The 57,671-nt window shown below is 45.4% G+C and carries 41 protein-coding genes, 1 tRNA gene and 1 riboswitch (1 of these 43 running past the window's edge); of the genes, 18 read left to right on the plus strand and 24 right to left on the minus strand.

Annotated elements, in window-relative coordinates; translation table 11 throughout:
* Nucleotides 1–65 precede the first annotated feature (65 nt).
* The 3 genes from QUA90_RS14060 to gcvH form a co-directional block, all read right to left on the minus strand.
* Complete coding sequence (locus tag QUA90_RS14060) at nucleotides 66–356, minus strand: hypothetical protein (protein WP_333446091.1); 291 nt, start codon at nucleotides 354–356, stop codon at nucleotides 66–68.
* Nucleotides 357–520: 164 nt separating this feature from the next.
* Nucleotides 521–3,472: an aminomethyl-transferring glycine dehydrogenase gene (gene gcvP / locus QUA90_RS14065; protein WP_445300108.1), complete on the minus strand. Its 2,952-nt coding sequence runs from the start codon at nucleotides 3,470–3,472 to the stop codon at nucleotides 521–523.
* 393 nt (nucleotides 3,473–3,865) lie between these two features.
* Entirely contained in the window at nucleotides 3,866–4,255 is a 390-nt protein-coding gene (gcvH, locus tag QUA90_RS14070) for a glycine cleavage system protein GcvH (protein ID WP_333332423.1), read from the minus strand.
* Nucleotides 4,256–4,314: 59 nt separating this feature from the next.
* Here gcvH and QUA90_RS14075 point away from each other — a divergent pair, with 59 nt between their 5' ends.
* Complete coding sequence (locus QUA90_RS14075; RefSeq protein ID WP_333446093.1) at nucleotides 4,315–5,157, plus strand: alpha/beta hydrolase; 843 nt, start codon at nucleotides 4,315–4,317, stop codon at nucleotides 5,155–5,157.
* Nucleotides 5,158–5,257: 100 nt separating this feature from the next.
* Here QUA90_RS14075 and gcvT read toward each other — a convergent pair whose 3' ends face one another.
* The 3 genes from gcvT to QUA90_RS14090 form a co-directional block, all read right to left on the minus strand.
* A complete protein-coding gene (gene gcvT, locus QUA90_RS14080; RefSeq protein ID WP_333446095.1) occupies nucleotides 5,258–6,409 on the minus strand; it encodes a glycine cleavage system aminomethyltransferase GcvT in 1,152 nt (383 codons plus the stop codon).
* 192 nt (nucleotides 6,410–6,601) lie between these two features.
* Nucleotides 6,602–6,674 (minus strand) — tRNA-Ala (locus tag QUA90_RS14085).
* Nucleotides 6,675–6,827: 153 nt separating this feature from the next.
* Nucleotides 6,828–7,031, minus strand: a complete 204-nt coding sequence (locus QUA90_RS14090) for a hypothetical protein (protein WP_333085722.1) — start codon at nucleotides 7,029–7,031, stop codon at nucleotides 6,828–6,830.
* 381 nt (nucleotides 7,032–7,412) lie between these two features.
* Between QUA90_RS14090 and QUA90_RS14095 the strand changes: the two genes are divergently transcribed.
* The 3 genes from QUA90_RS14095 to QUA90_RS14105 all read left to right on the plus strand — a co-directional run bounded on the left by QUA90_RS14095 (nucleotide 7,413) and on the right by QUA90_RS14105 (nucleotide 11,556).
* Nucleotides 7,413–10,796, plus strand: coding sequence for an Eco57I restriction-modification methylase domain-containing protein (locus QUA90_RS14095; protein ID WP_333446097.1), 3,384 nt, complete (start codon nucleotides 7,413–7,415; stop codon nucleotides 10,794–10,796).
* Between the two features lie 121 nt (nucleotides 10,797–10,917).
* Nucleotides 10,918–11,145, plus strand: coding sequence for a hypothetical protein (locus QUA90_RS14100; protein ID WP_333446099.1), 228 nt, complete (start codon nucleotides 10,918–10,920; stop codon nucleotides 11,143–11,145).
* Between the two features lie 12 nt (nucleotides 11,146–11,157).
* On the plus strand, nucleotides 11,158–11,556 hold the full coding sequence (locus QUA90_RS14105; protein ID WP_333332407.1) for a PIN domain-containing protein: 399 nt from the start codon (nucleotides 11,158–11,160) through the stop codon (nucleotides 11,554–11,556).
* Between the two features lie 176 nt (nucleotides 11,557–11,732).
* On the opposite strand, the gene QUA90_RS14110 is transcribed toward QUA90_RS14105, so the two are convergent.
* On the minus strand, nucleotides 11,733–16,463 hold the full coding sequence (locus QUA90_RS14110; protein WP_333446101.1) for a glutamate synthase-related protein: 4,731 nt from the start codon (nucleotides 16,461–16,463) through the stop codon (nucleotides 11,733–11,735).
* A gap of 1,559 nt (nucleotides 16,464–18,022) precedes the next feature.
* On the opposite strand from QUA90_RS14110, the gene QUA90_RS14115 reads away from it, so the two are divergent.
* From QUA90_RS14115 to QUA90_RS14130, 4 genes are all read left to right on the plus strand, one after another.
* Complete coding sequence (locus QUA90_RS14115) at nucleotides 18,023–23,515, plus strand: AAA family ATPase (protein ID WP_333446103.1); 5,493 nt, start codon at nucleotides 18,023–18,025, stop codon at nucleotides 23,513–23,515.
* A 132-nt stretch (nucleotides 23,516–23,647) separates the two neighbouring features.
* The gene (locus QUA90_RS14120) at nucleotides 23,648–25,780 is read left to right on the plus strand and encodes a phosphodiester glycosidase family protein (RefSeq protein ID WP_333446105.1); all 2,133 of its coding nucleotides are present in this window, start codon (nucleotides 23,648–23,650) and stop codon (nucleotides 25,778–25,780) included.
* 567 nt (nucleotides 25,781–26,347) lie between these two features.
* Nucleotides 26,348–27,208, plus strand: a complete 861-nt coding sequence (gene aroF, locus QUA90_RS14125) for a 3-deoxy-7-phosphoheptulonate synthase (RefSeq protein ID WP_333325028.1) — start codon at nucleotides 26,348–26,350, stop codon at nucleotides 27,206–27,208.
* Nucleotides 27,209–27,381: 173 nt separating this feature from the next.
* The gene (locus QUA90_RS14130) at nucleotides 27,382–27,579 is read left to right on the plus strand and encodes a heavy-metal-associated domain-containing protein (protein ID WP_333081422.1); all 198 of its coding nucleotides are present in this window, start codon (nucleotides 27,382–27,384) and stop codon (nucleotides 27,577–27,579) included.
* Between the two features lie 163 nt (nucleotides 27,580–27,742).
* Here QUA90_RS14130 and QUA90_RS14135 read toward each other — a convergent pair whose 3' ends face one another.
* Entirely contained in the window at nucleotides 27,743–28,150 is a 408-nt protein-coding gene (locus QUA90_RS14135; protein ID WP_333081430.1) for a metalloregulator ArsR/SmtB family transcription factor, read from the minus strand.
* A gap of 146 nt (nucleotides 28,151–28,296) precedes the next feature.
* Between QUA90_RS14135 and QUA90_RS14140 the strand changes: the two genes are divergently transcribed.
* The gene (locus QUA90_RS14140) at nucleotides 28,297–28,464 is read left to right on the plus strand and encodes a metallothionein (protein WP_333081421.1); all 168 of its coding nucleotides are present in this window, start codon (nucleotides 28,297–28,299) and stop codon (nucleotides 28,462–28,464) included.
* 289 nt (nucleotides 28,465–28,753) lie between these two features.
* Entirely contained in the window at nucleotides 28,754–29,014 is a 261-nt protein-coding gene (locus tag QUA90_RS14145; protein WP_006631574.1) for a DUF7219 family protein, read from the plus strand.
* 116 nt (nucleotides 29,015–29,130) lie between these two features.
* Here QUA90_RS14145 and QUA90_RS14150 read toward each other — a convergent pair whose 3' ends face one another.
* Nucleotides 29,131–30,231, minus strand: a complete 1,101-nt coding sequence (locus tag QUA90_RS14150) for a metal ABC transporter solute-binding protein, Zn/Mn family (RefSeq protein ID WP_333387537.1) — start codon at nucleotides 30,229–30,231, stop codon at nucleotides 29,131–29,133.
* Nucleotides 30,232–30,297: 66 nt separating this feature from the next.
* On the opposite strand from QUA90_RS14150, the gene QUA90_RS14155 reads away from it, so the two are divergent.
* Both QUA90_RS14155 and QUA90_RS14160 read left to right on the plus strand, forming a co-directional pair.
* A complete protein-coding gene (locus QUA90_RS14155) occupies nucleotides 30,298–31,017 on the plus strand; it encodes a metal ABC transporter ATP-binding protein (RefSeq protein WP_333325024.1) in 720 nt (239 codons plus the stop codon).
* 128 nt (nucleotides 31,018–31,145) lie between these two features.
* A complete protein-coding gene (locus tag QUA90_RS14160; RefSeq protein WP_333446107.1) occupies nucleotides 31,146–31,982 on the plus strand; it encodes a metal ABC transporter permease in 837 nt (278 codons plus the stop codon).
* Nucleotides 31,983–32,328: 346 nt separating this feature from the next.
* Here the strand turns inward: QUA90_RS14160 and QUA90_RS14165 are convergent, their stop codons facing one another.
* The 5 genes from QUA90_RS14165 to QUA90_RS14185 all read right to left on the minus strand — a co-directional run bounded on the left by QUA90_RS14165 (nucleotide 32,329) and on the right by QUA90_RS14185 (nucleotide 37,154).
* Nucleotides 32,329–33,009, minus strand: coding sequence for a CADD family putative folate metabolism protein (locus QUA90_RS14165; protein ID WP_333325020.1), 681 nt, complete (start codon nucleotides 33,007–33,009; stop codon nucleotides 32,329–32,331).
* A 121-nt stretch (nucleotides 33,010–33,130) separates the two neighbouring features.
* The gene (locus QUA90_RS14170; RefSeq protein WP_333446109.1) at nucleotides 33,131–34,219 is read right to left on the minus strand and encodes a WD40 repeat domain-containing protein; all 1,089 of its coding nucleotides are present in this window, start codon (nucleotides 34,217–34,219) and stop codon (nucleotides 33,131–33,133) included.
* A 189-nt stretch (nucleotides 34,220–34,408) separates the two neighbouring features.
* Complete coding sequence (locus tag QUA90_RS14175) at nucleotides 34,409–35,380, minus strand: GTP-binding protein (protein ID WP_333446111.1); 972 nt, start codon at nucleotides 35,378–35,380, stop codon at nucleotides 34,409–34,411.
* Nucleotides 35,381–35,562: 182 nt separating this feature from the next.
* Entirely contained in the window at nucleotides 35,563–36,597 is a 1,035-nt protein-coding gene (gene cobW, locus QUA90_RS14180; RefSeq protein ID WP_333446155.1) for a cobalamin biosynthesis protein CobW, read from the minus strand.
* A gap of 146 nt (nucleotides 36,598–36,743) precedes the next feature.
* Nucleotides 36,744–37,154 carry a DUF1636 domain-containing protein gene (locus tag QUA90_RS14185; RefSeq protein ID WP_333446113.1) on the minus strand — a complete coding sequence of 137 codons (411 nt, stop codon included), beginning with the start codon at nucleotides 37,152–37,154 and terminating at the stop codon, nucleotides 36,744–36,746.
* 22 nt (nucleotides 37,155–37,176) lie between these two features.
* Nucleotides 37,177–37,323: riboswitch (cobalamin riboswitch) on the minus strand.
* A gap of 134 nt (nucleotides 37,324–37,457) precedes the next feature.
* On the opposite strand from QUA90_RS14185, the gene QUA90_RS14190 reads away from it, so the two are divergent.
* Both QUA90_RS14190 and QUA90_RS14195 read left to right on the plus strand, forming a co-directional pair.
* On the plus strand, nucleotides 37,458–39,419 hold the full coding sequence (locus tag QUA90_RS14190) for a serine/threonine-protein kinase (protein ID WP_333325013.1): 1,962 nt from the start codon (nucleotides 37,458–37,460) through the stop codon (nucleotides 39,417–39,419).
* Nucleotides 39,420–39,502: 83 nt separating this feature from the next.
* Nucleotides 39,503–40,777: a serine/threonine-protein kinase gene (locus tag QUA90_RS14195; protein WP_333325011.1), complete on the plus strand. Its 1,275-nt coding sequence runs from the start codon at nucleotides 39,503–39,505 to the stop codon at nucleotides 40,775–40,777.
* Here QUA90_RS14195 and QUA90_RS14200 read toward each other — a convergent pair.
* From QUA90_RS14200 to cynS, 3 genes are all read right to left on the minus strand, one after another.
* Nucleotides 40,769–41,365, minus strand: coding sequence for a type IV pilin-like G/H family protein (locus tag QUA90_RS14200; RefSeq protein WP_333325009.1), 597 nt, complete (start codon nucleotides 41,363–41,365; stop codon nucleotides 40,769–40,771). The genes QUA90_RS14195 and QUA90_RS14200 overlap by 9 nt on opposite strands.
* A gap of 55 nt (nucleotides 41,366–41,420) precedes the next feature.
* A complete protein-coding gene (clpX, locus tag QUA90_RS14205; protein ID WP_333446115.1) occupies nucleotides 41,421–42,800 on the minus strand; it encodes an ATP-dependent protease ATP-binding subunit ClpX in 1,380 nt (459 codons plus the stop codon).
* Between the two features lie 227 nt (nucleotides 42,801–43,027).
* Nucleotides 43,028–43,471, minus strand: coding sequence for a cyanase (cynS, locus tag QUA90_RS14210; RefSeq protein WP_333081407.1), 444 nt, complete (start codon nucleotides 43,469–43,471; stop codon nucleotides 43,028–43,030).
* Nucleotides 43,472–43,922: 451 nt separating this feature from the next.
* Between cynS and QUA90_RS14215 the strand changes: the two genes are divergently transcribed.
* The 4 genes from QUA90_RS14215 (at nucleotide 43,923) to QUA90_RS14230 (ending at nucleotide 50,088) form a co-directional block, all read left to right on the plus strand.
* Nucleotides 43,923–44,267, plus strand: coding sequence for a slr1659 superfamily regulator (locus QUA90_RS14215; protein ID WP_333081406.1), 345 nt, complete (start codon nucleotides 43,923–43,925; stop codon nucleotides 44,265–44,267).
* A gap of 147 nt (nucleotides 44,268–44,414) precedes the next feature.
* Nucleotides 44,415–46,553, plus strand: a complete 2,139-nt coding sequence (locus QUA90_RS14220) for an ATP-binding protein (protein ID WP_333325006.1) — start codon at nucleotides 44,415–44,417, stop codon at nucleotides 46,551–46,553.
* 493 nt (nucleotides 46,554–47,046) lie between these two features.
* On the plus strand, nucleotides 47,047–47,373 hold the full coding sequence (locus QUA90_RS14225) for a hypothetical protein (RefSeq protein ID WP_333295897.1): 327 nt from the start codon (nucleotides 47,047–47,049) through the stop codon (nucleotides 47,371–47,373).
* 129 nt (nucleotides 47,374–47,502) lie between these two features.
* On the plus strand, nucleotides 47,503–50,088 hold the full coding sequence (locus tag QUA90_RS14230; RefSeq protein ID WP_333446116.1) for a PAS domain S-box protein: 2,586 nt from the start codon (nucleotides 47,503–47,505) through the stop codon (nucleotides 50,086–50,088).
* Nucleotides 50,089–50,181: 93 nt separating this feature from the next.
* On the opposite strand, the gene QUA90_RS14235 is transcribed toward QUA90_RS14230, so the two are convergent.
* From QUA90_RS14235 to QUA90_RS14265, 7 genes are all read right to left on the minus strand, one after another.
* On the minus strand, nucleotides 50,182–50,643 hold the full coding sequence (locus QUA90_RS14235; RefSeq protein WP_333446118.1) for a VOC family protein: 462 nt from the start codon (nucleotides 50,641–50,643) through the stop codon (nucleotides 50,182–50,184).
* 494 nt (nucleotides 50,644–51,137) lie between these two features.
* A complete protein-coding gene (locus tag QUA90_RS14240) occupies nucleotides 51,138–51,623 on the minus strand; it encodes a glutathione peroxidase (protein ID WP_333081401.1) in 486 nt (161 codons plus the stop codon).
* Nucleotides 51,624–52,015: 392 nt separating this feature from the next.
* Nucleotides 52,016–52,909 (minus strand): DUF2382 domain-containing protein, encoded by an 894-nt coding sequence (locus QUA90_RS14245; RefSeq protein WP_333446120.1) that lies wholly within the window; start codon nucleotides 52,907–52,909, stop codon nucleotides 52,016–52,018.
* Between the two features lie 221 nt (nucleotides 52,910–53,130).
* Entirely contained in the window at nucleotides 53,131–53,991 is an 861-nt protein-coding gene (locus QUA90_RS14250) for a DUF2382 domain-containing protein (protein ID WP_333325001.1), read from the minus strand.
* Nucleotides 53,992–54,386: 395 nt separating this feature from the next.
* Nucleotides 54,387–54,902 (minus strand): DUF1499 domain-containing protein, encoded by a 516-nt coding sequence (locus QUA90_RS14255; RefSeq protein WP_333389514.1) that lies wholly within the window; start codon nucleotides 54,900–54,902, stop codon nucleotides 54,387–54,389.
* A 213-nt stretch (nucleotides 54,903–55,115) separates the two neighbouring features.
* The gene (locus QUA90_RS14260) at nucleotides 55,116–56,774 is read right to left on the minus strand and encodes an adenylate/guanylate cyclase domain-containing protein (RefSeq protein ID WP_333324996.1); all 1,659 of its coding nucleotides are present in this window, start codon (nucleotides 56,772–56,774) and stop codon (nucleotides 55,116–55,118) included.
* Nucleotides 56,749–57,671: the final stretch of a response regulator gene (locus tag QUA90_RS14265; protein ID WP_333446122.1), read on the minus strand. Its footprint extends 1,636 nt past the window's final position; 923 of the gene's 2,559 nt are visible here — the last part of the coding sequence; its start codon lies off the right edge, out of view — the gene reads right to left on this strand; it ends in the stop codon at nucleotides 56,749–56,751. The genes QUA90_RS14260 and QUA90_RS14265 overlap by 26 nt, the downstream gene beginning before the upstream one ends.

The raw sequence follows: 57,671 nt of genomic DNA on the forward strand, positions 1-57,671 counted from the left end.
GCCGTTTTTATCAACAAGGTATGCGGGCCGCAACCCTTATACAGTCTATCTCGTAGACCTCTTTGTCACCCCCCCAGCATAGAATTAGCTGGGTAAGTTGCCATAAAACCATATTTATATACTCTAAAGACGCAGTTCCAAGTGCTAATTTTATTTACACCGTAGATGTCGGGGCTGATGGGATGTCGATCGGCTGTAAGATCAACAGATAAAGCCGGGCCGATAGTTTGCGCGATCGCCATTTTGATGTAAGCTGTTGTTGCCACTACCCCCAAAGCAGCCAAAAAACCTAACAATAATAAGATAATCCAACGCGGTTTATTTTCGGGAGCCAACCACAAAAATCGTCTATTCATTTTTTATTTTACCTGGGGATGTGGGGATTCTTGTATTACATTTTTTTCGGCGCGTTTATCTAGCTTGATAAGCTGTTATACATTTAAATTTTATTTGTTTGGCGGGCTAGAAGCACCCCACAAGAGTATATGTGTAAGGTGCCCATTGCCCCGGAGAGACTTATTTAACCTTGACTGTAAGCCTCCATAGGTAAACAAGAACAGACAAAATTGCGATCGCCAAACGCATTATCTATCCGACCCACCGCCGGCCAAAACTTATGTTCGCGAGTCCAAGGTGCCGGATAAGCCGCTTGCGCGCGAGTATAAGGACGATTCCACTCATCAACCATCAGAGATTCTGCGGTGTGCGGCGCATTTTTTAATACGTTATTTTGCGCGTCAACATTACCGTTTTCAATCTCCGCAATTTCAGCTCTAATTGCAATCATTGCATCGCAAAAACGATCTAATTCCTGCTTCGATTCGCTTTCCGTCGGTTCCACCATTACCGTACCAGCAACCGGCCAAGAAACCGTGGGCGCGTGATAGCCGTAATCCATCAACCGTTTAGCAATATCTTCAACTTCAATAGCCGCAGACTTTTTGAGCGATCGCAAATCCAGAATACACTCGTGCGCCACCAAACCAGCTTTTCCTTTGTACAAAACCGGATAAGAAGATGCTAAGCGTTTTGCCATGTAATTAGCATTAAGAATTGCTACTTTTGTTGCCTCAGTTAAACCCACTCCTCCCATCATCCGAATGTACATCCAAGAAATAGGCAAAATGCTAGCACTTCCCCAAGGCGCGGCGGAAACAGCACCAACTGATATTTGTTGACTGTTGACTGTTGACTGTTGACTGTTAAGAATAGAATGACTGGGCAAAAATTCTACTAAATGAGACATTACCCCAATCGGCCCCATTCCCGGCCCGCCGCCGCCGTGAGGAATACAGAAAGTTTTGTGCAAATTCAAGTGGCAAACATCAGCACCAAAATCACCGGGGCGGCACAAACCCACTTGAGCATTCATATTCGCGCCGTCCATATAAACTTGTCCACCGCAGTTGTGGACAATATCGCAAATCTCTTTAATTTCTTCCTCAAAAACGCCGTGCGTTGATGGATATGTCACCATCAAAGCCGCCAAGTCATTTTTGTGCTTCTCGGCTTTTTTCCGCAAATCGGCAACATCAATATTGCCCTGATAATCGCACTCGACAGCAACTACTTTCATCCCCGCCATCACCGCGCTAGCCGGATTTGTACCGTGGGCTGACTGGGGAATCAAACAGATATTTCGGTGAGATTCGCCTCGGTGTTCGTGGTATTCGCGAATAACTAACAAACCCGCATATTCGCCTTGGGAACCAGCGTTTGGCTGCAAAGAAATTCCCGCAAAACCTGTAATTTCTGCCAGCCACTGTTCTAGTTGCACGAACATCATTTGATAACCGCGAGTTTGATCGCGGGGTGCAAAAGGATGTATCTTGCCAAATTCTGCCCAAGTCACCGGCATCATCTCTGCTGTTGCATTCAATTTCATGGTGCAAGAACCCAAGGGAATCATCGATGTGTTTAGCGATAAATCTTTGGCTTCTAAACGGTGCAAATAGCGCAAAAGTTCAGTTTCTGAATGATAGCTGTTGAAAACTGGATGGGCGAGATAGCTGCTGGTGCGATCGCAAAAATCTGGTAAAGTCAAATAACCACTCAATGCGTCTGCATCCAGCGGAATGTTGAGAGCCTTCTGCCCGTCCGGCCTGATATAATCTTTATCCTGTGCAAAAATTTTCCATAACTCTTGCACATCTTCAACGCTGACAGTTTCATCTAAAGTGATTCCCACTGTCGAATCATCGAAAATTCGGAGATTAATTTTGCGAACTTTAGCAGCTTCTAGAATTTCTGACAACGGTTTATCTCCCAATTCTACCCGCACAGTATCGAAGAAATGTTGAGAACCAATTGTGTATCCGAAACTTCTTAAACCGGATGCCAAAAGTGCTGTTAAACTCCATACTTTCTCAGCAATGTCTTTCAGTCCAGACGGGCCGTGATAAACAGCATACATACTCGCCATTACTGCCAGCAAAACTTGAGCAGTACAAATATTGCTAGTAGCTTTTTCGCGGCGGATGTGCTGTTCGCGAGTTTGCAAAGCCAAGCGCAAAGCAGATTTGCCGTTGGCATCTTTAGAAACGCCGACAATTCGCCCCGGAACTTGCCGTTTAAACTCTTCTCGCGTGGCGAAATAGGCAGCGTGGGGCCCTCCGAATCCCATCGGCACTCCGAAGCGCTGAGTGCTTCCTACGGCTATATCCGCGCCGAATTCGCCGGGGGGTGTGAGCAAGCAAAGGCTCAAAATGTCGGCGGCGACTGTGACTAATGCGCCGACTTCGTGTGCCGATCGAATAAAATCGGTATAGTCGTAAATTGCGCCGTCTGTGGCGGGGTATTGCAGGAGAGCGCCGAAGATTGTACGATCGAACTCAAAGCTTTGATGGTCGCCGACAATTACCTCAATTCCCAAGGGCTTAGCGCGAGTTTGCACCACTTCAATAGTTTGAGGGTGGCAATCTTGGGAAACAAAAAACGCTTTTGCCTTATTTTTGCTGGCGCCGTAACTCACCGCCATCGCTTCCGCCGCCGCTGTCCCTTCATCCAGCAAAGAAGCGTTGGCAATTTCCAAACCCGTGAGGTCAATTATCATGGTTTGGAAGTTCAGCAAAGCTTCCAATCGCCCTTGAGCAATTTCGGCTTGGTAGGGAGTGTAAGCTGTATACCAGCCGGGATTTTCTAGGATATTCCGCTGGATGACTGGGGGAGTTATGCAGTCGTGATATCCTGTGCCGATGTAGGATCGAAATACCTGATTTTTTGCAGCAATTTCTTTCAATTCTGCCAAAGCGCTGTACTCGCTTTGCGCTGCGGGAAGTTGTAAGGGTTGAGAAATGCGAATCGCCGCTGGAACCGTTTTGTCAATCAACTCATCAAGGCTGGAAATGCCCAAAACATTGAGCATTTGCTGGATTTCGTTGGGTGTCGGGCCAATGTGCCGGCCCGCAAAACCACCAATGGAGGAAAGGTTTTGCTGCTGGTTGGGTTCAAGTTGAGGGCTGTAGAGTACCAAGGCGGATTCTCCTGAATAGACTTTTGCTTCTTTGTTTGTAACATTTTGCTAAGAAAACAAGGAAGATTTTCTGTGTCTATCAAAGTGCGACAGTCCGACAGGGGTGGAAACCCCTGTCTCATAGCTAAAGTCGTCTGAAGACGACTAAGCAAGATTTTTTGTGTGTATCAAAGTCCGACAGGGGTTTCCACCCCTGTCTCATAGCTAAAGTCGTCTGAAGACGACTGTAGATTAAGCTGCACTTATCGCAACTCCCCCCGCAACAGCTTGGTATTTCAGTCGTCTTTAGACGACTTGTGCTATGAGCCAGGGGTTTCAACCCCTGGCAGATTGTGGAATTATCAACGAGCCCTATGCCCTATGCCCCATGCCCTATGCCCTATTCCCTATGCCCTATTCCCCTTCGACCATTTTGCGATACTCCGGGGCCGAGAAAGCATCGTCTGCTTCGTTGGTGTTGTCAACGCGCACTTTCAGCAGCCACCCAGCGCCATAGGGGTCTTCCGCCAAATTTTCGGGAGCCTCTATAATGTCATCATTGCGTTCTACGACTATACCGGTAACTGGTGCTTTCAAGTCTTCAACCGCTTTCACTGACTCGACTGTACCGAAAGCTTCGCCCTTTTCTAGCCCTGCACCCACTTCTGGCAAATCTAGAAACACGATATCGCCGAGTTGGTCAACTGCAAAGGCACTAATGCCGATCGTGGCTATTTCGCCTTCGAGTCGAATGTATTCGTGGGTGTCTAGGTATTTCAGGTCATCGGGGTATGTTAGTGCCATGTCTTTTCTCACAATAAAAAAGTATTAGTTAAATCTTATTCAACTATGAGCCTTTAGTAATGACTAAGTGGAACAAAAAAAATATTAAACGCTTGCTTTTCGGGGAATTTTCTGTCAAACGACTGATGCGATCTATAATTTTTATTTACGCATTTCTGTGTTTTTACGGTTTCTTTTTTTCAGAAAGGCTAATTTTTCAACCTCCGCCATCTAGTCAGAGTGATAGCAGGGAAGTTATCAAAGTTAGCTCAGCTAATGGCGTGAAAATTTCTGCTGTTCATTTTCCTAACCCGCAAGCTAAATATACCATACTTTACAGTCACGGGAATGCAGAAAACTTGGACGGGATTTTGTGGCTACTCAGAGAGATTCGAGATAGCGGGTTTGCTGTGTTTGCCTATGATTATCAAGGTTACGGCACGAGTCAGGGAAATCCTTCTGAGTATAATACTTATCGTGATATTGAGGCTGCTTACAATTATTTAACCCAACAGTTGGGAGTACCTGCAAAGCAAATTATTCTTTACGGGCGTTCTGTGGGCGGTGGGCCGGCAATTGATTTGGCTTCCCGGCAAAAAGTCGGCGGTTTGGTGGTTGAAAGTTCCTTTGTTTCGGCTTTTCGGGTGTTGACGCGGATTCCGATTTTACCCTTTGACAAGTTTGTGAATATTGATAAAATTGGCAAAGTTCGATCGCCTGTTTTGGTGATTCATGGTAAGGCTGATGAGGTTGTGCATTTTTGGCATGGAGAGCAGTTGTTTGCCACCGCCAACGAGCCGAAAGTGAATTTTTGGGTTGATGGGGCCGGTCATAATGATTTGATGGATGTGGCGGGCGATCGCTATGCTGCAACTTTGCGAAATTTTGCTAAGCTTGTAGATGAATCTTCTCGACCAAGATGAGCAACGGGCTAGAAGCCCGTTCCACAAGAACACATACACCTACAATTTCTTGTGGGGTGGGCTTCTAGCCCGCCCCTGAATCAATGCTTACCTACTTAATTTAACTGGGGCGGTTTGGCGAGCGATAAAAGGGTTTTTTCACCACACTAGCCGGATAGTTTTTCCCGCGAATTTCGATTTCTAATTGCTTCCCGATTTTAGCTAATTTTGCGGGAACAAATGCGAGGGCAACTGCCCGATTCAAAGTAGGTGATAATGTACCGCTAGTAACTTCTCCTACTGTTTCGCCTTCAAATATTACCGGATAGCCGTGGCGCGCAATGTGCCGCCCCTGCATTTCTAGCCCTACCAACCGCTTCGATACTCCACTCGCTTTCTGCTGTTCCAAAACCTCGCGACCAATAAAATCGCCTTTGGTGTCGAGGTGAACAACCCAACCCAATCCAGCCTCTAAAGGTGTGATATTGTCGTCGATATCTTGACCGTAAAGAGCCATTGCTGCTTCTAAACGCAAGGTATCTCTCGCGCCCAATCCGCAAGGAACAACGCCAGCAGCTAACAATTTTTGCCACAGTTCTTTTCCTACTTCGGCATCCACCATGATTTCAAACCCATCTTCGCCGGTGTAACCAGTTCTGGCGATAAAACTCGGCTTTCCCAACAGATTTGTTTCTAAGTGACCAAATGCCTTAATTGGTGCGAGGCTGTCTTCCACAAAAGGCTGGAGATAGTTAACAGCTTCCGGGCCTTGAATTGCTATTAAAACTTTATCTTCGGAGAGGTCTGTAAAACTGAGTTCGCTCAATTCTAAGTGCGTGGTGATCCATGCTTTGTCGGCGATGCGAGTGGCGGCGTTGACAATAATTACTGCACGTTCTTCGCTAGTGATAGCGTCGGGTTCTTGCCAGTAGAAAATAATGTCGTCTAAGATGCAGCCTTTGGCATTTAGCAAGACTGTATATTGAGCTTGACCGGGTTGCAAGCGGCTCAAGTCTGAGGGTACTAAGGGTTGAAATTTTTCTCTTACTTGTTTCCCTCTCAAACCAAATTTTCCCATGTGGGAAATGTCGAACATTCCTGCTTGCTGGCGTACTGCTTGGTGTTCGCTGCTGATGCCTGCGTACTGTACTGCCATCTCCCACCCGGAAAACGGCACCATTCGGGCTTTGAGTTCTAATGATAGGTCGTACAGAGGCGTGCGGGCAAGTTGGCTCGGACTCTCTGGATTGCTGGGTTCAGTTGACTTTGCCACAGGTAGCGCTTTGGTTGCGGGTAGACTGTTTTGATTTTACGGGAAAATTGGTTTTCGCGGTGTGTAGCCCGATCGAATTTAAGGACACGCCAATACTGTTTAGGTACAAGTCGCGATCGAATTTAAGCACGCGGTGGTAATGTTTCGGTACAAATTAGGACACAGCAGTGATGTATCCCTAATTTTAATTTATGGAGAATAGCGGGCTCGAACCGCTGACCCCTACAATGCCATTGTAGTGCTCTACCAACTGAGCTAATTCCCCTTTCTTTTCGCGCTCTCAATCATGCCTTAACTGACCAATATTTGTCAAGCTTTTTGGGGAAATTAGTTTTGAGCCTTCGGCTGGCAAGGCTTTCGGCTTTTTTTCCACAAAACTCTCCTCGCTTCTGGACAATGGTCAATCCCCTACTATCATCTAGTAAGTGTGTTGGGATATTTCGGTTAAATGGCTCAAACAAGAGCCCATGAGAAAGTAGACGACTAGCAGAGCGGCGGCTGAGACCGCAACTAGGGTGCCGGCGAGCATTAGTGAAAATTCCCGTTGCGCGATCGCCTCTTGCATTAAGTGCAAAGACCAGGCAACGAGGGCAACGTCAATTATTAAAATAGGAACCAGCATAAGTTACGATTTGTAACAGCTCACCTATTGTAACAAAACTTTTGGTTAAGTGCAGATAAGCTCAGACGTATTTAACTATTGCTGTAAAACCCGAAGGGAGCAGCGGAAAGCCGCTGAGAAAAAGTTATAGCTTTTCTTGATAATTACAATATGCAAAGTTAATGAGAGCTAGCTCAGCCTTAGAGGTGCGTTTTTGACTCTTGAGCGATCAATTAAGAGCCCGATAGCTGCGCTTTACACGCATTTTTGAGGGGGTAGGGTGCGTTAGCGAAGCCCTTGAAGAGGCTCGACCTTTGAGTATAACTGATTTGATAGCAGAAGGTCTGAGCCGCTGTTGCACTTGGATGCTGTAAAATTAACTTTATTAACCTGCTTGAAAAGATGACCAATCGCTCTAGTCGCGCCCTTTTTCACAGCAAAACACTCAACACTGCTTTGCGTGCTTTTAGCTTTCCGCAAGATATGGAAGTGCGCCACCAAAAATTGGGAACGTGGATTGCAACACTTAAAACTGGTACGTTAGACGAAGTTAAAGAAGTTGCGCTGCACGGTAGTTTTATTAATGATATTTTTCAGGATGTTTTGGGATATTGCTCGGTAATTCAAGGTGCGGGGAAAGCTTGGGAAATTAACGCGGAACAAACGATATCTGATGGCGGCGGTTCTGCTGACGGGGCGATCGGCTTTTTTACTGCTGCTGACAATCCTAAAGGCAAAGCCGTGTCCCTGCAAGGTAAAGTGATTGCTCCGATCGAACTCAAGGGAGCGAAAAATGATTTAGATCGTCCCGCATCCGGGCGATCGGAATCAGCAGTTGACCAAGGTTGGCGCTACGCTAATTATACACCCGATTGTCGCTGGATTATTGTCTCGAATTATCGAGAGTTGCGACTTTATCATACGAATAAAACTCCCGCTTATTACGAACAATTTTTTCTGACTGACTTGGCGGATATTGCAGCTTTTAAGCGGTTTTACTTTCTGCTGTGCCGCCGCAATTTTTTGCCTAAAAACCAAGACAAAACAGTTTCTGTTATTGACAGACTGTTAAAAGACTCTGACGAAGCTCAAGAGGAAATTACCAATAAATTATATCAAGAATACAAAGCAATTCGACTCGCTCTCGTCAAGCATTTTCGCTTTTCTGGGCCGTCGGATATCCCCAACCGCGATCGCGTACTCATTGAAAAAGCTCAAAAAACTTTAGACCGCGTTTTATTCATTGCTTTTTGTGAAGATAAAGGATTGCTGCCGCCAAAAACCCTCAGCAACGCTCACGACAACAAAGACCAATACAATCCTAGATTAATTTGGGAAAATTATCAATCTGTATTTCGCTGGGTTGATGTGGGAAATGATGACCCTCCTGTACCGGGATACAACGGCGGTTTATTTAAATTTGATCCGATTTTAGACGCACAATTGACCGTGCCAAATCCTTTATGCAGTCTGCTTAATAAGCTGAGGCGATTTGATTTTGACACCGAAGTTTCCGTCGATATTTTGGGGCATATTTTCGAGCAGTCTGTTACAGATTTGGAAGAATTAAATGCTGAAACTACCGGACAGGAATACAATCAGAAAAAAGGCAAGCGGAAAACTCAAGGTGTGTTTTACACGCCTGCTTTTATTACTCAATATATTGTCGAGGTTTCTCTCGGCGGCTATCTGCATCGACGAGAGCAAGAGTGGCGCGATTTCTTCCTAATGGGCGAAGTTGCTGAAGTGTCGGTTAAGCCACCCAAGAAAACTGCAATTAAGTTTTGGAAAGCGTATCGAGACGAAGTGCTGCAAAAAACGCGCGTCATCGATCCGGCGTGCGGTTCGGGTGCTTTTTTGATTGCGGCTTTTGATTATTTAATGCAGCAGTACGAAAGAGTCGATCGCGAATTGAATGCTTTGGGGTATAAGCCAAAAAACGGCAAGTCACTGGAATTTGACAGAAGCATTTTAAGCAACAACCTGTATGGCGTAGATTTGCTGCCGGAATCGGCGGAAATCACCAAGCTTTCGCTGTGGTTAAAGACGGCGGAACCGGGTAAAATGCTGACTTATTTGGATGATAATATTAAAGCGGGAAACTCGATCGTATCTGACAATAATGTAGCAGAGAGAGCCTTTGATTGGCAGGCTGAATTTCCCCAGATTTTTGCTGATGGTGGTTTTGATGTTGTGATTGGCAATCCGCCTTACGTGCGGCAGGAGTTGCTATCTCCAATTAAACCATACTTGCAAGCAAATTATGAATCTTATAACAGCGTAGCAGACCTTTATACTTACTTTTATGAACTCGGATTAAACATTCTCAAACCGGGGGGAGTGCTTTCGTATATTGTCACAAATAAATGGCTGAGGTCTGGATACGGCGAACCTCTACGCAAGTTTTTTGCGAGTCAAGGTTTACTAGAGCAAATTATTGATTTTGGACACGCGCCAATTTTTGAAGATGCTGATACTTTTCCCTGTATTGTCGCAGTCAGAAAGCCTAACGCTTCTCTATGTATCTCTGAAACTGAAAGCGAGATTGAGCCAGGTAAATCTGAACCTAATTCGCCTGTGATTGTTTGTCCGGTTCCGCGCGAGTATCTTGCTAAGATCAACCTTACACAATACGTTCAACAACACGGTTATCAAATTTCGCGAGATCGTTTTACTGCGAATGCTTGGAGTTTGGAACCTCCTGCTGTTGATGATTTGATGCAAAAAATTCAACGAGTGGGTGTTCCGCTTAAAGATTTTGCAGGGGTTAAGCCTTATCGAGGTATTTTAACAGGATTGAATGAAGCTTTTTTAATTGATGAAGCGACTAAAAACAGTCTAGTGCAAGCAGACCCTAAATCCGCTGAAATCATCAAGCCATTATTGCGAGGTCAGAACATTAAACGCTGGAGTCCAGAGTGGGAAAATCTTTGGATTATTCTGCTGAAGTCTAGCAGCGATAGTGTATGGCCGTGGAGTACCGCAAACGATAAAGCAGAGGAAGTATTTGCACAAACATTTCCATCGGTATATAAGTATATGAAGCCGATGCAAGAAAAACTGTCTAAGCGTTCCGACCAAGGGCGTTACTGGTGGGAACTGCGTAGCTGTGCTTACTATAACGTTTTTCAAGAACCAAAAATTATCACTCAAGATTTGGCTACTTATTCTTGGTTTTGCTTCGTCTCTCAAGAGATATACCCAGTGAATACTTGCTATCTATGGCCAACAGGAAATTTTTATATGCTTGGGTGGTTGTGTTCGCCAATAACTTGGTGGATTTGTCACCACACTTTGCAAAAAGGAATCAATGACACACTGCGAATGTTTAGAGAACAGGTAGAAACTTTACCCATCGCACCACCAACTGACTCAATTCGTGCCGAAGTAGAACCAATTGTCAGCCGTTTAATTGAAATCGCCAAAACTAATCAAGAAACTCACCGAGATGTCTTGCAATGGCTGGAAATCACTTATTTAATTGATAAAGTCGGACAAAAACTCGAAGATTTTTCTGCCCTTTCCTTTGCAGAGTTTGTAGCAGAAATCAGAAAGCGAATGCCGAAAACTAAATCCTCCGATCCTCTCGGCGTTGCTGGACTAAAAGCAGTCCGCGAAACTTATAATGAATATGCACCGGCCATTCAATCTCGCAAAGCTGAGGCGTTGAGACTCGAACACCGTTTATCCGACTTAGTTAATCAAGCTTACGGATTGACACCGGAAGAAATAGATTTGATGTGGAAAACAGCACCTCCACGAATGCCGATCGCCCGACAGATTTGATATAAGGTTATATTTGCTGAAACTATTATATCAAAAATTTGTATTTTTGGGGGAAGATTTGTTAGACTGGGATTGTTAGCTAGCGAGTCGATAGACCATATTGTACGCGAGGTGAATCATTATGCTCCAAGCATTTGAAGGAATTTACAGAAATGGAGTCATCGAACTGTTAGAATTTCCTGAAAATATTTATGAAAGTCGCGTGGTGATTACTTTTTTGGCTGCGCCATCCATTCCTCGAACGCCTACATTTATCCAGTTTGGAATGTTTGCAGGTTCTCATCAATCCACCGAAGCTGATTTCGAGATTGCCGAATTTCAAGGGGATACTGACGATGAATTAGATTAGTCATAGCTGCCGATGAAATATGTCATTGATACCCACGCGCTGATCTGGTTTCTCGAAGGAAATCAAAGATTTGGGACTCAAGTCCAAGCCATTCTATCCAATTTGGACAGTCAGCTTGTTTTACCTGCGATCCCCTTGGCTGAAGCTGCATGGATTGTAGAACGAGGAAAAACATCAATTCCATCTGTTAATGCGTTGTTCAATGCGATTAATAGCGATTCTAGAATCGCAGTTTATCCACTCGATCGAACTATTATCAATCAAACGCTCAGCTTATTGAGCATCCATGAAATGCACGATCGTCAAATTGTAGCAACGGCAATGATTTTGCAAAATCAAGGTGAAACTGTTGCGCTGTTGACGTGCGATGGAAATATTACGGCTTCAGGTGTAATTTCTGTAATCTGGTGATTAATAAAACAACGGTTAAAAGAGGAAAGCCAAGGTTTAGGAATTATTAAACCGCAGAGAGCGCGGAGAGCGCAGAGGAACACAAGAGAAAGAGAGATGAATAATTTCGCTTTTGATATGAAGATGAAAAAAGGGGCAACTCGCGTCGCCCCTCATCTATTTAACCAACTGGAAAATTAAACTTCCACAGCAATCTTTTGTTCCGAAGCCTCCGGCGAATTCGCTTCACTTGGCGGCACAACTTGCCAGAATTTCGGCAAATATTCCGACCAATTTGCTAAAATCTTCTCAGCTTTCTTGCTGCCCGTTCGATCGCGCTGAGCCTCAATTAACTCCTTCAATTGCGCCTCCCCAGCCGCCGTACAAACGCGCTGCATCTTCACAATCTCCCCGTTGACGTGAGCCGGGAAAGTCCCATCTTCATCGAGGAAATAAGCCAAGCCGCCAGTCATTCCAGCGCCGACATTCCGGCCGACTTTTCCTAACACCACAATCACGCCACCAGTCATGTACTCGCAGCAGTGATCGCCCGCACCCTCGATCACTGCTTTCGCCATCGAGTTACGCACTGCAAACCGTTCGCCAGCTTTACCCGCAGCCAACAGAGTTCCCCCCGTCGCACCGTATAAACAAGTGTTACCGACGATCGCATTTTCGGAAGCATCATAAGTCGCACCAGCCGGCGGTGCGATCGCGATTTCGCCACCGTGCATCCCCTTACCAACGTAGTCATTGGCTTGGCCTGACAGTACCAGCGTCATCCCCGGCAAATTGAACGCGCCGAAGCTTTGGCCCGCGCTACCAGTGCAATTGAGCGTGATTTGACCGCTAAAGCCGGTGTTACCGTGTTGCTGTGCGATCGCACCTGCCAAACGCGCTCCCACAGTGCGATCGGTATTCACCAATTTTACATTCTTGCTAACAGTGCCGTGATTGGCGATCGCACTTTGAATCTCAGCATCCGCCAGCAAATCGTCGTCTAACACTGGCCCGTTTGTGTGTACGTCGCCGTGGATCAAGAAAGAGCGATCGCTCTTAGTATCCGGTAACTTGGTCAAACAATCCAAATTAATTGCTTGGGTTTTAGTTAGTTGCACCCCATCGCGCATTTTCAGCAAATCCGCGCGGCCGATGATATCTGCGATCGACTTATAACCCAATTTCGCCAGCAAACTCCGCACTTCTTGTGCTACGAAATAGAAGAAATTCACCACGTGTTCCGGCGTTCCGGGGAACCGTTTCCGCAAGTGTTCTTGTTGAGTTGTCACGCCGACCGGACAACTATTCATGTGGCAAACGCGAGCCATAATACAGCCTTCTGCAATCATTGCCACCGTACCGAAACCGTACTCTTCGCCGCCCATCAAAGCGCCTACAATCACGTCCCAGCCGCTTTTAAAGCCACCGTCAACGCGCAGCAAAACTCGATCGCGCAATTTATTTTCCATCAGCACCCGGTGAACTTCTGTCAATCCGAGTTCCCACGGAGAACCTGCGTGCTTAATCGAACTCAGTGGCGAAGCACCGGTGCCGCCATCGTGGCCGGAAATTTGAATCACATCAGCATTTGCCTTGGCGACACCAGCCGCTACAGTCCCGATGCCGACTTCCGACACCAACTTCACCGAAACTCCTGCTTTCGGATTGATTTGGTGCAAGTCAAAAATCAACTGTGCCAAATCCTCGATCGAATAAATATCGTGGTGAGGAGGAGGCGAAATCAGCGTGACACCCGGTTTCGATCGGCGCAAATAAGCAATGTACTCGCTCACTTTCGCCCCAGGCAATTGACCGCCTTCACCCGGTTTCGCACCTTGTGCGATCTTAATTTCGATTTGTTCGGCGTTCATCAGGTACTCAGGAGTCACCCCGAAGCGTCCCGAAGCTACCTGTTTGATGGATGAAGAAGCTGTATCGCCGTTCTGCAAACCTTTTAAGTGAGGTAGCGTTTGTGAGAAACCCGCCGCGCTCACATCGTTTAGCACTTTGTAGCGCACCGGATCTTCGCCACCTTCGCCGGAGTTGGATTTGCCGCCGATGCGGTTCATCGCAATCGCTAGCGTTTCGTGGGCTTCTGGGGACAAAGCGCCGAGAGACATACCGCCCGTGGCGAAGCGTTTGACAATATCTGCTACAGATTCTACTTCTTCGATGGCAATGGGAGGACGATCGCTCGCAAAATCCAGCAAATCCCGCAAAGCCGTTACCGGGCGATTTTCGAGCTGTTTCTTGTAAACCTCGTAATGGTCGTAGGCACTTTCCGAATTTTTGTCACCAATTGGTGTCATTTTTGGTTCGGCCCCATTGCCATTACTGTTAGTTTGAGCCTTAAAAGTAGTCACGGCTTTGTGCAAAGCCTTGGCCATTTCTGGGCTGTTCATGTGATATTCGCCGCCGCGACGGTACTGCACGAAGCCGAAGTTTTCCAGCTTTTTCAGAACCAATTCTGGGAAAGCCTGACTGTGGAAAGACATTACCTCGTTAGCCAGTTCCGCGACACTCAAACCGCCGATCCGAGAAACAGTGCCTTTGAAGCCCAAATCGAGCAAATCGCCGCCAATGCCGATCGCCTCAAAGATTTGTGCCCCCTGATAGCTAGCCAGTAGTGAAATCCCCATTTTCGAGAGAATCTTCAGCAGCCCATTTTCCACCGCTGTGCGATATTTAGCTTGAGCCTGTGTCACGGTAATATTGGGAACTTTGCCGTGCTGCATCAAGTTTTGAGTCTTGCTGTCAGACCACCAGGCGCGCACGCTTTCTAAGGCCAGGTAAGGGCAAACAGCCACCGCACCGTAACCGATCAAACAAGCGAAGTGGTGAGTGCTCCAACATTGGGCGGTATCGACAACTAGCGAAGTTTGCATCCGCAGCCCGACGCTAATTAAGTGGTGGTGAACCGCGCCAACGGCCAGGAAGGGCGGAATATAAGTGTATTCTGCACTCAATCCAACAGAAGATCCATCGCCTTCTTTCTTCAAAAGTCGATCGCTCAAAATCAGAATTCTCGAACCCTCGCGCACGGCTTGAGCCGCCTTTTGACAAAGTTGCTCGACTGCGGTTTTCAAACCTCCAGGCCCGGCCGCAATTTTGTAAAGCGTTGACAATTCGGTTGCGGGGAAAGACTTTTGATCTTTCAAGAAAGACAGTTCAGCGTCGTTGAGTACGGGGGAATCAATTTTCATGCGCTTGGCATTTTCTGGTACTGCTTGCAGTAAATTGCCCCGCAGGCCCACATTCATCGTCAGCGACATCACCATCCCCTCCCGCAGGGGGTCGATCGGCGGATTTGTCACTTGAGCGAACCGCTGTTTGAAATAGTTGTACAGCAACTGAGGCTTTTCTGACAATACAGCTAAGGGAGCGTCGTCGCCCATGCAGAAAGTCGGTTCTTTCCCAGAACTCGCCATCTCGACGATCACCATGTCCAAATCTTCTGCTGTGTAGCCAAAAGCAGTTTGGGTTGCTAACAGGGTTTGGGAGTCGAGGGTTGCTGTTTCGGCAAAAGGCTGCGGTTGCAAGATTTCGCGGTTTTGTTGCAGCCATTCGCCGTAGGGATGCCGCTTAGCAATTCGCTGCTTGAGTTGCCAATTTTTGAGAATTTCCTTGGTTTGCAGGTCAACTGCAATCATTTGTCCTGGCCCCAAACGGCCTTTTTCGACAATATCTGCTTCGGGAATATCGACAACTCCCGCTTCCGAAGCCACAATTACCAAACCGTCTTTAGTAATGCAGTAGCGGGCCGGCCGCAAACCGTTGCGATCGAGCGTAGCACCTACTTGTTTCCCGTCGCTGAACACCAGCAGTGCGGGGCCGTCCCAAGGTTCTTGAATGCCGCTGTAATATTCGTAAAAATCGACAATTTCTGGATAAGGAGCCAAATCCGGCTGATTTTTGTAAGCTTCGGGCACCAGAATTGTCAGGGATTCCAGGGGGGTGCGGCCGGAGTGCACCAACAACTCCATCACGTTGTCCAAGTTTGCCGAATCGCTGCTTTCGGGATTGACAATTGGGTTAAACGTGTCGATATCAGCTTGACTCCAATTCGGGTGAGCTAAATTCGCTTGCCGCGCCTTCATCCAGGTAATATTGCCCAACAGCGTGTTAATTTCCCCGTTGTGTCCCAGCAAGCGCATGGGCTGGGCTAAGTGCCAGCGGGGCATCGTGTTGGTGCTGAAGCGCCGGTGATAGACGGCAAAGGAGCTTTTATAAGCGGGATTTTTCAGGTCTGGGTAAAATTCTGCCAATACGGCCGATCGCACCATGCCTTTATAGACGATCGTGCGGCAGGAAAAAGAGCAAGTATAAAAGTCTTGGCGGGTGAAGTTGGGGCGATTTGACAGCGCGTGTCCGATCGTGCGGCGCGCCAGAAATAGATGTTTGTCGAGTTCGTCTCCGGCTAAGTGCGGTGAACTGACAATTACTTGTTCGATTTGAGGTTGATTTTCTAGCGCTTGCTCGCCCAAAACCGACGGTACAATGGGAACTTTGCGCCATCCCACAACTGTCAGCTCGCGATCGGTCAGAACTTGCTCAACCACCTGCCGCGCTATAGTCGCTTGAAATTTATCTTGAGACAGAAACAGCATTCCCACGCCGCAGTTTTCCCGCGCCGGAGGCACAATTCCCTGTTCGACAAACCAAGTATCCAGCAATTCCCAAGGAATCGCGGTCATCAAACCCGCACCGTCGCCGGAATCTTTGTCGGCGCTGCAACCGCCGCGATGTTCTAGACAAGTTAAAGCTGGGAGCGCTTTTTCAATAATCGAGTGCGTAGCTTCGCCGCTTTGGTTGGCAATAAAACCCACACCGCAGGCATCTCTTTCTTCCACTAACCAGCTTTGGCCGGCGAATGGAGTTCCTCGCTCAGTCTGATGCACGTTTCTGTTTGGATCGATCGTGTTACCCATGTTGATTGAATGTTATTTCCGTGATTGTGTGGTTGATGCGTTTTTATAGCTCGGAGAGAGAAGGCTGCCGAGCGGTGGGAGCCTAGTAAACTTTAAGACAGCACATTGGAAGCTGATTTGATTAAAAATTTACGTCTATGCGGCCTGTACCTAGCACTGAAACCCTGTTTGCAGATTTTAAATTATCTCGCTCGCATCGCCTCAGAGATGTCTCCTAGAATACCCTGCTGTTAAAAAGCAGTGATTCTTTGGGCGATCGCCGCCCTGCAACTAGATACATTGCAGCCGATCTAGTTTTTTGTGTGGGTTTTTCCTGAGCTCGGAAGGGTAGCCTTGCGGACTCAGGTAGATAGTAACTTTAGCGTTATTTTGCTTGCTGCGCTGTTGAGTTGCTTTCGTCAGCGCCCGCAGACACAAAAGCAACCTGCCCGCTCAGTCGGTAGGTGCAATGTAGCAGCGCGGTTCACAACTGGTGAAACCTGTCTTATTGTGAAGTCAACTCTCAAGCCGCGAACATCAAGTTTATCAAAAAATTGATAAAATTTCACCCATTAGACTTAGAGTTTGCGTGCAAGTCTTGTCAGCGATCGTCCAGAACTCACGCTAAGATGCCTAGCCGAAAAAAGTTGACAGTTTTCCATAACTCTAATTTAGATTTTTTTACCCACAAAGTTTTGTCATCTCAAATCCGTTGGCATCGGAATTATTCATCTCTCTCTTCCCTTTCTCTGTATCCTCTGCGTCCTCTGCGGTTTAATCATTCCGATACAACCGGAATGGATATCACTCATCAATGCAGGATATTTCAAGGATTTCTAACACATTCGGAGCATCTGGTAGAGCCTGCGCCGCCTTTTTGACCACGCGCCCCATGGATACTTGCTTGCTGACAAGATTCGGGGAGAGGCAAAAATTTTAGACCACTGTTCAAGCTGCCAGATTCATTGAAGTAAATCTCAAACTCAACTCGACTAACGCTCACAAGCTTGTCCTTGGTAATTTTGTTTAGCTCAACCGTGAGCGTTTTTACAGATTTGATTGGCATGGGGAATATTTCATGCCTATCTTTTATAAAAGAAAGGTTAGTTAGCGGCAATCGTAAGACTGGTAAAATGTGCCGATGGTGATTACACTCAATTCTGCATACAGGTAGACCGAAGCCCAGTGATATAAATCATGGTAATCCTATTATATGAGAGATATAATTAAAATAACTTGACACTGATTAAAATAGCATAGCGCTTGAGAATTCACGCTTTTTTTCGTAAGGAAGAGGTTAGCTTAAATTAACCCCGCACACTTGTATCAATGTGTGTTAATGACTCAGCAAATAAGCCAAAAGCTAAAGTAATTTTAAATCAACGCTATCTCAAAAAAAGTATACAAGCAAAAACAACCAAAATATTAAGTCTGGTTTTAAGAGAGCGCTTTCATAGTTTGAGCGACAAAGTAGATTAAACTAAATATAGTTAATCAATAGCACAGCCGATAGAGCGAAAATAGTAGATAGTAACTCTAAAAAGCTTCAGGCTTGACAGAAGCAGTAGGAGTAGGTAGGTATGGCGAGCATAACAAATATTTTTCGAGGATATCAAATTAACGAGCAAATATACGCAGGCAATCGAACTCTAGTTTATCGTGGCCGTCGGTCTTCAGATCAGCAGCCCGTCGTGATCAAACTGCTGCGAAATGACTTTCCCCGCTTTCACGAACTGGTTCACTTCCGCAACCAGTACGTCATTACTAAAAACTTAGAGATCCCCGGCACTGTCAAGGCATACAGCCTGGAGACTTACCATAACCACTATGCTCTGGTGATGGAAGACTTTGGCGGAATTTCCTTAAGTAGCTACCTCGCTAGTCTGGTGTTCGCCAGCAAGGAACCCCTAGAAGGCTTGCCCATTAACGAGTTTCTTCCCATTGCCATTCAAATTGCCAACTCGCTTGAGGGACTTTATCGCCACCACATCATCCATAAGGACCTCAAACCCGCCAACATTTTAATTAACCCTGTCAGCAAACAAGTTAAGCTGATTGACTTCAGCATCGCTTCCCTGTTGCCGCGCCAAACCCAAGAAATTCAAAATCCCAACCTCCTTGAAGGCACTTTACCTTACATATCTCCAGAACAAACTGGGCGAATGAACCGAGGGATTGACTACCGCACGGATTTCTACTCTCTGGGAGTCACATTCTACGAACTGCTGACGAGACAGTTGCCTTTCCAAAGCGAAGATCCGATAGAGTTAGTACACTGTCACCTTGCCAAGCAGCCTATCTCAGTTCATCACCTCAACAATAAAGTTCCATTGGTGTTGTCTGAAATTGTTAGCAAACTGATGGCGAAGAATGCTGAAGATAGGTATCAAAGTGCCCTAGGACTCAAGTTTGATTTGGAAAATTGTTGGTACCAGTGGCAAAAAACTGGAGACATCGCCTCTTTTAAACTAGGGCAGCGAGATTTGTGCGATCGCTTCATCATTCCCGAAAAATTATATGGTAGAGAGATCGAAGTATTCTCCCTACTGACAGCCTTCGATCGCGTCAGTGCAGGAAGCGCCGAAATGATGCTGGTGGCTGGCTTCTCAGGCATTGGCAAAACCGCCGTCGTCAACGAAGTTCACAAACCGATTGTCGCAGCTAGGGGCTACTTCATCAAAGGCAAATTCGACCAATTTGGGCGCAGCCAACCCTTCTCAGCTTTTGTACAAGCTTTTCGGGATTTAATAAACCAATTGCTGAGCGAAACAGATGCTAAAGTTGAACAGTGGAAGACTCAAATCCTGGCAGCATTGGGCGAGAATGCTCAGGTAATCGTTGAGGTAATTCCTGAACTAGAACGGATTATCGGAGAGCAACCACCGGCACCAGAACTCGTCGGCAGTGCTGCCCAAAATCGCTTCAATCGGTTACTCGATAACTTCATTCAACTCTTCACAACCAAAGAACATCCCCTCGTCATCTTCTTAGACGACTTGCAATGGGCAGACTCAGCCTCATTGAACTTGATTAAACTTCTGACGAGCGATCGCGATCGGCGCTATCTCTTATTAATTGGAGCATATCGAGATAACGAAGTCAGTCCCGTACACCCTTTGGTGCTGACGTTATCCGACATTCAACAAAGCGGAGCTACGGTAAACACCATTACCCTCGCGCCGCTCGATTGCTTCAATTTGAATTGTTTGATTGCCGATACTTTAGTTTGTTCTAGAGCGTTGGCTATTCCCTTAACAGAACTGGTCGATCAAAAAACCCAAGGCAATCCGTTTTTTAGCACGCAATTTCTCAAATCTCTGCATAAAGATGGGCTAATTACATTTAATTTTGACGAGCGGTATTGGCAGTGCGATATCGCCACAGTGCGAACCTTAGCCCTGACAGATGATGTGGTAGAGTTCATGGCGCTTCAATTGCAAAAGTTGCCATCCCAGACGCAAGAAGTTTTAAAGTTAGCTGCCTGCATTGGCAACGAATTCGATTTAGCAACATTGGCGGTAGTTTGTGAAAAATCTTCTTCAGATACGGCAGCCAACTTGTGGCCTGCTTTGCAAGCAGGGTTGATTCTCCCACTAACTGAAGTTTATAAATTTTTCACTTCAGACGAGGTTGAATTCATAAATCAGAATTCACAAGGAGACAGCAATACTTCTGACTCATGGTTCCAGAATCCCGACTCCTGTTATTACAAATTTCTGCACGATCGCGTACAGCAAGCAGCTTACGTTTTGATTCCCGAATCCCAGAAACAATCCACTCACCTCAATATTGGCCAACTGTTGTTGATTAATACTCCGACAACTGAAAGGGAAGAGCAAATTTTTAATATAGTCAACCAGTTGAATTATGGTGTTGATTTAATTGCCGAAACAACACAGCGTTACCAACTGGTTGAGTTGAATTTGACGGCGGGACGCAAGGCGAAGACTGCTACTGCTTATGCTGCAGCACGCAAATATTTAAGTTTTGGCAGACAAATCCTAGCTCCCGATAGCTGGCAAACTCACTATGAAACAGCCCTCGAACTGCACGTATTAGCGGCAGAAACTGCATACCTGAGCTATGATTTTCAGGAAATGCAGGAATTAGCAGCTTTAGTCCTCCACAATGCCAGAACGCTGCTGGATAAGGTCAAAGTTTATGAAATCGAGCTTTCTGCTTGTACGGCGCAAGTCAAACCCAAACAAGCCGTTGAAATGGGGTTAGCAGTTCTCAAACTCTTGGGAATCTGCTTCCCAGAAAATCCAACTCCGGCAGATATTCAGCAGCGACTAGAACAAACCGCGTCACTTTTTGCGGGTAAAAAAATCGCGGAGTTTATTGATTTGCCAGAAATGGAAAATCTCCAAAAGCAAGCAGCATTGCGGATTTTATCAGGTTTAGTTTCTCCAGCCTACATCACGGCTCCACTTCTCCTGCCACTGGTTATTGTGGAAATGGTGCATTTGTCGGTTAGTTATGGAAATGCTCCCTTATCTGCTTTTGCTTACGGCTTGTATGGATTGGTATTAAGCGGTGTAGTTCAAGACATTGAAACAGGGTTTGAATTTGGGCAATTGGCGTTAAATATTGTTGATTTATTTAATGCTAATTACCTCAAAACTAAAGTATATTATACAGTCGGCGTTCACATCATACATGGTAAACATCATGTTAAAGAAACCATCCCTCTTTTAAAAGAGGGTTACGCCAGAGGACTGGAAACAGGAGAGCTAGAATTAGGATATTCAGCCAAAGAAATCTCTCAATATTCATATTTAATCGGTCGGGAAATTGCCGGACTCGAAGAGGAGGTAGCGACTTACTGCAATGCGCTGGTTCAATTTAAACAAGAAGCAGCGTTAAATTATACTCAAATCGTTCATCAGGCTTTATTAAACCTGCTGGGGCGATCGGAAAATCCATGTCAATTTGTGGGAGATGCCTACAATGAAGAAACAATGCTCCCATTTCACATCCAAGCAAACGATCGCAACGGGCTCCACTATTTGTACTTCCATAAAATGCTTGTGTGTTACCTATTTGGAGAAACCGAGCAAGCTTTAGAAAATGCTCGGCAAGCCGAACAGTATTTAGACGCGGTGACGGGTATGCTGAATGTGCCCATGTTCTACTTTTATGACTCTCTAGCACGGCTGGGCGTTTGTACCGATGTGGCTTCCTCCGAAGAGAAACAAGAACATCTGGAAAAAGTAAAAAGCAACCAAGAAACCCTTCATAAATGGGCGACTCACGCCCCCATGAATTTCTCTCACAAATTTTTCCTAGTGGAAGCCGAACTTTTCCGAGTGCTGGGTGAAAATGTGCAGGCGATGGAGAATTACGATCGCGCTATTGTTCTTGCTAAAGAAAACGATTATCTCAACGAAGAAGCTCTGGCGAATGAATTGGCTGCTAAATTCTACATGGCATGGGGGAAAGAAAAACTTGGCCAGGTATATCTAAGAGATGCTTACTATGCTTATGCTCGTTGGGGAGCGAAAGCAAAAATCGACGATTTAGAACAACGCTATCCCGAACTTCTTGCTCCTATCTTCAAACAGGAAAATGCTGGTTCGTTCGAGAAAGGTACTACCTCCCATGAGACTTCATTAATTTCTAGTCATCGCCAAACAATTGCTGGAAGTACGAGTACCACAGTAATAGATTTACCAACTGTTATCAAAGCTTATCAAGCTTTGTCTAGCGAAATTAAGCTGGAACAATTGCTCACTACCCTTATGGAAGTAGCGATTCAGAATGCAGGCGCTCAAACAGGAGTATTGATTTTGAAAGAAGAGGACAACTGGAAAATCGCCGTCCACTGTAGCGATCGCCAAGGTTGTCTTCTGCAAGAAACTATTGGGATTGAGGAGAGCGAATCAATTCCCCAGACTGTGATTAATTACGTCAAACGCACCCAGAAAACCCTAGTTTTCGATGATGTCAAGACTGAATTAATATTTACTTCTGACCCCTATATCAAGCAGCACCAACCTAAGAGCATCCTCTGTACTCCGATTATCCATCAAGGCAAAATGATGGCAATTCTGTATTTGGAAAATAATCTGACGACAGGGGCATTCACTGGCGATCGCGTCGCTCTCCTCAACATCCTCTGTTCCCAAGCTGCCATCTCGCTGGAAAACGCCCGCTTATATCAGCAATCTCAACAGCTTTATCAACAATCTCAGGATTATGCCCAAAAACTGGAGCAGTCTATCCAAGATCTCAAACAGACGCAACTGCAATTGGTGCAGGGTGAAAAGATGTCGGCTCTGGGAAATTTAGTCGCAGGGGTAGCCCACGAAATTAACAATCCCGTAGGCTTTATCGCCGGCAACTTGCAACCTGCTCAAGAATACGTGGGGGATTTATTCAATTTGATTGATTTGTATCAAGCAACATTTCCCCATCCGGGAGTGGAAATTGAAACAGAAATTGAGGATATAGACTTGGAGTATTTGCGAGAAGATTTGCCCAAATTGATTGGCTCGATGAAAGAGGGGGTCGAGCGCATCCGCAATATCAGTACGAGTTTGAGAACGTTTTCCAGGGCAGATAGCGATCGACCCGTTTCTTTCAATATTCACGATGGGATCGAAAGCACTCTGCTAATTCTCAAGCACCGTTTAAAAGCCAGCGAGTTCCGCCCTGCCATTGAAGTTGTGAGAGAGTATGGTAACTTGCCTCTAGTGAAATGCTTTCCCGGACAGTTAAACCAGGTATTTATGAATGTGCTGGCTAATGCCATTGACGCTCTGGAGGAGTCAAATAAGGAGCGCACTTTTAGTGAAATTAAAGCCCTACCTAATCAAATCACGGTTCAAACTGCTCTGAGCGAAGACAAAAATCAGGTTTTGATTCGGATTAAGGATAATGGAGTGGGGATGTCGGCGGAAGTCCAGGAAAACATCTTTAACCACTTATTTACAACCAAACCTGTGGGTCAAGGAACTGGATTAGGGTTGTCGATCGCACACCAAATTGTTGTGGAAAAACATGGAGGTACGTTACTCGTAAATTCTTCTTTGGGGCAGGGTTCGGAGTTTGTGATTTCTATTCCGGGGTGAGCCTTTTGTAGTAGGGCTTGAGGGCAATTAGTGCGATCGCCAAAAATATCGGATTTAGTAAGAAGAGACATACGGATTGTCCGGGTTCCTAAATCCCCATGCGTTTAAAAGTGAAATTGTGAGTTGTAAGCTGTGAAACGTAATTTTTTCTATTGGCGTCTAATATTGTCAGTCTCGATTTTACCCGGACTGGCGATCGTCCCGTCTTTGCTCTGGAATCAACCCGGAAGAGCACAACAGGGGGAGATGGGTGGGCGGATTGATGCTTCGAGAGCCCGCCAGGGAATGAATTCCCTGGCTGATAGCGAAAGTCGGTTAAAACCGACTGAAATATTGAGCGATAGTTCTTTTGAGAGAACTTCAGCTATGAGAGAGGGAATTCATTCCCTGTCGGAATATAGGCTTTTGGCTCAATCTGTACCGCCATCTTCGATAATTAGACAAGGCCGCCAAGTTTCTCTAAACGGCCGCATTCTCCCCCTAAGTTGGACTCAGCAGCCGGCAAACAGCACTTCTGGGAATTTCCGAACTTGGATTGCTGATGTTGGATTGATGCAAAGTGCGGGAGTGGATTTGCTCAGCAGCGCCGACAGTGCCAAACAACCGGTGCAGTGGTTTTCGGTATCTTTAACCGGCGCTCAAAGCTTAGCAGCGCGGGCAACAGGCCCGTATCGTTACTTAGATGTTACCGATTTTGCTAGACTTGCGGGCTGGGAGATATCTGCTGATGGGAATATTCTAAAAATTACTTCTCAAAGTGCAAGTGTTACCGGAATTCGGCAAGCAGAAATAGAATCGGGCGATCGCATTGTAGTAGATCTCGATCGACCAACTCCTTGGCAAGTTAACTTTGTCAATAAACCAATCCCGTCGCCGACACCCACACCCAACCCCCCGGACGACCCCACAAAGCCCGCTATCCCACTGCCCAACCTCCGCGCAGCGCCAAACCTCGAAACACCAGACGACCCTACCAAACCCGCTCTCCCGCTGCAAATAACGCCCGCAGCGCCGATCGCCGGTCAAGAATGGTCGATCGCGATCGATGCCAAAGTCGATCCGGCGTTACTTCAGGACACTTTTCAAACCAGCAAACAATTGCTATCACTAAAAGTCGAACCTGACGGCGATCGAACCAAAGTCAAAGTGAAGATTCCTTTAGGTTGGCGGCCGCAAGTTTTCAGCCTGGGAAATCCCAATCGATTAGTTATCGACATTCGGCCAGATTCGTTAGTAGAAAAAAACATTGTTTGGGCGCCCGGTGTGCAGTGGCGGCAGCAGTATCAAAATTTAGGAACTGCTCGTTTTCCAGTAGTTTGGTTAGAAGTTAATCCGCGTCAATCCGGTGTGAAAATTAGACCAATTCTCAGCAATCCTCCTGCCGAACAAGGCACTGCACCTTTATTGCAAACAGCAGAAGTTTCGGGTGCGGCGGCTGCAATTAATGCAGGTTTTTTCAATCGAATTAATCGCTTAGCTTTAGGGGCAATTCGGCGTGACAATAAATGGCTTTCCGGGCCGATATTGAACCGGGGGGCGATCGCCTGGAACGATCGGGGAGAATTTGCGATCGATCGTTTAACTTTGCAAGAAATTTTGATCACTCCGGCCAATCAATTTTTGCCTGTTTCTCATCTCAATAGTGCCTACGTACAACCGGGAATCGGTCGCTACAATTCTGATTGGGGAACAACTTATACTCCGTTGTCTGGCAATGAAATAGTTGTGACAGTTGCGGACGATAGAGTTGTCAGCCAATCCCCCGCAGGTGCGGTGGGAATAACAACTTTTCCCATTCCAGCTAACGGTTATATTTTGGCTTTGCGTGCCGATTTGTTCCCTGCATCTGAACTCTCTATCGGCACTTTATTGCGTTTAGAAACTAACACTTTTCCTGCTGATTTTAACCGTTTTCCGTACATTCTCGGCGGCGGGCCGGTGTTGGTACAAAACAGTCAAGTTGTGCTGGATGCTAGGGCGGAAGGGTTTAGCGATGCCTATGTTAGACAGACAGCAATTAGAAGTGCGATCGGGCGAAATGCTGCGGGGAATTTGCTGATTGTAGCGGTGCACAATCGTGCGGGCGGGGCGGGGCCAAATTTCGCAGAACTGGCGCAGATATTGCAGCAAATGGGTGCTGTGGAGGCTTTAAATTTGGATGGGGGAAGTTCGACGAGTTTGTATTTGGGAGGTAGTTTGCTCGATCGACCTCCGTCAACTGCCGCGAGAGTTCATAATGCGATCGGTATTTTCATTCAACCATAAGTAGTTAATTTTCGACAATTTTCGGCGGTTAGAAACCGCTACTACACAAACAAAGTTCACCTACGTGGACTGGTAAATGTGAATGTCCCAACCTGCGGAGGCAGGTTTCGTCTTTGTAGCCGCGGTTTCCAACCGCCGCGGCATTTACAAATCTTTTGCCAAAAATAACTTGACATCCCAGTCTCCCTGTGCTAGCTTGTCGAATAGTATGGTGTTTAATCCACAAATTGCAGCACTTTAGCTATGTTCACAGCCCACAGCAATTTTTATTTTTGGTGCAGCCAAGTTCGCCCGGAGTGAATTGGTAATTCACTGTGAACATCCGGGCGAACCGCAGATTAACACCTGCGGTTTTGTTTTTTCTACTTCTTTCCCCAACAACCAATCGAGCACAAGCGAAAACAGCAATGACATTATTCAGTAACTGGTACTACAGCTTTTATTTTTGGCCCCACAGGAGTTCTGGGTAAATTGTCGTGCTGTCTTTTCGCACCAACCCGGAACTCCTTAAAAGTTCCGGGTTTTTTATTGTCAACCACCCACTTAAATTTCTAGGAAAATACCCTCATGTTAGAAGCAAAACTCGTAACCAAATCTCATCCCGAACACCAAACAATTGTCAAACTCTCAGAAACAGTCTCAGTCGGCGGCACAGAATTATTAATCATCGGTGGCCCCTGTACCGTAGAAAGTTCCGCACAAATGGAAACAGTCGCCCGCCAACTATCCGCCGCATCCGTGCAAGCTTTGCGAGGCGGAGTCTACAAACCCCGCACTTCTCCCTATGCTTTCCAAGGGATGGGAATTGAGGGACTGGAAATTTTAGCTGATGTCAGCCGGCGTTACGGTTTGCCCGTGGTGACAGAGGTAATGTCGATCGCCCAAATCGAGCCAGTTGTCACCTATGCTGATATGCTGCAACTAGGCAGCCGGAATATGCAAAACTTCGAGTTACTAAAGGCGATCGGTCAAGCCGGAAAACCAGTCCTGCTAAAACGCGGCTTATCAGCCACCATCGAAGAATTTGTGATGGCCGCCGAATACATTCTCAGTCACGGAAATCCTCATGTAGTTCTCTGCGAAAGAGGCATCCGCAGCTTCGACAATTACACCCGGAATGTATTAGATTTAGGTGCAGTCGCAGCGCTGAAACAGTTAACTCATTTGCCAGTAATTGTAGACCCTTCTCACGCCGTCGGCAAGCGAGAATTAGTCGCACCACTAGCCAAAGCAGCGGTTGCTTGCGGTGCAGACGGATTAATTATTGAGTGTCACCCGCAACCGGAAAAATCGGTTTCTGACGCGCGGCAAGCTCTTTCTTTGCCCGATATGGTAGATTTAGTTGTTAGTTTGCGCCCTGTAGCCGCCGCCGTTGGCCGCTGCATACCGGAGATTAATGTGCCTTCAGAGGTATTAAGTTGGAAGTGATATTGGTAGGAAATAATCTATAACTTTTAACGTCAAACTCTACAGTCGGTTTTAACCGAATTGAGCTTTGAGGCAGGGGTTTAAGCCCCTGCCGAAATCGGGGAAAGCGCGTGTTTCACGAATTTAGATTAAAATAAAAAATAATACTGTCATCTACGAAAATTTGCTTAATTATGGCAATACTACTTAACGTTCCCTCGATCGTCTGCTCTGGCTGCGCTGATACAATTACCAAAGCCATCAAAACTGTTGACTCCGATGCTACTGTCAATGTGGATGTCGCAGCTAAGACTGTTACAGTTGAAGCTCAAGCTTCTGAAGAGTCAATTTCACAGGCGGTTGTTGCTACGGGCCACACCGTCAAAGATTGATATTGAGTTTGGTGAGGGCGGGTTTACGAGATTAGTGGTCTTAAACCAAAATAATTGGTAAAAGCCGCCCCTACAAAATTTTAAATCGATTAGCAATGCCCACTGCCCAATGCCCAATGCCCAATGCCCAATGCCCACTGCCCAACGCCCAACCCCCAAAAGATTATTCTTCGTCTAAGTGTTCGGCGACTGCTTGGTAAAGTTCAAAAACGTGGCGATCGAGTAAACTATAAAAAACTTGTCTCCCAACCTTGCGGTAACTTACCAACCGCATCGCCCGCAAGGCCCGCAACTGATGCGATACTGCTGACTCGCTCATACTTAACGCCGCAGCCAAGTCACACACGCACAGTTCTTGTTTTGCCAAAACCGACAGCAGCCGCAGGCGATTCGCATCTCCCAAAAGACTGAAAAACTCAGCCATCCGCTGAGCTTTTGCGGTGTTGAGAACTTGTGTTTGGATGTCCCCGGCCCGTACACTGTCAACTAGGTGCGGTCGATCGCACATTGGTGTATCGTTTTCTTGGTGAGGCTGACTTATCGCTCCATTAACAGCAGAGTTGGGTGACATCTTTTCCCGGCTAATTTTAATTCTCATTTTCATTTTAGTGCGATCGGCAAAGCTTTTGTAACAAAACTTTTACACTCCCTTGACTTATATCTGAATATGTGTTCATATATTAGTATAGACAAACAACCCCACCAGGAGAATGTAAAATGACTACTGCCACCCAAACAAAATGTGCCTGTCCTTCATGCTCGTGCGTTGTCAGCCCCAGCGAAGCCATTGAAAAAGACGGCAAAACATACTGTTCCAGTGCTTGCGCTGACGGGCACCCCAACGGCCAAGGCTGCGGCCACACAGGCTGCGAGTGCCACAAATAAATATTCGGCTTCAGAAAAGGTTAATCACCAACTGCCAAATATATCTTAAGGGAGATGCGAAGCGCGCATTTCCCATTTTTTGTGCTTTTAGGTTAAAGAAAAGTTAAAATAAAGCTAACTTAAGGTTAAGACTGCATTAATAGACTAAATACAGAGCGAAAAAGCACAATTGCTACTTACGCAATACAATAGAAGCAAGTTGGCGCCGCGATACAGAGTACAAATAGTGCTATTAACAGCAGAGACCGAACCAAAAGTTGAATACCAAAAGTTTAATTAGGAGGGGGCAATGAAAGAGCGGGAAGATTTTTTACATCCTCGCAATCGCTACTACGGTGATTTCACGCCAGAAAACTTGGCGTTTAATGCCAACTTGCAGGAGTTTGCTCAAAAAATAACTTATATTTGCTCGCTGGAAACAGGGGGGAAAATTAGCGCTGAGAAAGCTTATAAAGATATTAAGATGCTTTGGAAAGACTTAAAATCCTCTAAGAAGCAATTGGGAATTGGTCAAAAACCCCCCAGTACCGAGGAGCAAAATTCACCTTAAAGTCATCTCAGCCAACGCAGCGTTGGCAATCGAAAACCCCTGCGATTGCGAGCGCTGCATTTTGCTGCGTACCAGAAAATGTAAGGTGCTTGGTACTAGGCGAACTTTAGAAAATTCTATGGTTTGGGAGTTGGTGCAGTTTCTCCGGCAAAGGAAGTACAATTACCGCCGAGGCCAGAAATAATCGCGCAAGTATTAGTTTTCAGCATTCCCTGATATGTATCAGCACCGGTGCCCGGGCCGCCCAACTCGTCGCTGTAAAGTTCTTTGTCCCAAATTTTGACATTTGCCTCCCTCGCCACAGTCTCCATCAACTTCGGATTAGTTGTAGTTTCTGCAAAAATTGTCGGCACTCCTGTGGTCTTAATTTCTGAGGACAATTCGGCAATTCTTGCGGCGGTGGGCTGTTCCTCTGTCGTCACACCCTGCAAAGCTCCAGCCATCTCCAAACCGTAAGCATCGGCATAGTAACTCAGAGCATCGTGAGTTGTTACTAACTTGCGTTTTTGGGCTGGAATAGTCGCAATTTGAGCTTTAATCCAAGTATCTATTTTTTGCAACTCATCTGTTAAGCTGGCTGCATTTTTTGTATAAATTTGAGCATTGTTGGGGGAAACTTTGATCAATTCATCGCGAATTGTTTCTACCATACGGATGCCATTTTGAGGGTTATGCCAAACGTGAGGGTCAGGGACTTTTTCGCCTTCTGCATGAGATTGGTTTTCCCCTTTCTCTTCGCCGTGTTCGTGCTCGTCTTTGCCCATCAGCGGTTTGGGAACGGCGAGTTCGTGGACGGCGATTTTGGGCGCGGAATTACTGCTGGATTGAATTAACTTAATGATACTGGGTTCGTGGTTGTAGCCGCCGTATAAAATCAGATTTGCTGTTTCAATCGCTTTGCGGTCTTCCGGCTTGGTTTGATAGGCGTGGGGGTCGTCTCCCGGCTTGATTAGACAGGTGGTGTCGATCGAACTTTGAGCGATTTCTTTAGTTAGGTTGCAGATAACGCCAGTCGTGGCCACGACTTTGGGCAAGTTGGCGGCCTGACTGGCTGGAGTTTGAGTTGCGGCGGGACTCTCTGGCACTCCATTACTTGCGTTCTGTGCTCCACTGCACGCAACCACTCCGCAACCAATTGCCAAAACAGCCGTACCCCACAATCTGCGGGTTTTTCCAGCCAAGTTCTTTAACATTTTCACCTTTGGAACGATAATCATTATTGCTTTTTCGAGTTATCCTATTGTAGTAGCTACGAACAAGAATCGTTCTCAAAATCTCTAATTATGCTAGAAGTGCAAGACTTGGCTGTCAATTATCGCGGAATTGCGGCCCTCAACAGCGTGAATTTCCAGTTAGATCCCGGACAATTAACTGGCGTGTTCGGCCCCAACGGCGCGGGGAAAAGCACGATGGTGAAAGCGATGCTGGGATTGATACCCACCTGTCGCGGTTTGGTCAAATATCAGGGGCGGCTGCTGAAGGAACAGTTGTCGCGGGTGGCTTATGTGCCGCAGCGATCGCAAATTGACTGGGATTATCCGATTACGGTGTGGAATGCGGTGATGATGGCGCGAACCGTTCAGACTGGTTGGTTTCGCACTCCCTCGAAGCAGTCCCAAGAATTGGTCAAAGCTGCTTTGCTGCGGGTAGGAATGTGGGATTTGCGCGATCGGCAAATTGGCGAACTGTCTGGCGGACAGCAGCAGCGGATTTTCTTAGCAAGGTCGATCGCCCAACAAGCCGATTTATTTTTTTTCGACGAACCTTTTAACGCGATCGACAAAGCAACTGAAGAAATTATTTTCAATATTTTTGCAGAGCTCAAAGCCGAAAATAAAACATTGCTAGTAATCAGCCACGATTTAGGCGAAACTTTAAAACAGTACGACAATTTATTATTGCTAAATAAGCAGTTAATTGCAAGTGGTACCTGCCGGGAAGTGCTCACCGCAGCCAATATTCAAAAAGCCTATGGATACGATTTAAGTTTAGTTTCCGCGTAAGCCAAAAAAGATTTATCTTTAAAATTGATAGTGGCACGGGCGTCCCGCCTGTGCAATTGATAGTGGCACGGGCGTCCCGCCTGTGCAATTGAAGGTGGTTGAAAAAATCCTATTATTGACGTAATTCAATGTTAAACCTACTAATTGAGCCGCTAAAATTCGAGTTCATGCGAAATGCGATCGCCGTCGGCGTTTTGCTAGGAATTCTCTGCGCCGTTGTCGGCTCCTACTTAATTGTACAGCAAATGGGAATGATGGTTGACATGATTGCCCATTCAGTATTAGCAGGATTGCCCGTAGCTTTTTCTTTAGGTTTCAATATTTCGATCGGCGCCTTTATATCGGGAATTATCAGCGCCGTGATTATGGCGTGGATTCAATCGCAATCGCGCCTAAAAATTGATGCAGTCATGGCATTAATTTTATCTACATTTTTAGCCATTAGCGTCACCTTGATTAGCTTATTGCGGACAACAAAATTAGACTTAGACGGGTTTCTGTTCGGGAATATCTTGTCAGTTGCGCCTGCGGACGTGCAGCAGACTTTTGTCATTACTTTGATTATTTTGGCGACGGTTAAAATGTTTTATAAAGAACTGCTATTTTATACTTTTGACCCCCTGGGGGCGCAAGCGTGCGGTTTGCCTGTAAACTGGATTTATTTCGGGATGATTTCGGCGATTACGCTGACGATTGTTGCGAGTTTGCAAACTGTGGGAGCGCTGTTAGTAATTTCGTTATTAATCGGGCCGGGAATAACGGCGTATTTGTTGGTAAAAGAGCTACATTTAATGATGGGATTAGGAGCAATTCTTGGGATTACAGCTAGCGTGAGTGGTATGTATCTCAGCTATTATTTTAATATGCCGTCTGGGGCGGCAATTGTATTAGTTATTTTTGGGTTATTTTTAGGGGCTTTATTGTTCAGTCCCAGTCAAGGAATTTTGACAAGAAAGAGAGGATAACTCTCTTGGATGCACACACTCTATTTGTTGTGGGTTTTTTACGCTTACTTACGAAAAATTTTCCCGTAGGAACACGGTAATGCCCATTGGTGTCAACTTAAGATATAACCCATAGTCCAGCAAGGGTTGAAACCCCTGCCTCAAAGCTAAAGTCCTCTTAAGAGGACTGAAGAAAAGAATTTTCAACTCATTAGTCCTCATAGCGAGGACTTTAGCTATTAGACAGGGAATTCATTCCCTGGCGGACTGACGGGCTGACTGGCGGACTTTCGGTTTAAGTTGACACCTATGGGCATTGCTGTTTCCCTACAAGGGCTACATATAGAGATTCTGCGTCCAGTACAGCTTACTTAGCTTGACAATAAGCTTCGTAAACGCCATCAAGCAGTAAGTTGATAGCAAAAGTTGCTTTCTCGGTGGCTAACAGCGCTTCCTGTTTTGCTTCTTCAGTTTGGCAAAGTTCTAACAGCGCTTCGCGGGTAGCTTCCGAGTGGAACTCGTCGGCTTTTTCGTGGACTTTAAAGAAAGACAAAGCAGATTCGGAATCGATGCCGTAAAATTCCTTCAAACCAGCGATTTTGGTTGTAGAAACTTCGGGGATTTGCGCTTCGTAAGCGTAAAGGGCTGCTAAACCTGTGACGGGCGATTCGCTGCGCGCTAAGTCTTTGAGAATGCGAACGGATTCGCTGGTTTTTTCTAAGTGTTCGTGATCGATAACTGCATTTCTGTCTAAACCCAAACCTTCGGCAAAGCGCAGCCACAGTTCAGGGTGATTAGCAGCGCCTCTCTCTTCTTCTATCAGGTTTTCGAGGAGCATTTGACGAATTTTGATGTCGTCACAGGCGGCGTGCGTAGCGCTGACGTAGGTGGGGAAGTTGTGGACTTGCAGATAATATTCTTTGGCGTACTCTTGCAGCATTGCGAGGTCGAGTTTACCTTCGTTCCACATTTGGTAGAACGGGTGTTTCAGCAAGTGGTTTTGGTCGAGAATAGTGTTGAGTTGTTCGAGAAATTGCTGTTGGGTCATAATTGTCGATCGCCTTGGAGGATAGTTCAGCCACTAAAATGGTATTGTAATCTAGCATTTTGTCAAGACCAAGTTTTCAATTTTTATGTTTTGGTCAAACTGGTGCGCCCGTTATGCCAACTTAGCGCCGCCCGAAGCCTTTGCCGCGCATAGACTTTGACCAAACCAGCAATTCGCCACCGCATCCGCCAGCGGCGAGAAACTGGCCTTCGGGATGCCATGCGAGACAGGAAAAACCGCCCTCTGCACCTTCTAGAATTTGCAGCAATTGTTCTGCTTCGTACCACAAACAAACTTGACCGTCTGCCGCTGCGGAAGCTAATAAAAATGTGCTAGGTTGAAAGGCGATCGCATTTACCACATTTTCATGCACCTCTAACGCCCAAGAATCCCAACCGACACTTTCATCAGCGTCTCTTTCCCAGACAGAAATGCCTTGAGAACTCGAAGCAGCTAACAAAGGTGTACCCAAAGAATTAGTTTTATCCGACCAAGCTAAGTCCCGAACTTTCCCCGGAAAACCCTGCATTACCCACGGTTCAAAATTGCCCCATTCATTAACAATTAGAGTATTGTCCATATTGCCACAAGCTAAATATTCTCCTTGTGGCGACCAAGCAATTGCACCGGTTGCAGAGGGTACTGATAAAATTTCCGGGTCTTCGTCCCAGTCTTCGCCATGCCAAACTTTGACGCCTTGATAGCCGCTAACTGCCAGATATTGAACCATCGGATGCCATGCTAAATCGAGGATAGATGATGACTCGAAATTCAGCGTTACTTCAACAACATTATCCTCAACATTCCAGACTTGAACGTAGCGGCCCATACTGAAAGCTAACTGGTTGCAGTTGGGACTCCAAGCTAACTTATCAACCCAGACACGCTGGTTGTCCAAATCAGCAATTAATTCCCCAGAATTAACGCGCCAAATTCGCACTTTTCCATCTTGTCCGCCAGCAGCTAGGAATTGACTGTCGCGGGAAAAAGACAAGCAATCGGCTGATTTACCCGTGGCAGTTTGTAGCCTTTGCAAGGACAATTCATTAACTGCCCCTACTTTCGCCAGCATCACTTCGCCCGCAGCGGAACAGACGGCTAAAGTTTCGCCGTCAGGCGACCAAGTAACAGCAGTTACGTAGTCAGACAGCATTTCTTTAGCGTGAAATTGCAGGGTTAGTTCACTTTTATTTGTCTTTTTGTTACCCATATTTATTGAATCTGAGATGTTGCACTCTTCTTAAGAATGGGGAAGATGCCCGTTCCACAAGAGATGAATTTTATTCCTGTGGAACAGGCAAGATGCCTGTTCCATTCCACAATAAATGAATTTTATTCCTGTGGAACAGGCAAGATGCCTGTTCCTACAAGGCTGATTAAAAATGCTTCCATACGTCAGTTAAACCAGACATTTCCGAAAATCCTCTCGCAATTGATTTTCGTTTAAGTTGCGACCAATGAATACGAGTTCATTTTTCGGAGTTTCTGTAGCGTTCCAAGGTCGATCTGGTCTGCCATCAAATAGCATATGTACTCCTTGAAAAACAAATCGCTTGTTTTCTCCGGCCATATTCAAAATGCCTTTTGTGCGAAAAATATTCGTGCCTTGAGTTCGCAACAATTCCCCGATCCAATCGCTAAATTTGTTGCCATCAATAGCACCGGATTCGACTATTGCTACGGAAGTTACTGTTTCGTCGTGTTCGTGAGTGTGTTCGCCCAAAAAGTCTGGTTCGATTTCTAATGCCCGGTTCAAATCAAATGCTTTAACGCCCAACAAAGCATCCATTGCTAATTCAGCGTTGCGGGTGCGGTGAATTTTTGCCATTGCATTCATTGCACGAATTCGCTTTTCTAATTCTGCCAATTCTTCCTCAGTTACTAAATCTGTTTTGTTTAGTAAAACTACATCTGCGAAGGCAATTTGTTCTTGAGCTTCGTCTGCATCCCAGTGCTGCCAGATGTGCTTGGCATCGACTACCGTGACAACTGCATCTAGCAGTAATGTGTCCCGCATATCTTCGTCTACAAAAAATGTTTGAATTACGGGCGCGGGGTCGGCTAAACCTGTGGTTTCGATAACTATGTGGTCGAATTTGTCGCGCCGCTTCATTAAGTTACCGATAATCCGAATTAAATCACCTCGGACTGTACAGCAAATGCAGCCGTTGTTCATCTCAAAAATTTCTTCGTCGGCATCAATTATCAGTTGGTTGTCGATGCCTACTTCGCCAAATTCGTTGACGATGACTGCAACTTTTTTGCCATGTTCCTGTGTTAAAATGCGGTTCAGTAGCGTAGTTTTGCCTGCACCCAGATAGCCTGTGAGAACAGTAACAGGAACTGATTCGATCGCCCCAGCAGTCACCATACTTGACCTCTATTTTTGTACAATGATAACCATTATCGCTATTTTACACCAGACTTGCTGGCAGTGGTCACAATATTAAATAATGTTAATTAATTGTTCGTGAGAGCTTGGAGGAGCGAGTTTTGCCAATAATATTTGCTGCAATTCAAAATATCCATCAACCCGCCCCTCTCAAATGACAATTAGTTGTTAATCATAGCTGCAATTCGCTCGCGCTCTAACTCTCGACCGATCAACACTAATTTGGTTTGCCGGAGTTCGGAAGGTTGCCAAGGACGATCGTAAAAATATTCTATCCGCGAACCCACACCTTGCAACACCATCCTCATCGGTTTCTTGGGAACCGCCACAAACCCTTTAATCCGATAGATTTCCTCCTGCTGCATCAAGGATTGCAGTTTTTTTACCAAAGCTTCAGGTTCAAATTCGCGATCGGCAATAAAGTAAGTCGAGTTAATATCATCATCATGTTCATGTTCCTCCTCAGTGTCGTGGTGACTGGGGCGAGACTCCAAATCATCCTCAACCGCGGCATTAAATCCCATGAGCACATCAGGGTTAATTTCGCCACCTTTGCAGGGTACAATTTTCACACTCGGACGTAACTCTTGCTGCAACCAGCTTTGGACTTTCTTGTGAGTTTCCGCATCTACGCGATCGACCTTCGTTAAAAGTACCATATCGGCACAGGCTAACTGGTCTTCAAACAATTCCTCGATCGGAGTTTCGTGATCTAAACTATCATCAGCCTGCCGCTGTGCCATCAAAGCATCGATATCACCGACAAAAGAACCGCTAGCAATAGCTTCGCAATCGACAACAGCAACAACACCGTCCACTGTAGCACCCGTCCGAATTTCCGGCCAGCGAAAAGCTTGAATCAAAGGTTTAGGAAGTGCGAGGCCCGAAGTCTCAATTAAGATACAATCTATTTGCTCTCTACGCTTCAACAATTCCTGCATAGTCGGCAAGAATTCCTCTTGAACAGTGCAGCAAAGACAACCATTTGTTAGTTCAACAATATTGCTGCTTACAGTTTCTTCTTCGTCGCAAAGTTGGCAATCGCGCAGCAGTTCTCCGTCAATTCCGATTTCGCCAAATTCGTTAACCAGAACAGCAATGCGGCGACCTTGATTATTTTGCAATAAGTAGCGAATTAAGGTAGTTTTGCCGCTACCGAGAAAACCAGTGATGACAGTAACAGGAATTTTGTGCATTAATTTTTTTGTCAGGTTGAGATGTACTGTAGGGTGCGCATTGCGCACCATTCTTTAGCGGCTAGGGCGCGCATTGCACATCATAAATTAATGGTAATATGGGCAATGCACACCCTACGTTGAAGTATTTGGCGCAATTCCTAGTTCTAATTTACCAGCGGTGGAATCTTTGCTAAAACGCCTTTTTTGAGAGCTTGAGGACGCTCAGACCAAGGCAACAAACCGTCCGGTTTAGCATAGTATTGACCCGCGCATTCGAGTACAGCTTCCGCAGTTTCCGACTCATTTGCTGGTAAATCGCCAAACAGATAAGTGTATTTTCCAACAGCAGCAAAAGACACGGCACAAGAGTGACTGCAAGCACTCATGCACTCAACCTCTTGAATCTCAAATTTATCAGAAAACTCCCAATTTTTAGCGAGTTGCGACAAGTCTTCCATAAATTGTTGACCACCGCTTTTGCCTTCGCGCTTGCCGTTTTTCCAAACACTAGCGCAAGCAGTGCAAACAAATAGACTGTGCTTGGTGCGTACAGCCGTGTTAATTCCATCCATCATCCGTACCTCGCAGATGCGTTCAAAAGTGAGTTAGATATCGGCGGGCATTCTGACTTGAGAAACCCCAAGGGTTTCATTACAGTTGCGGGACAGCGCCGGACTTGCACCGAACTTTCCCCGTTTCCTCTAACGGCTGCTCCCCGCTAGAACCGATCGCGAAATCACATCATACCGCACTTGCCGCCTTTTTTCAAAAAAGTTATGTTTGTAGGAGCGATCGTTTCGTTCGTAGTAAGGACTTTAGTCCTTATAAGATAACGGCTTCAGGACTAAAGTCCTTACTACCAACCATAGTAATTACCTATGAACGCTTTTCCTGACTTTTCCAAACATGGCTATCAAATAAGTCGCGAACTCGGATACAACAGTTTGGGCGGTCGCGTCACCTATCTCGCCACAAAAATTAACACAAAAAAATCCGTTGTAATTAAGCAATTTCAATTTGCCCAATTAGGTGCTAGCTGGACAGAATACGAAGCTTACGAACAAGAAATTAAAGTGCTGCAAAAACTGGATTTTCCGGGCATTCCCCGCTATCTCGATTCTTTTCAAACTGACAGTGGTTTCTGCATGGTGCAGGAATACAAAAATGCCGAATCTGCTGTCGCGCAGACTTTTTCCGTGCCCGATATCAAGCAAATTGCGATCGCAACTTTAGATATTTTAGTTGACCTGCAAGCTCAAAAACCGCCGATAATTCACCGCGACATTAAGCCCGAAAACTTGTTAATAGATGACCAGCTCAATGTTTATTTAGTAGACTTCGGTTTTGCTCGTCTAGGAGGTAGAAATATCGCGGCTAGCAGCGTTGTCAAAGGCACGATGGGATTCATGCCGCCGGAGCAAATGTTTAACAGGAAATTAACAAAAGCCTCCGACCTTTACGGCTTGGGGATAACACTAATTTGCTTGTTAAGTGGTACGAAATCTGCGGATGTCGGTAATTTAGTTGATGCCAATTATGGCATTCATTTCCGGCATTTAGTACCGCCATTGCAGCAGGGTTGGATGAATTGGTTGGAGAGGATGGTAGCGCCGAGATTGCAAGACAGATATCCATCGGCTGCGGATGCTTTAACTGCGCTAGAATCTTTGGATGTCAGCAGCTTGCCTAAAGTGAGAATTGAGCGCGATCGCATTCAATTCATCGCCGCAGAATATGGAGAAAAAGTAACACAAATCGTTACCGTTAGCAACCCTATTCCGGATACAATTTTAGCAGGTCGATGGGAAGTAGCACCGCACCCGAACGATCCGCCACATACTCCTTACGACCACCCTTACATCTCCTTTGAACCGCAGAAATTTGAGGGCAATGAGGTTAGGTGCAAAATAACGGTAGATACGAGCAAATTGCTAGCAAGTAAAATTTATCATCGCCAGATGATACTCCATGTTAATTCCGATCCAGATACCCAAAAAATTGAGATTCAAGTTAAAAGTGCTCCTCTTATAGAACCCAAGAAAATGCCATATTTGTTTAAAGATAGAGGGAGTTTTATGTTGGTGTTTATCTGCGTCGGTTGGCTGCTAAGCAACCCGATGGACCCACCGATGTTTTTCACGTTAATAGCTGTCCTACTTCCGGGTTTTGCAGCAGCAGAAAAGACGCTCTATACAGAAAAAGAAAAGACTATATATACAACAGGAAATAAAACTGTAAATTGGTTTCAATCTATCTTAGGAGGCACTTTAGGGATTACAGCAATATTGCTGGCAGCGACTACTGTTTTATCACTTGTTGGTAGTGGTTTTGGTAATAGTACGGGTAAAGAAATCGCTTTACTTGTTGGTTTTGTGATCTCAGCTATAGTTGGTGCTTCAGGTGGTTTTGAGAATAGTAGGAGTTGGACAATGCTGGCATTTGTAGCTTGTGGACTTTTGATTGTCTTTTCTTTACCGACAAGTATAGCAGTGATATTTGTGCTTTTTGTTACTAATTTGGGTTGTTTTAAGGTAGTTTATACCTTAGCTAAAGCCAGGAGTTACGAACAGATTAAAAGAGGTTTTTTTAAGAAAGATGCTGTAGCAATCGCATTTCTAACCGCTGGATTTTACATCAGTTTAGGAGCTGTATTTCAACGGTACTTAAGGTTGGCAAATGAGATGGGTTCGATCGAACCATTAAAAGTTTTAGTTTTAGCAGCAAGTGCGACTGCCCCTCTCCTCGTCACCGCTATTCCCTTACTTTACTTGATTGTTCTTAAAAGAAACAGAATGATGGCTGGCTACCGCAAATCCAAGCCATATTTGATTAAACCATAATCAACAGTTCCTACTAATAACTTTTGTTGGGATTCTTCAATAATTTTAAATACTGAAGTCCTTACTACAAACTTTACAAATTTATGAACGCTTTTCCTGACTTTTCTAACTACGGCTATCAAGTAACTTGCGAGCTCGGGTACAATCGCGCCGGCGGGAGAGTTACCTATCTCGCTACCGAAATTAATACCCAACGTTCCGTCGCTGTCAAACAATTTCAATTTGCCCAAACAGGCGCTAATTGGGCTCAATATCAAGCGTGCGAACAAGAAATTAAGATTTTGCGAGAACTCGATCATCCCAACATTCCCCGCTATTTAGATTCCTTCCAAACTGCATCGGGTTTCTGCATGATTCAGGAATACAAAAATGCCGATTCTCTCGCTATTTTGCGCCAGCTAACACCGCAGCGAACCAAACAAATTGCTATCTCTGTTTTAGAAATACTCAAATACTTGCAAAACCGCGTTCCGCCAGTGATTCACAGAGATTTAAAACCGGAAAATATCTTGGTGGATGATCGTCTGAATGTCAGCCTTGTCGATTTTGGATTTGCTAGAATCGGCGGGGGAGAAGTGGCCGCCAGCAGCGTTGTTAAAGGCACTTTGGGCTTTATGCCGCCAGAACAAATGTTCAATCGGCAGCTAACAGTTGGATCGGATTTATATAGTCTCGGCGCAACGCTAATTTGCTTGCTAATCGGCATCCATTCTACTGAAATTGGCAGCTTGATGGACGATACGGGGGGGATTAATTTTAAACCTCGCTTGCCGCAGCTAACTCCAGAATTTCTTGACTGGTTGCAAAAAATGGTGGAACCTAATTTCAAACACCGTTATCCTTCCGCAGATGTGGCCTTAAATGCTTTGATTCCCCTCGAAGTAGTTCAGCAGCCTAATAACTTAAAACCGGTATTGATATCAGTCGGAATATTAACAGCAATTTCTGCTATTTTTATTCCGCTTTTTTGGAAATCTCCCGAACCTCAAACAGCAGTAGATATCAAACGAGTAATCAACTCAGAAAAATTAAACCCTAAGACTCAAGTAATGTTAACTGACGAATTAGAATCAACGAAACTTAGGAATGTTTGGTCTTTGAAGAAAAACAAAAAAGTCTATTTTGCTGTAAGTGCTGCTAACTTGCCAGAAGGAGAATATAGAAGTTATTGTAAGGTTGTCAACCCTCAAGGACTATTGGCAGCCCAAAGTCAATCTTATTTAAAAACGACGGGCGATCGATTAAATACTTGGTGTTGGTACAATTTTCAAAAGGATGACAAGCCGGGAAAGTGGAAGTTTGAATTTTACTTAGACGGTGAAAGAGTGGCGCAAAATAGTTTCAAGGTCTTACCTTAAGATAGTTGTTCCGGGCTGGCAGTGAATTTCTTTGCCGTCAAAAGTTGGCGGATTCCAAGTTTCTGCATAACTTGCATTAATTCGATCGCTCTCGCAAATGGCAGCAATAGTTGTTATGCCACCCTTTTCTTTAAAAGCAAACACTGCGCCAGTGTAGGATTTCCCGGTGTTCATATCATTAGGTTTCGCAATCGCGATCGCGCTTTCAAATTGTGCTGGTTTGCGGTGATTGTGCAAAGTTTGAACCGGGCCCATTGATGAAACGATCGTGTAATTATAGTTATTGGTCTGTTCTTTAATTCCAATACCCAATTTTCCAATGGAATCGCTAAATTGACCGTATTCTGCATAGTAAGCTTGCTGCGCTCTATTGATGCTTGAAATATATTGTATGGCTTCAAAAAAATTCTTACCCCTTGACGGGGACGGGGGCGGGACGATCGTATTGAGTGGGAAATCGTAAACTGACGCCATGATGCCAGCCACAACCGCGCTGTAAATTGCAATCCTCGGCAGCAAACTGGATACTAACAATCTCGATTTTTTACTGGCTTTAGCTACATTGACTGACATTTTTTTAACTGTCATAAAGTAAATTTGCCAAGCTTGTAGGGTGCGCCACAAGCACCCTACAGATTACAAATTATGCAGTTTCGTGCTGCCGCCATGCGGGATGCCACAGCAATTCAGCAGTCGATCGCTTCTCGACCATTTCAGGAGTAATCATACAGTTAGCCACATCCTTGCGAGAAGGCAACTCGTACATCACATCCAGCATTAACTCCTCTAAAATGCTGCGAAGAGCTCTCGCGCCAGTTTTGCGTCGATAGGCCTCCTGGGCGATCGCCCGTAGCGCTTCCGGCTGGAATTCCAACTCCACGCTGTCCATCTTCAATAGCTTTTGATACTGCTTCACCAGCGCATTCCGGGGCTCGGTCAATATCTGCATCAAAGCTGCTTCATCCAGCGGCGAAATCACCGTTACCACCGGAATCCGCCCCACAAACTCAGGAATTAAACCAAACTTGACTAAATCGTCCGGCTGTACCTGCTGCAAAATATCAGCAGCCCGCTTGTCTTTCGCCGGCAAAGTCGAGTTGCTTTCGCTTTCCGTTGGCTGAATAAAGCCTAAAGATTTTTTACCCAAACGCTGTTCAACTATTTTTTCCAAACCGACAAAAGCACCGCCACAAATAAATAGAATTTTGCTAGTGTCAACTTGAATAAAATCTTGGTAAGGATGTTTGCGGCCGCCTTGCGGGGGAACGTTAACCACTGTTCCTTCCAACATTTTTAGCAGCGCTTGCTGAACTCCTTCTCCCGATACATCCCTAGTGATCGAAGTGTTTTCGCTTTTGCGAGCAATCTTGTCAATTTCATCAATATAAATAATGCCACGTTGCGCCGCTTCAACATCAAAATCTGACATTTGCAACAGCCGCAGCAAGATATTTTCTACATCGTCGCCGACATATCCAGCTTCTGTCAGTGTCGTCGCATCCGCTACTGCAAACGGAACTTCGAGCATTTGCGCCAAACTTTGCGCTAACAAAGTTTTGCCACAACCTGTGGGCCCGACTAGCAGGATGTTGGATTTTTGCAGTTCTACATCGCTGTCAGGGGAAGACTTCTCGCTATCTTTAGCTTGGTCAACGCTCAAGCGCTTGTAGTGGTTGTAAACTGCTACAGAAAGAACTTTTTTTGCTGAATGCTGGCCGATGACGTGGTTGTCTAAATGCTGCTTAATCTCTGTTGGTTTCGGAATTTGAGCGAGAACGATTTTCGATTTGTTCGATCGACCCGGGCGCCGGGTTCCTTGTCCCTGAGACTCTCGCACCTCTGATTGGGGAATCTGTTGACCAATTGTTTTACTGGAGTCAAAGAACTCCTCCTCTAAAATTTCATTGCACAGTTCCACGCATTCATCGCAAATGTAGACGCCGGGCCCAGCTATTAACTTGCGGACGTACTCTTGCGACTTGCCGCAAAAGGAGCATCTGAGATGGGAGTCATATTTTGACATATTTGCCTCTTAATTTACGGTTGCGGTTGCTTGTTTCGACTGGGGAAGTTGCCGCGGGAGCGACCTTAGCTTTGCCCTAGAAGGGTTTCCCGATCGGACACCCAAGCCAGTCAAGCTTCGCGATCTCTATTTCTAAGTTAACACTTTTGAGGCTTTAGTCATTAGTCACGAGTCATTCGATAAAATTTGAATTTTTCATTTTCACTTGAAAATAAAGCCGCACGGGCTTACCATTTTTTGTATTCCAAAAATTTTCCCGACATAATTATTTTCACTCGATCGCCTTTTGGGTCTGCTTCTTTCTCGACATCCATAGTAAAGTCGATGGCGCTCATAATCCCGTCACCAAATTTTTCGTGAATCACTGCTTTGAGTGGCATCCCGTAAACCTGCATAATTTCATAGAAACGATAAATCAGAGGGTCAACTGGAACCGGGGATTCCAAAGAACCTTTTAAGGAAGGTTCACAGAGAACCGCAGCCGTCTCGCTATCTAGCCCCAAAGCCGAGATAATTTTTTCGGCTTCATCTGCTGATGCGGTAGCTTGACGATAAAGAACCGCCGCAATCCAAACTTCGTCGCGCCCCAAAACTTTTTCCAAATCTGCAAAACTAATTCCTTGAGCTTTTTTAGCAGCCAAAAGCTTTTCTGTAATTCCTGAAATTGCCATTAAATATTCTCCCCTTCACTCCAGTGTCAGATGTGAAATATCTCTCATGTTTTGGGGATTTTGTCAATACCAAGTTGAGAATAAAATCCAATTGATAGCTCGGATCATCAGCAAAAGCCGCTCTCGTCAACCCACAACTCATACAATTTGAGATTTGAGATTTGAGATGTTAGGTTGGCAATGACTGATGACTATCAGGGTTTGGAGCTAGTCAACAGTTGCATTCTTTTTGCCAACTGGTATCACAACTCACACAACTGATAAATCCTAAAATAACTCATAACTGCCCTGTGGCAATGGTACAGTTGGCACTATATGTAATAAAAGTTACACAAGCCAAGGCATTCGGCATTGGGCAAACGGCTGAATTTTGATCGTGCTAGCCTGAAGCTCAATCCTCGCTCACGCAGGCAAGCCCCTTTACCACTCAAAACCGGCAACTGACAAAAGTATGGAGATTCAGACCAAAGATTACACGATCCAGTACGATCGCGCTACGCAAACAGTCACCTGTAGCGGCTCGTTCCGACTCAGCCAGGCGGAAGAATACGAACCGATCGTCGATCTGCTCAACGAAGTGGCTGACTCCTGCCCAAACACCGTTACTCTAGACTTGCGAAAGCTAGAATTTTTAAATAGTTCTGGAATTAATATTGTCTCAAAATTTGTGATCAAAGTCCGCCAGCAAAAAAATATTCAAATCGCCATCAAAGGCTCTAAACAGATCCCCTGGCAGATAAAATCCCTGAAGAACTTGCAGCGGCTGATGCCTTCCTTGCACTTAGAATTGGAATAATAACGAAAAAGGTAAACAGGAATCCCCGGCTAAGTCCGAGAACCAGGATGAGGGTGGCTGAAGTTAATCGCAATAAGTCATAGTTAAACTAGCACAAAACCCTAAAAAACTTCAGAACCGACTAAAAATTACCAATTTTCAATTGCTATGCAGGAAGAACCATCCACAGAACAGCTACTTTTCGACGTTCAGCGGCTGAGTGCGGAACTTGAAAACTTGAAGCGCGAAAAGGTTGACCTAGAAATTTTGCTGGAGACTACCACCGAACATTCAGATACGATGGAAGCTCACTTGCTGAGCAAAGCTCAGTTGGCGCTGCGTTCAAGCGAAGAGCAGTTTCGGGCGATCGCCTCGGCAACTCCCGTGCCGATATTAGTTTCTCGCCTCTGTGACGGCTTAATTATGTATGCGAACGCTCAATTGGCTTCTCTCCTGAACATACCCCTAGAAAAATTGATCGGCTGCTGCACTCCAGACTTTTACTTCAACCCCGCAGATCGCCCAAAGGTACTTGAGGCACTTGCTAAAGAGGGATACCTGCAAAACTACGAAATCCACTGTAAAAAATCAGACGGCACCGCTTTCTGGGCGATGATCTCGGTTCAGTCGCTGGTGTTTAACGGGCAGCCGACAGCATTGTGCGCCTTGTACGACCTCACCCAGCGCAAGGAAGCAGAACAAACCCTCCAAGAGAGCGAAAAGCGTCTCCGCCGCCAGAGTTTGGCTTTGTTGCAGCTAGGTAGGCAGAGGACTCTCAACAGCGGTGCGCTGAATGTGGGAATTCGCGAAATTACCGAGGCTGCTGCCCGGACTTTGGATGTGGAAAAAGTCAGCGTCTGGCTTTACAACCATGGAAGATTTGGAAATCGCTACCCCAGCGATCAGCAGCTAAATTTTACGGAGAGAGTGCTCGCCCACAACCAAACAGAGCCACTCGATACAGAGGCCACTACCCCTGATCAAAACGAGGGGGTTAATCATTCTAAGTTTAAAATCCCCAACCTCAAATTAGTTTGTCTCGACGTGTACGATCGCACCCAAGAGAATCATTTGAACCGGGAGTCCATATCGGCAAGCGATTTAAATTTATCAATTTTAGATGTTGAAGGCGACGCACCGGGCGAAAATTTGCGATCGGACAATGCTTTAGAACCTACGACAAAGACTCAAAACTCTCTACAAACAAATTTGTCCCACTCATCTTCCCTAGCCGAACATTCCGGTGTGCTGCCAAATGCCAGCAAGCCGAATTCATCCATATTAAATGTAGCAATTAGGCTCGGTGGCCAGATCGTGGGCATCCTCTCTCTCGAACATATCGGCGCGCCCCGCCAGTGGGCTCTGGAGGAGCGCACCTTCGCTGATTCTTTGGCAAATTTGGTAGCACTGGCGATCGAAGGATTTGAGCGCCAGCGGGCTCAGGAAGCACTCTCCAAAGCCAAAGCGCAGCTAGAAATGACCGTCGATCAGCGCACCACTCAACTCACCACCGCCAATAAACTGCTCCGCATCGAAATTGCCGAGCGCAAAAGAGCCGAAATAGCCTTGCAAGAAGCCTTACACAAAGCTGAAGCAGCTTCGAGAGCTAAAAGCACTTTTTTAGCCAATATGAGCCACGAGCTGCGGACGCCGCTCAACGCGATTATCGGTTACAGCGAAATGCTACAAGAAGAAGCACGGGAATCGGGACTCGAAGAGATCATTCCCGATACCCAAAAAATTTATAACGCCGGCAAACACTTGCTGACTTTAATTAACGATATTTTAGACCTTTCTAAGATAGAAGCAGGTCGGATGGAGCTTTATTTAGAAAAATTTGACCTCAGTAATTTAATAGAAGAAGTTGTTGCAACTTTGCACCCTTTGGTCGAAAAAAATCACAATCAATTGCAAGTTTCTTGCTCTGAAAATTTGGGAGTGATGTATGCAGATTTGACTAAAGTCCGGCAAATTCTGTTCAATTTGCTCTCGAATGCCCTGAAGTTTACCGAAGGTGGAACGGTGCTGTTGAGTGCGACTCGCGAACCAGCAGGCGATAGCGATTGGGTGTATTTGCAGGTATCTGATACGGGGATTGGAATGTCGGCTGAACAGCAACAGAATTTGTTTCAACCTTTTATTCAAGGGGACGCTTCGACTACTCGCAAGTACGGCGGCACCGGTTTAGGATTGGCCATTAGCCGCTTGTTTTGCCAGATGATGGGCGGCGATATCACTGTGGAGAGTGAGTTGGAGGTGGGCTCTACTTTTACTGTTCATTTAAAGACAAAAGTTGATATTAGTTAGAAGCAAGTTGGGTAACTAGCAATGTAGCGGATTTAAGGGATTTAACGGGTGGGTATTTTTCCAGAAATTGTGGACCGGATTTAACGGATTTAACGGATAGCAAAAGATGGAAGAATTTCCCCCTTACTAATTTTCCCATTACCAATTACCCATTACCAATTACCAATTCCCTTTTTAATTGTGACACCGATCGCGATCGACCTCTGTTGTCGATCACACAGTAGCATTTTTTTTCAGCCTAGAATACCTATATTATTCCAAGATTGTCCTGCAGGCACGATCGGGGGCCTCGCTGCATTCACAATTCCCACTTCAACCTAATTAAGGCGGTGGGGGGTTGCTTCCAGAAAGGCAATTTGGTAAAAGTAATGCTATGGTCGCGAAGCAGTAGAAGGCAAAATTTAACAGGAAATCAGGAAGTTTCAAAAGTCTCTGGACGCAGAAACACAATTCTGCTTTTTGCCTTCATACTGCTTCTACGGGCGAGATAGCAATGCTGCTGAAAGCAATGCACAATTTCTCAGAATCAAAGGAGTGCATCTACATGATTAAACCTTGCAGTCAACCGCTAAAAATAAACCCTTTTACTTGTTATCGCGATCCGGCTACAGGCAGGTGGACTACTGTAGTTACAAGTGTTCCAAACACTTGCGAAACAGACTCTAGTTTAAAAGCAGAAGCCGAAGGCGAAAACGAAGGTAAAGCAGAAACGATCCTTTCTGCTTCACCTGCTGTCTCGGTGTCGAAAAAAGTCCTTTCTTTCTCCCTGCCTCAGTTTAAACACCGTGCCAAAAAATCTGCTGTTAGTGTCAGCAGGTAGCTATCGCAGGGGTCTAATCTAGTTTCCACGGTTAGTCCCCCACGAGGGCGCCATAAGAAAACGAACTTATCCATAGCCGAAACTGCCAAAAAGCGATATACTGGCAGCAAACTTTCTCCTTCAATATCCGTGAAGTATTTGCTCGATCGCTGCCTCCACTTTGTATGGACAGACCGACCAATTCGTCAGCGGGGAACAGTCATCATTGCTATTCCCATGATTTTTCTGTTTGCTTCGCTGCTAGCAATTGCAGCCCTCCGGGATAGTGCCATACAGATAAGAAAGCGGGCAGATACTAATAGGGCATTACTTCAGGAAACTAACCGCATGATAACCCTGGTGGTGGATGCGGAAACGAGCGTTAGGGGTTATGGGTTGACAAAGCGCCGCGAATTTCTATCACCCTACTTAGAAGCAAAGAAGAGTTTGCCTCCGCTGCTGGCTAAACTCAACGTTTTGGTTCAAGAAAACAAACTGCAAGCTCAGCGATTTGAAGAAATTAAAAAAAGTACCGAACAGCATATAAATTTCTTGCAAAGCACTTTGAATAAGCTGGACAGTTCGGCAATAAGGATGCAGTCGCCGGAAATAATTGAGGTGTTCACTCAAGGCAAATTGAGGAGGGAGAACCTGCGCGCAAAAATTAATGTGTTTGCTAATGCCGGCGAAGCCTACCAGAAAAGTCTAGATCGGCAATTAGGGGAGTTGGTAGATTTCATTAATTTTGTGCAAGTTGCGGGTTTACTTTCCGGCTGTTTGGGTGCAGGGGCTTCCTGGTATTTATTTGATAGTTTAGAGAAGGAATTGAGCAAGCGGGAAGCTGGCTTGGAAGAAAGTAAAAGTCGCATTCAAGCTGTGGTAGACAATGCGGCTGACGGTATTATTACTTTGGACGCACAGGGAAATATTGAGTCTTTTAATAGGGCAGCAGAAAAGATTTTTGGCGAGAAAGCCGATCGAATAATTGGCTCTAACCTGCGGCGACTGATAGCTCAACCGCAGCCGTACAGCAGCGTGGGGGATTATTCGGTCGAATATTTTGTGTTACATCCAGATACTACGCTGAAGACTTACCAGCAAGAAACAGTTGGAATTCGCCACGACGGAACTAAGTTTCCGATGGAATTAGCTATCAGCGAAATGCGTCTGGCAAATCAACACTTGTTTATTGCGATTTGCCGCGATGCCAGAGGACGAAAACAAGCCGAGGAAACTCTGCGAAAGCAAGCGCAAATGCTGAATTTGGCAAATGATACGATCGCGGTACTAGACTTGAATGGGGCAATTTCTTATTGGAATTTGGGGGCGAAGTGGCTTTACGGGTGGCGGAAGTCGCAAGCAATAGGAAAAAATATTCACAAGCTTTTACAAACAGAATGGACCCAACCTTTTGAGGTAATTCAAAAAGTATTTTTCGAGAAGGGTTCTTGGCAAGGAGAACTGGTGCGAACTAAGAAAGACGGGACAAAAATAACGGTGGCAAGCCGATGGACTTTGCAGTACGACGATCAAGATCAACCGGTTGCTATTTTGGAAATCAGCAACGATATTAGCGATCGCAAACGCTCAGAGATTGCTTTAGCCCAAAGCGCCCAGCGGTTTCGCGCTACTTTTGAGCAGGCGGCAGTCGGCATGGTTCAAGCGAGTGTAGAAGGTAAATTTCTGTTAGTCAATCAAAAACTTTGCGAAATTTTAGGCTACAGCCGCCAAGAATTGGTGGAGAAAAAATTTCAGGATATTACTTGGCCTGGAGATTTGGCAAGTGAACTGGAACTTGTGCGCCAATTGTTAGCAGGAGAAATTGAAAATTTCTCTCTGGAAAAGCGCTACATCCGCAAAGACGGAGAGTTGGTGTGGGCAAACTTGACGGTTTCGCTGCTGCGAGAACAAAATGGCACTCAATTTCTGATGAGTGTGGTTGAAGATATTAGGGATCGCAAACAAGCGCAGGAATCGCTGCGGTTGCGCGCTCAAGAATTGAGGTTAACAGCCCAAAATCTGGCTCAAACGACGAATGTTTTAAGAAAGCGGAATCAAGAATTAGACCAGTTTGCTTATGTAGTTTCTCACGATTTGAAAGCGCCACTCAGGGCGATCGCAAATCTCAGCAGTTGGATAGAAGAAGACCTCAGCGAGTCGATGACAGAGGATACTCTGCACCAAATGAACCTGCTGCGTGGCAGAGTTCACAGGATGGAAGGTTTGATTGAGGGACTGCTGCAATATTCCCGCGTCGGACGAATTCAAGTGCCTTCAGAAATGGTAAAAGTTGAGAATTTATTAGCCGAAATTATTGATTCGTTGGCGCCACCCTCTGGATTTGAGGTGAAAGTTGAACCGGGAATGCCAACTTTTGTGACAGAAATATTGCTGTTGCAACAGGTTTTTTCTAATTTAATTAGCAACGCAATTAAGCACAACCGAGCTGAATCGGGTCACGTAAAAATCTCGGTTAAAGAGTTAGATGATTTTTACGAATTTTCTGTAGAGGACGACGGGCCGGGAATTGATCCTCAATATCACGATAAAGTTTTTGTGATTTTTCAGACCTTGGAAGCTCGCGATAAAGTAGAAAATACTGGGATTGGTTTGTCGCTGGTGAAAAAAATTGTCGAAGGTCAAGGGGGCAGTATTTCCATAGAATCTGCCGAAGGTGAGGGAGCTACTTTTCGGTTTACTTGGCCGAAGCAACCTATTAGCCAAGACGGAACATAAAACAACTCTAAAGGTAGGATGTTTACGGATTACCGCAATCCAAAGAGTAAATGTAGGGTGCACCCGGACTACAGAGAACCCGATAGCGAGTGTTTAAACTGGATCACAACGGATTTCGATGATAAATCCATCAGGATCGTAAAAGTAAATGCCGCGTCCTGTAGCGCGAGTGACGGGGCCGCTGTCGATCGCAATTTGATTAGACTTTAGCACTTCCAGAGCGCGATCGAACAAAGCCGGATCGATGTCGAAGGCTAAGTGGTTGGCGCGGGTAAAAGCTTTCTCCGGGTCTGAATTTGGCGGTTCCAAGTCTGGCTGCCAAAATAAGTCAATAACAGTGCCGTCTGGGGTAACGAAATTAGCGACTTTACCAGCGGCTACCATTTCTGTTAAAGTTGTGGGAATTTCTGCACCTGTTAGTTCGTGCAGGCCGAGAATTGTACCGTAGAAGTGGCGGGAAGCTTTCATGTCGCGCACGTTTAAAGCGATATGGTGAACGCGGCGCAAATTCCCCGGCGCGAGGGCAATTTTGACGTTGTTTTCGGTAGTTTGCATGATTGTCATCAATTGCGAATGTTCAAATTGAAAGCAGTTTGATTTATTCAGATGATGCCCTGTAAAATAATCATTTTAAGTTTGTAGTGAGGACTGCTGCCATCCGATTTCTAGGAAGACTTCAGTCCTCACTACCAACACTTTTATTCGGGTCGTGCGATCGCACATACTATCCATTAGTATTATTTTTCTTTAGGAAACGATGCCATGCCTACAAATAGCATTGCCAGACCACCTGCCAGAATTGCGAAGGCAAGTACACCTACAACTAAATCTAATCCCGATGTATTTTCCATTAAATTAAACCGTTCTCCAATTAAATACAATCATCGGTATTTGTTTATGGTTTAGTGCTTGCACACAAGGGGGAAGAGCAGAAGAAAAAAATAGCTTTCAACTTATTGGAAAAAAAGCCTATTAATTTCTTCCGTCTTCCCTAAACATCCATCCGTTAAATCAGTTAAATCCTGTACACTGCTTAGTTGCCGAACTTCTTATTTTGCCAATTCTCGATCGATAGCAGCGATTAGTTCGGGCGAATCGGGGCCAACACTGCTGCGGAATCTGGCCACCACTTCACCCTGTTTGCTAACTAAGAATTTCTCAAAATTCCAGGAAACCTCACCCTTGGGATCGACTGCATTCGTAAGCTTAGCGTACAGCGGGTGCTGCTGAGTACCTTTAGCGCGTACTTTGTCAAATAATTCAAAGGTGACGCCGTATTTGGTAGTACAGAAATTGACGATTTCTGGATTACTTCCGGGTTCTTGACCTCCGAAGTCGTTGCAGGGAAATCCTAAAACGCGGAGTCCAGCCTCGCTGTACTTCTTGCTCAATTCTTCGAGCCCTTTGTATTGAGGTGTATAGCCACATTTCGAGGCTACATTAACTATCAAGAGTACCTGGCCAGCGTACTCTCCTAGCTGCTTGTCTTCGCCTGCGATCGTTTTTACTTTAATGTCGGAGATTGTGCTTGGCATTTTCAAATACTTTTAAATTTTACCACCACAATTTTACCCCAAGTCGGTACAATTTTGTCTAGATGCCGATCACTAAAAATTTCAATATCCCGGTCGGGGCGGGTTGACGGGTATCGCGCTTATATTATAGATATGGGTGAACCCGCCCCTACCAAAATTACGGTTAATTTACCCAAGACGATATTAGTAGATGGCTGTGAAATTTTACCACAGCATCTATAACAATCCTTGCATCATTTGTGAATTTCTTACTCCCTCCCCTTGAGAAGGTGAGGGCTGGGGTGGGGTAAAAAGTTTACGACTCCGGCAAGGATTACTATATCCCCCCAGTCAGCTATTAGATTTAAGTTTCTTGCTAATAGCTAAAATCTACACCGAAAAGCACGAATATTTTAACTCTCTGAGTGGTGTTCCGTCATCCATTTTTGGTAAGTATCCTCCAGTTGCTTGTCTTCGAGAACGAGTTCGAGGCGGACTTTGACGCAACCGTGGCGGGGTTGAGATGCGATCGAATTTAAGATCCTGCTAGCTTTCTGCACAGAGGTAAATTCCGCCTTAACTGTCGGTTCATGGCGATCGCTCTTAACCTCCGTCAAATCTATACCGGTGATGTTTCCCTCGCCTAAATCTATTTCGGCCAACACCTTCGGATCGTCGCCGACTTGTTCGACAATCAGCTTTTCCCACTGGATGGGTACTTGTACCATCCGAGTTTCAATTTCTTTACGCACTATGACTTCGCCGACTTTGCGCTTGCTGCGATTGATCACCAATCGTTCTTCTAGCAGGCGAATTACTTCTTGATCGACAATATCGAAGTTGTCCTCATCCTCATCTGTCTCCAAATTGGGATCTGTGAGCTCGGCATCTGTTAGATTTGACATATCTGTTGAGGGATTGGTTAACTCACTGTTGCTAAATTCACTATGCGTTTCAGAGGCATTTTCTAAATACGGATGCGCGCCGTTTGCCGACACTAATGGCAGTATATCGACTTGATCCGAATTAATAGTTACAAACAGCGACTTTTGGTGATAATCGACTTTTTTGAGCAGCTTAATACTTAATAAAAAAGTGCGGGGATTTTCGCTACCTAACGCGGCTACCACAAAATTTAACTGACCGTTAGCATCAAAATAGACATCTTTAACTTGGCCGACCAAGTGACCTTGGTTGTCTTTGACGGTAAAACTTTTTAGCTTAGTTCTGACTTTTTCAGGAACCCGGTTGAGACGGGTTATTGATTTAGCAGTTGCTATCTTTTCTGCTGATGCTTGACCGTTCATTTTTTAAACTTTCCTGCTTAGGGATTTTTATTATGAATTGGTAAGGGGAAATTGGTAAAGGCGGGGAAAGTGCATAAACGTTGCCACAACTAGACAAGTTTTGTACCCCCCCCGCCGCTCACATAGGAATTGTGCGATCGCTACCAATCCAATCAAACCTGCGCGGTGACAGAATTATGTCATTAAGGCGCAATTCCTATGCAATAGCTGTTGCGGTTGGTTTAGATCTTTTGATTTGTATTATCTACAACCGCAGTTCCATCAGTCTTAACGTCTAATTCTTCACGACGCAAGGTTTCTTCGCCCTCAACCGTGCTGCGAACAACTTCTTTTCTGATGTTGACTTCTTCGCGCACGAAAGCTTCCTTGTGGATGTCGGCAGTTTCTTCGTAGACTTCCATGCGTGCAACTTCCCCTGATTGGAAGTCAGCCTCACCGACTGAAACTACTCGACCCGCTTCTACCGGGGTTACTCGATCGATTACAACTCGTTCTTTTTCAATGGGTACTGAAGCTCGCGCTGTTTCAGTTTCCACGCGCTTGCCAACTGCTACTTCGCCTGTTTTTGCGCGGTGTTTGTTGGCAATCAAGCGTTCTTCATAAAGCTTGAGATTTTGGTGCTGCTGTTCGTTGGTTTCGTAGAGAGGGCGGTCGATATCGTAGTTGTAGCTGCTGCGATCGTAGCTAGCAGGAGTTGCAGTGCTTGCAGCGGCAGTTTCTTGATTGCGGTAGACGCCTCTTACCTGTTCTTCGCGATCGTAATCTACTGCTTCTAATTCATTGTAAGCCGGCAATTGTTCTGCTTGAGCTTTGTTGCGAAGGCCTGTGGCGTGGACGCGACGGGCTCCGTAGTCGAAGCGGGCCGAGCCGATTGGCAACAATACTTTTTTGCCAAAAATCCAAATACCGGTATCAATTACCAGATAGCGGAAACGACCAGTGTCATCAACCAAAGCGTCATAAACCGTGCCTACTTTTTCATCAGAGTCGCCAGCATAAACATCAAATCCCTTGATGTCGTCTCCAGCAAAAATCTCTTCCTGATAGTTAGGATAAAATTCTGCTAATCTTTGAAGTGCCATGTGTTTTTTCCTCTTTGCTCTACTTAAATTAATAGTAGAAATTAATTCGCTAACTTCCCTCTCCCTAAAGTCAGAAGTGTATAATTTAGGTTGTTTAATACTATAGGAATACTACGGCATCTCTGCTTCTGTGCTAGCGCGCTCAGCTATTTTAAAGATTGTAAAACTATACAATCGTCAATCTTATAACAAGTATTAAAACTCAAAGCCATCCGTAGGAACAGGGCATTGCTGTGTCCTAGTCCCCCTGCCGGAGACTCCTTTGTGGTGTGCCTACTGTTAATAATTGTTAACTATGTGGTGACAAATCAACATTACCTAGTATAGTAATAGACAAAAATTAAAGTCCCTCATCTTGCAGGAGAGGGGCTTCGGGAAAGTTAGAAATTTTCAGTTCAGAGTTGATTGAATTGAGTTCTGATAGCTTCTATCCGACTGCGGTTAACTCCCATATCCGACTGTCCCAGACGGGAAGCCGATCGCACATGGATGACTTTTGCTGCATCATCTACCAAAAATTCCACGTCATCAACAAACCCCATCAAAGCACTGGTAAACTCCGCATAGAGGTAATTATCAGTTGCCGTGATAATTTTAGTTTTTCCATAGGACTCGATTACCCCTTTTAGCTTTACCATCGCTTCACTCTGGGACGAAGTGTATGCCAAAGGCTCAATTTTGTGTTCGGCATCTTGACTGAAGCTGCTGACGCAGTTGGGGGAACTCGGGCACGCTGCGAGTTTTCCTGACTGAATCCCGATATTGGCAGGTCTGGTTCCAGCAAACATTGTTTTTTCTCCGGGTATAGCGATAAAAGTAGCGATCGACAGTACCGCTACTGCTAGCAGTGATATTAAAATAACTAGGACTCTTTTCAACGCTGTCGGCGATTTTGTTTCAACTGTTTGCAAAGGATTAGCCCTCCAGAAAGTGCAAGTTGGATATAATACCAAATCCGGCTTAAATACCCCCTTTATTTCTTAGTCTGCGTGGGCGAAGCCTGCGCGTCAGCGCTTAGGCAGACTTCGTTTGTATAGTAGCGGTTTCAACCGCCGAATCATAAAGGGTATGGCAAACCCAGATTTGGTCTACTTTTCATATTAATTGAAATTGACCTCTAAAATTTAAAAAGATTTTTTTTGTTCTTCAATTAACCAGTAAGTCAGCATTCTTCCTTTACCTTTAACCGGGATATGACCCCGTTCTTCCAAAACAAACTGCTCTTTCAAACGCTCGTAAGTCGCAGCCGTCACTTGAATTTTACCCGGCAATCCGTTCGACTCCATCCGCGAAGCTACATTAACAGTATCTCCCCACAAATCATAGCTAAATTTACTAATCCCAATAATTCCAGCCACCACCGAACCGCTGTGAATTCCGAGTCGCAATTGAAAATTTTCTCCCATTTTGGCATTAAACCTCCTCAAAGCTGCCTGCATCTCCAAAGCTAAAAGTGCGATCGCCTCAGAGTGATCCTCCCGTGGCGTCGGCAAACCCCCAACCACCATGTAAGCATCCCCAATCGTCTTAATCTTTTCCAACCCGTGCAATTCAGACAACCTATCGAACTCCGAGAAAATCCCGTTCAAAATTTCTACCAACTGCGTCGGACTTTTGTGAGCCGAAAACTCTGTAAAACCCACCAAATCAGCAAACAAGACGCTCACATCATCAAAATGATCCGCTATCAACTTTTGCTCTTTTTGTAAGCGATCTGCAATAGGTTTCGGTAAAATATTGAGAAGCAATTTCTCGGTTTGTTCTTGCTGCACTTTCAGCGCTGCTTCAGCTTGTTTCCGCTGAATCAGCGAGCCTAGCTGCGTAGCAACCGCGCTCACTAATTCCAACAAGCGCGGCTGACATTTCAGAACTTTTTCCCGATAGAAAATCAAAATAGCTAACACTTGGTTGTCCGCCAAAATGGGCACCCCAAAAGCCGCTTTCAATCCCACACTAACCGCAATTTCCCCGCGTAAAAAAACTTGTTCCGGTGCGGTAGAAACATCATCGATCCATTCAGACTGCTGCGACTGCCAAATCCTACCTGGCAGTCCCACACCGGGAGCAAAAATCAACTGCCAACTTGTTTGTCGGAATTCGGCAAAACTGGAGTCGCTGACGTACCTGCCTGTAGCGCATTTTAAAAAGCCCTCACTGCAAGGAATCCAAGCTTCGCCCAGATTCCATTCAATAGTTTGGCAAATTAAACCTAAAATCACATCTATAGCCGACTCAAAATCCTCAGATTTGCTAATAGCTTGAGTGGCCTGCAGCAGCAACCTTGTTTCCATTTCCACCTGGTGGCGTTCAGCGATTTCCTGGTGCAACTGGATATTTTGAGCGGTCAATTTTTGATTTTTTTCTTGCAATTGCATTTGCAATGAACGCACAGTAAGTTGATTGCTCACTCGCGCCAATACTTCTTTCACCTGAAAAGGTTTGGTGATATAATCGGCTCCGCCAACTTCAAAAGCTTTTGCTTTATTTATTCCTTCTTCTAGCGCGCTGAGAAAAATGATGGGAATTTCCCTAAATTGCGATTGTGCTTTTAATTTTTTACATAGTTCGTAGCCGTCAATATCAGGCATCATAATATCAAGCAAAATCAAATCGGGGGGGCTAGATTGAATTGCATCTAACGCCGAAAAACCATTAGTAACAGGTCGAACCTTATAGCCATTTTTTTGCAAAATTCTAATCAACAAACGCAGATTATCTGGCGTATCGTCAACTACTAAAATATCTGCTTGATAGTTTTCAGTTTGTTCCGCCTTCATCTGCATTATCTGATTCCTCCGCCTCGGCAATTAAATTGAGAATTTTCTGGTAATCAAAATTATCGAGATGACCCTGGAGGATTTCCGCCAATTCAGGATGAGGCTCCCTTATTTCGTCGATTGTCCTGACAATTAAGTCAAAATCAGCACTGCGGATTACCTGCTTTATGTTGTCTATCCATTCTGCGGGAAGTGTAGGTAAATAAGCAAGCGCAGCATTAGGGAGGGAGCCAGATAAATTATTGCGATCGCCTATTGAGATAAAATCCCTTGAGTTAGAGTAGAGATACTTAACCCCCAAATGTTTGGTCAGGGTATCAAATATATCTGTTTTGCGGAAAGGTTTGCTAATAAAATCGTCGCAGCCGACCAGTAAAGCAAACGCTTGCCTTCCTTCAATTGTACTAGCTGTCAAAGCAATAATCTTCGGAATCGGGGAGTCGGGATGGGAAATATTCATTTCCCCCTCTTGCTCTCTCTGCTTGATTCTAGCCTTAATTTGTTTAGTAGCTTCGTAGCCGTCCATCACTGGCATTCGCACATCCATCAAAATTAAATGCGGATGCCAATTTTCCCACATTTCTATTGCTTCCTGACCGTTGGTGGCTTGTTCCACCGCGAAACCCAAAGGAGAAAGCATTTTGACTAAAAGTTGGCGGTTGTCTTCGCGATCGTCCACAATTAAAATCCGGTAGCACGGTTGATTGGGTTCCAACCCACTAACTTCGCGGTTAAGTTCCGGATCGGGAATCTCACCAACATTAACTGCACTGACTGGAATTTCAAATTTAAAAGTAGTGCCTACTTCCAGTTGACTTTCTACGACAATTTCTCCTCCCATCAGGCGGACAAATTGACGGCTGATTTTCAATCCTAAACCCGTGCCTTTCTGAATTTTTTTAC

The sequence above is a fragment of the Microcoleus sp. D3_18_C4 genome (assembly GCF_036702355.1).
In the GTDB taxonomy this organism is placed as follows: Bacteria; Cyanobacteriota; Cyanobacteriia; order Cyanobacteriales; family Microcoleaceae; genus Microcoleus.

What these genes read in the sequence shown, in the direction of transcription:
- QUA90_RS14060 (WP_333446091.1), bottom strand. Translation starts at nt 356, where the DNA reads ATGAATAGACGATTTTTGTGGTTGGCTCCCGAAAATAAACCGCGTTGG.
- gcvH (WP_333332423.1), bottom strand. Translation starts at nt 4,255, where the DNA reads ATGGCACTAACATACCCCGATGACCTGAAATACCTAGACACCCACGAA.
- QUA90_RS14075 (WP_333446093.1), top strand. Translation starts at nt 4,315, where the DNA reads ATGACTAAGTGGAACAAAAAAAATATTAAACGCTTGCTTTTCGGGGAA.
- QUA90_RS14090 (WP_333085722.1), bottom strand. Translation starts at nt 7,031, where the DNA reads ATGCTGGTTCCTATTTTAATAATTGACGTTGCCCTCGTTGCCTGGTCT.
- QUA90_RS14095 (WP_333446097.1), top strand. Translation starts at nt 7,413, where the DNA reads ATGACCAATCGCTCTAGTCGCGCCCTTTTTCACAGCAAAACACTCAAC.
- QUA90_RS14100 (WP_333446099.1), top strand. Translation starts at nt 10,918, where the DNA reads ATGCTCCAAGCATTTGAAGGAATTTACAGAAATGGAGTCATCGAACTG.
- QUA90_RS14105 (WP_333332407.1), top strand. Translation starts at nt 11,158, where the DNA reads ATGAAATATGTCATTGATACCCACGCGCTGATCTGGTTTCTCGAAGGA.
- QUA90_RS14110 (WP_333446101.1), bottom strand. Translation starts at nt 16,463, where the DNA reads ATGGGTAACACGATCGATCCAAACAGAAACGTGCATCAGACTGAGCGA.
- QUA90_RS14115 (WP_333446103.1), top strand. Translation starts at nt 18,023, where the DNA reads ATGGCGAGCATAACAAATATTTTTCGAGGATATCAAATTAACGAGCAA.
- aroF (WP_333325028.1), top strand. Translation starts at nt 26,348, where the DNA reads ATGTTAGAAGCAAAACTCGTAACCAAATCTCATCCCGAACACCAAACA.
- QUA90_RS14130 (WP_333081422.1), top strand. Translation starts at nt 27,382, where the DNA reads ATGGCAATACTACTTAACGTTCCCTCGATCGTCTGCTCTGGCTGCGCT.
- QUA90_RS14135 (WP_333081430.1), bottom strand. Translation starts at nt 28,150, where the DNA reads ATGTCACCCAACTCTGCTGTTAATGGAGCGATAAGTCAGCCTCACCAA.
- QUA90_RS14140 (WP_333081421.1), top strand. Translation starts at nt 28,297, where the DNA reads ATGACTACTGCCACCCAAACAAAATGTGCCTGTCCTTCATGCTCGTGC.
- QUA90_RS14145 (WP_006631574.1), top strand. Translation starts at nt 28,754, where the DNA reads ATGAAAGAGCGGGAAGATTTTTTACATCCTCGCAATCGCTACTACGGT.
- QUA90_RS14150 (WP_333387537.1), bottom strand. Translation starts at nt 30,231, where the DNA reads ATGATTATCGTTCCAAAGGTGAAAATGTTAAAGAACTTGGCTGGAAAA.
- QUA90_RS14155 (WP_333325024.1), top strand. Translation starts at nt 30,298, where the DNA reads ATGCTAGAAGTGCAAGACTTGGCTGTCAATTATCGCGGAATTGCGGCC.
- QUA90_RS14160 (WP_333446107.1), top strand. Translation starts at nt 31,146, where the DNA reads ATGTTAAACCTACTAATTGAGCCGCTAAAATTCGAGTTCATGCGAAAT.
- QUA90_RS14165 (WP_333325020.1), bottom strand. Translation starts at nt 33,009, where the DNA reads ATGACCCAACAGCAATTTCTCGAACAACTCAACACTATTCTCGACCAA.
- QUA90_RS14170 (WP_333446109.1), bottom strand. Translation starts at nt 34,219, where the DNA reads ATGGGTAACAAAAAGACAAATAAAAGTGAACTAACCCTGCAATTTCAC.
- QUA90_RS14175 (WP_333446111.1), bottom strand. Translation starts at nt 35,380, where the DNA reads ATGGTGACTGCTGGGGCGATCGAATCAGTTCCTGTTACTGTTCTCACA.
- cobW (WP_333446155.1), bottom strand. Translation starts at nt 36,597, where the DNA reads ATGCACAAAATTCCTGTTACTGTCATCACTGGTTTTCTCGGTAGCGGC.
- QUA90_RS14185 (WP_333446113.1), bottom strand. Translation starts at nt 37,154, where the DNA reads ATGATGGATGGAATTAACACGGCTGTACGCACCAAGCACAGTCTATTT.
- QUA90_RS14190 (WP_333325013.1), top strand. Translation starts at nt 37,458, where the DNA reads ATGAACGCTTTTCCTGACTTTTCCAAACATGGCTATCAAATAAGTCGC.
- QUA90_RS14195 (WP_333325011.1), top strand. Translation starts at nt 39,503, where the DNA reads ATGAACGCTTTTCCTGACTTTTCTAACTACGGCTATCAAGTAACTTGC.
- QUA90_RS14200 (WP_333325009.1), bottom strand. Translation starts at nt 41,365, where the DNA reads ATGACAGTTAAAAAAATGTCAGTCAATGTAGCTAAAGCCAGTAAAAAA.
- clpX (WP_333446115.1), bottom strand. Translation starts at nt 42,800, where the DNA reads ATGTCAAAATATGACTCCCATCTCAGATGCTCCTTTTGCGGCAAGTCG.
- cynS (WP_333081407.1), bottom strand. Translation starts at nt 43,471, where the DNA reads ATGGCAATTTCAGGAATTACAGAAAAGCTTTTGGCTGCTAAAAAAGCT.
- QUA90_RS14215 (WP_333081406.1), top strand. Translation starts at nt 43,923, where the DNA reads ATGGAGATTCAGACCAAAGATTACACGATCCAGTACGATCGCGCTACG.
- QUA90_RS14220 (WP_333325006.1), top strand. Translation starts at nt 44,415, where the DNA reads ATGCAGGAAGAACCATCCACAGAACAGCTACTTTTCGACGTTCAGCGG.
- QUA90_RS14225 (WP_333295897.1), top strand. Translation starts at nt 47,047, where the DNA reads ATGCTGCTGAAAGCAATGCACAATTTCTCAGAATCAAAGGAGTGCATC.
- QUA90_RS14235 (WP_333446118.1), bottom strand. Translation starts at nt 50,643, where the DNA reads ATGCAAACTACCGAAAACAACGTCAAAATTGCCCTCGCGCCGGGGAAT.
- QUA90_RS14240 (WP_333081401.1), bottom strand. Translation starts at nt 51,623, where the DNA reads ATGCCAAGCACAATCTCCGACATTAAAGTAAAAACGATCGCAGGCGAA.
- QUA90_RS14245 (WP_333446120.1), bottom strand. Translation starts at nt 52,909, where the DNA reads ATGAACGGTCAAGCATCAGCAGAAAAGATAGCAACTGCTAAATCAATA.
- QUA90_RS14250 (WP_333325001.1), bottom strand. Translation starts at nt 53,991, where the DNA reads ATGGCACTTCAAAGATTAGCAGAATTTTATCCTAACTATCAGGAAGAG.
- QUA90_RS14260 (WP_333324996.1), bottom strand. Translation starts at nt 56,774, where the DNA reads ATGCAGATGAAGGCGGAACAAACTGAAAACTATCAAGCAGATATTTTA.